The sequence below is a fragment of the Lentzea rhizosphaerae genome (genome assembly GCF_042649515.1).
GTDB lineage: Bacteria > Actinomycetota > Actinomycetes > Mycobacteriales > Pseudonocardiaceae > Lentzea > Lentzea aerocolonigenes.
On record NZ_JBHRZI010000030.1, the window covers coordinates 152,254 to 207,796 of the forward strand.

General features: G+C 70.4%; 59 protein-coding genes and 1 pseudogene (2 of these 60 running past the window's edge). 14 read left to right on the plus strand and 46 right to left on the minus strand.

The genetic code is table 11. The features are described from left to right. The 10 genes from ACFOWZ_RS34875 to ACFOWZ_RS34920 form a co-directional block, all read right to left on the minus strand. Positions 1-124 carry the beginning of a bifunctional 3,4-dihydroxy-2-butanone-4-phosphate synthase/GTP cyclohydrolase II gene (locus ACFOWZ_RS34875; RefSeq protein ID WP_382378209.1) on the minus strand. It extends 1,139 nt beyond the left edge of the window, so the window shows 124 of its 1,263 coding nt (coding positions 1-124); the start codon lies at positions 122-124; its stop codon lies off the left edge, out of view. Beyond that, on the minus strand, positions 121-741 hold the full coding sequence (locus ACFOWZ_RS34880) for a riboflavin synthase (RefSeq protein ID WP_382378210.1): 621 nt from the start codon (positions 739-741) through the stop codon (positions 121-123). The genes ACFOWZ_RS34875 and ACFOWZ_RS34880 overlap by 4 nt, the downstream gene beginning before the upstream one ends. An 8-nt stretch (positions 742-749) precedes the next feature. Continuing rightward, a complete protein-coding gene (ribD, locus tag ACFOWZ_RS34885) occupies positions 750-1,733 on the minus strand; it encodes a bifunctional diaminohydroxyphosphoribosylaminopyrimidine deaminase/5-amino-6-(5-phosphoribosylamino)uracil reductase RibD (RefSeq protein ID WP_382378340.1) in 984 nt (327 codons plus the stop codon). A gap of 14 nt (positions 1,734-1,747) precedes the next feature. Further along, a complete protein-coding gene (rpe, locus tag ACFOWZ_RS34890; protein WP_382378211.1) occupies positions 1,748-2,413 on the minus strand; it encodes a ribulose-phosphate 3-epimerase in 666 nt (221 codons plus the stop codon). A 26-nt stretch (positions 2,414-2,439) separates the two neighbouring features. Then, a complete protein-coding gene (locus ACFOWZ_RS34895; RefSeq protein WP_382378212.1) occupies positions 2,440-2,937 on the minus strand; it encodes a flavoprotein in 498 nt (165 codons plus the stop codon). Between the two features lie 360 nt (positions 2,938-3,297). Next, a complete protein-coding gene (locus ACFOWZ_RS34900) occupies positions 3,298-3,444 on the minus strand; it encodes a hypothetical protein (protein WP_382378213.1) in 147 nt (48 codons plus the stop codon). Positions 3,445-3,493: 49 nt separating this feature from the next. Further along, positions 3,494-4,930 (minus strand): RsmB/NOP family class I SAM-dependent RNA methyltransferase, encoded by a 1,437-nt coding sequence (locus ACFOWZ_RS34905; protein WP_030471581.1) that lies wholly within the window; start codon positions 4,928-4,930, stop codon positions 3,494-3,496. A 109-nt stretch (positions 4,931-5,039) separates the two neighbouring features. Next, the gene (gene fmt, locus ACFOWZ_RS34910) at positions 5,040-5,966 is read right to left on the minus strand and encodes a methionyl-tRNA formyltransferase (RefSeq protein ID WP_382378214.1); all 927 of its coding nucleotides are present in this window, start codon (positions 5,964-5,966) and stop codon (positions 5,040-5,042) included. Between the two features lie 2 nt (positions 5,967-5,968). Further along, positions 5,969-6,517 carry a peptide deformylase gene (def, locus tag ACFOWZ_RS34915; protein WP_030471583.1) on the minus strand — a complete coding sequence of 183 codons (549 nt, stop codon included), beginning with the start codon at positions 6,515-6,517 and terminating at the stop codon, positions 5,969-5,971. A gap of 47 nt (positions 6,518-6,564) precedes the next feature. After that, positions 6,565-6,714 carry a hypothetical protein gene (locus ACFOWZ_RS34920; RefSeq protein ID WP_382378215.1) on the minus strand — a complete coding sequence of 50 codons (150 nt, stop codon included), beginning with the start codon at positions 6,712-6,714 and terminating at the stop codon, positions 6,565-6,567. Between the two features lie 129 nt (positions 6,715-6,843). Between ACFOWZ_RS34920 and ACFOWZ_RS34925 the strand changes: the two genes are divergently transcribed. Genes ACFOWZ_RS34925 through ACFOWZ_RS34935 form a run of 3 tightly spaced genes read left to right on the plus strand, consistent with a single transcriptional unit; the run spans position 6,844 to position 9,096 of the window. After that, positions 6,844-7,437, plus strand: coding sequence for an RNA polymerase sigma factor (locus ACFOWZ_RS34925; protein ID WP_382378341.1), 594 nt, complete (start codon positions 6,844-6,846; stop codon positions 7,435-7,437). After that, positions 7,437-8,567: a hypothetical protein gene (locus ACFOWZ_RS34930; protein ID WP_382378216.1), complete on the plus strand. Its 1,131-nt coding sequence runs from the start codon at positions 7,437-7,439 to the stop codon at positions 8,565-8,567. The genes ACFOWZ_RS34925 and ACFOWZ_RS34930 overlap by 1 nt, the downstream gene beginning before the upstream one ends. 10 nt (positions 8,568-8,577) lie before the next feature. Then, on the plus strand, positions 8,578-9,096 hold the full coding sequence (locus ACFOWZ_RS34935) for a DinB family protein (RefSeq protein ID WP_382378217.1): 519 nt from the start codon (positions 8,578-8,580) through the stop codon (positions 9,094-9,096). A gap of 46 nt (positions 9,097-9,142) precedes the next feature. Here the strand turns inward: ACFOWZ_RS34935 and ACFOWZ_RS34940 are convergent, their stop codons facing one another. From ACFOWZ_RS34940 to ggt, 5 genes are all read right to left on the minus strand, one after another. Then, on the minus strand, positions 9,143-9,607 hold the full coding sequence (locus ACFOWZ_RS34940) for a GreA/GreB family elongation factor (protein WP_382378218.1): 465 nt from the start codon (positions 9,605-9,607) through the stop codon (positions 9,143-9,145). 122 nt (positions 9,608-9,729) lie between these two features. After that, the gene (locus tag ACFOWZ_RS34945; protein WP_382378219.1) at positions 9,730-9,903 is read right to left on the minus strand and encodes a hypothetical protein; all 174 of its coding nucleotides are present in this window, start codon (positions 9,901-9,903) and stop codon (positions 9,730-9,732) included. A gap of 7 nt (positions 9,904-9,910) precedes the next feature. Then, on the minus strand, positions 9,911-11,170 hold the full coding sequence (locus tag ACFOWZ_RS34950) for an NAD(P)/FAD-dependent oxidoreductase (protein ID WP_382378220.1): 1,260 nt from the start codon (positions 11,168-11,170) through the stop codon (positions 9,911-9,913). Between the two features lie 85 nt (positions 11,171-11,255). Then, the gene (locus ACFOWZ_RS34955) at positions 11,256-12,803 is read right to left on the minus strand and encodes a PucR family transcriptional regulator (RefSeq protein WP_382378221.1); all 1,548 of its coding nucleotides are present in this window, start codon (positions 12,801-12,803) and stop codon (positions 11,256-11,258) included. Positions 12,804-12,904: 101 nt separating this feature from the next. Further along, positions 12,905-14,674, minus strand: a complete 1,770-nt coding sequence (gene ggt / locus ACFOWZ_RS34960; protein ID WP_382378222.1) for a gamma-glutamyltransferase — start codon at positions 14,672-14,674, stop codon at positions 12,905-12,907. 66 nt (positions 14,675-14,740) lie between these two features. On the opposite strand from ggt, the gene ACFOWZ_RS34965 reads away from it, so the two are divergent. Then, the gene (locus ACFOWZ_RS34965; protein ID WP_030471591.1) at positions 14,741-15,208 is read left to right on the plus strand and encodes a hypothetical protein; all 468 of its coding nucleotides are present in this window, start codon (positions 14,741-14,743) and stop codon (positions 15,206-15,208) included. Positions 15,209-15,223: 15 nt separating this feature from the next. Here the strand turns inward: ACFOWZ_RS34965 and ACFOWZ_RS34970 are convergent, their stop codons facing one another. The 3 genes from ACFOWZ_RS34970 to ACFOWZ_RS34980 all read right to left on the minus strand — a co-directional run bounded on the left by ACFOWZ_RS34970 (position 15,224) and on the right by ACFOWZ_RS34980 (position 21,006). Further along, positions 15,224-17,563, minus strand: a complete 2,340-nt coding sequence (locus tag ACFOWZ_RS34970) for a primosomal protein N' (RefSeq protein WP_382378223.1) — start codon at positions 17,561-17,563, stop codon at positions 15,224-15,226. A 75-nt stretch (positions 17,564-17,638) separates the two neighbouring features. Continuing rightward, positions 17,639-19,585: a phosphocholine-specific phospholipase C gene (locus tag ACFOWZ_RS34975; protein ID WP_382378224.1), complete on the minus strand. Its 1,947-nt coding sequence runs from the start codon at positions 19,583-19,585 to the stop codon at positions 17,639-17,641. Between the two features lie 92 nt (positions 19,586-19,677). Beyond that, the gene (locus ACFOWZ_RS34980) at positions 19,678-21,006 is read right to left on the minus strand and encodes a S8 family peptidase (protein ID WP_382378225.1); all 1,329 of its coding nucleotides are present in this window, start codon (positions 21,004-21,006) and stop codon (positions 19,678-19,680) included. 135 nt (positions 21,007-21,141) lie between these two features. Here ACFOWZ_RS34980 and ACFOWZ_RS34985 point away from each other — a divergent pair, with 135 nt between their 5' ends. From ACFOWZ_RS34985 to ACFOWZ_RS34995, 3 genes are all read left to right on the plus strand, one after another. Further along, positions 21,142-21,831 carry a calcium-binding protein gene (locus ACFOWZ_RS34985; protein WP_382378226.1) on the plus strand — a complete coding sequence of 230 codons (690 nt, stop codon included), beginning with the start codon at positions 21,142-21,144 and terminating at the stop codon, positions 21,829-21,831. Between the two features lie 49 nt (positions 21,832-21,880). After that, positions 21,881-24,406 carry a BTAD domain-containing putative transcriptional regulator gene (locus ACFOWZ_RS34990; RefSeq protein ID WP_382378227.1) on the plus strand — a complete coding sequence of 842 codons (2,526 nt, stop codon included), beginning with the start codon at positions 21,881-21,883 and terminating at the stop codon, positions 24,404-24,406. Positions 24,407-24,472: 66 nt separating this feature from the next. After that, positions 24,473-24,964 (plus strand): calcium-binding protein, encoded by a 492-nt coding sequence (locus ACFOWZ_RS34995; RefSeq protein ID WP_382378228.1) that lies wholly within the window; start codon positions 24,473-24,475, stop codon positions 24,962-24,964. Here the strand turns inward: ACFOWZ_RS34995 and ACFOWZ_RS35000 are convergent. From ACFOWZ_RS35000 to pyrR, 13 genes are all read right to left on the minus strand, one after another. Continuing rightward, positions 24,951-27,830, minus strand: a complete 2,880-nt coding sequence (locus tag ACFOWZ_RS35000; protein WP_382378229.1) for a hypothetical protein — start codon at positions 27,828-27,830, stop codon at positions 24,951-24,953. The genes ACFOWZ_RS34995 and ACFOWZ_RS35000 overlap by 14 nt on opposite strands. A gap of 83 nt (positions 27,831-27,913) precedes the next feature. Next, positions 27,914-29,116, minus strand: a complete 1,203-nt coding sequence (metK, locus tag ACFOWZ_RS35005; protein ID WP_382378230.1) for a methionine adenosyltransferase — start codon at positions 29,114-29,116, stop codon at positions 27,914-27,916. A 36-nt stretch (positions 29,117-29,152) separates the two neighbouring features. Beyond that, positions 29,153-30,406, minus strand: a complete 1,254-nt coding sequence (coaBC, locus tag ACFOWZ_RS35010; protein ID WP_382378231.1) for a bifunctional phosphopantothenoylcysteine decarboxylase/phosphopantothenate--cysteine ligase CoaBC — start codon at positions 30,404-30,406, stop codon at positions 29,153-29,155. Between the two features lie 272 nt (positions 30,407-30,678). Next, complete coding sequence (gene rpoZ, locus ACFOWZ_RS35015; protein ID WP_045313812.1) at positions 30,679-30,957, minus strand: DNA-directed RNA polymerase subunit omega; 279 nt, start codon at positions 30,955-30,957, stop codon at positions 30,679-30,681. 2 nt (positions 30,958-30,959) lie between these two features. Then, positions 30,960-31,556, minus strand: a complete 597-nt coding sequence (gmk, locus tag ACFOWZ_RS35020) for a guanylate kinase (RefSeq protein WP_382378232.1) — start codon at positions 31,554-31,556, stop codon at positions 30,960-30,962. Beyond that, on the minus strand, positions 31,553-31,870 hold the full coding sequence (mihF, locus tag ACFOWZ_RS35025; protein WP_030471603.1) for an integration host factor, actinobacterial type: 318 nt from the start codon (positions 31,868-31,870) through the stop codon (positions 31,553-31,555). Before mihF ends, gmk begins: the two co-directional genes overlap by 4 nt. Positions 31,871-32,166: 296 nt before the next feature. Beyond that, entirely contained in the window at positions 32,167-32,979 is an 813-nt protein-coding gene (pyrF, locus tag ACFOWZ_RS35030) for an orotidine-5'-phosphate decarboxylase (RefSeq protein WP_382378233.1), read from the minus strand. Then, positions 32,976-36,278: a carbamoyl-phosphate synthase large subunit gene (gene carB / locus ACFOWZ_RS35035; protein WP_382378234.1), complete on the minus strand. Its 3,303-nt coding sequence runs from the start codon at positions 36,276-36,278 to the stop codon at positions 32,976-32,978. Before carB ends, pyrF begins: the two co-directional genes overlap by 4 nt. After that, complete coding sequence (carA, locus tag ACFOWZ_RS35040; protein ID WP_382378235.1) at positions 36,278-37,390, minus strand: glutamine-hydrolyzing carbamoyl-phosphate synthase small subunit; 1,113 nt, start codon at positions 37,388-37,390, stop codon at positions 36,278-36,280. Before carA ends, carB begins: the two co-directional genes overlap by 1 nt. After that, a complete protein-coding gene (locus tag ACFOWZ_RS35045) occupies positions 37,387-37,893 on the minus strand; it encodes a PH-like domain-containing protein (protein WP_382378236.1) in 507 nt (168 codons plus the stop codon). The genes carA and ACFOWZ_RS35045 overlap by 4 nt, the downstream gene beginning before the upstream one ends. Further along, positions 37,890-39,170 carry a dihydroorotase gene (locus tag ACFOWZ_RS35050; protein WP_382378237.1) on the minus strand — a complete coding sequence of 427 codons (1,281 nt, stop codon included), beginning with the start codon at positions 39,168-39,170 and terminating at the stop codon, positions 37,890-37,892. The genes ACFOWZ_RS35045 and ACFOWZ_RS35050 overlap by 4 nt, the downstream gene beginning before the upstream one ends. Then, positions 39,167-40,099 (minus strand): aspartate carbamoyltransferase catalytic subunit, encoded by a 933-nt coding sequence (locus tag ACFOWZ_RS35055; RefSeq protein WP_382378238.1) that lies wholly within the window; start codon positions 40,097-40,099, stop codon positions 39,167-39,169. Before ACFOWZ_RS35055 ends, ACFOWZ_RS35050 begins: the two co-directional genes overlap by 4 nt. Continuing rightward, the gene (gene pyrR / locus ACFOWZ_RS35060) at positions 40,096-40,668 is read right to left on the minus strand and encodes a bifunctional pyr operon transcriptional regulator/uracil phosphoribosyltransferase PyrR (RefSeq protein WP_030471610.1); all 573 of its coding nucleotides are present in this window, start codon (positions 40,666-40,668) and stop codon (positions 40,096-40,098) included. The genes ACFOWZ_RS35055 and pyrR overlap by 4 nt, the downstream gene beginning before the upstream one ends. Positions 40,669-40,925: 257 nt before the next feature. On the opposite strand from pyrR, the gene bldD reads away from it, so the two are divergent. Continuing rightward, complete coding sequence (bldD, locus tag ACFOWZ_RS35065) at positions 40,926-41,414, plus strand: transcriptional regulator BldD (protein WP_030471611.1); 489 nt, start codon at positions 40,926-40,928, stop codon at positions 41,412-41,414. 215 nt (positions 41,415-41,629) lie between these two features. On the opposite strand, the gene ACFOWZ_RS35070 is transcribed toward bldD, so the two are convergent. Then, the gene (locus ACFOWZ_RS35070; RefSeq protein WP_382378239.1) at positions 41,630-42,439 is read right to left on the minus strand and encodes a sigma-70 family RNA polymerase sigma factor; all 810 of its coding nucleotides are present in this window, start codon (positions 42,437-42,439) and stop codon (positions 41,630-41,632) included. A gap of 60 nt (positions 42,440-42,499) precedes the next feature. On the opposite strand from ACFOWZ_RS35070, the gene ACFOWZ_RS35075 reads away from it, so the two are divergent. After that, the gene (locus tag ACFOWZ_RS35075) at positions 42,500-43,150 is read left to right on the plus strand and encodes an HD domain-containing protein (protein WP_382378240.1); all 651 of its coding nucleotides are present in this window, start codon (positions 42,500-42,502) and stop codon (positions 43,148-43,150) included. Here the strand turns inward: ACFOWZ_RS35075 and ACFOWZ_RS35080 are convergent. After that, positions 43,131-43,733, minus strand: a complete 603-nt coding sequence (locus ACFOWZ_RS35080; protein ID WP_382378241.1) for a dihydrofolate reductase family protein — start codon at positions 43,731-43,733, stop codon at positions 43,131-43,133. The genes ACFOWZ_RS35075 and ACFOWZ_RS35080 overlap by 20 nt on opposite strands. Before the next feature lie 75 nt (positions 43,734-43,808). On the opposite strand from ACFOWZ_RS35080, the gene ACFOWZ_RS35085 reads away from it, so the two are divergent. Next, entirely contained in the window at positions 43,809-44,678 is an 870-nt protein-coding gene (locus tag ACFOWZ_RS35085) for a LysR family transcriptional regulator (protein WP_382378242.1), read from the plus strand. Between the two features lie 48 nt (positions 44,679-44,726). On the opposite strand, the gene nusB is transcribed toward ACFOWZ_RS35085, so the two are convergent. From nusB to ACFOWZ_RS35100, 3 genes are read right to left on the minus strand one after another with little or no spacing between them, the layout of a single operon-like run. Next, the gene (gene nusB, locus ACFOWZ_RS35090; RefSeq protein WP_030471615.1) at positions 44,727-45,146 is read right to left on the minus strand and encodes a transcription antitermination factor NusB; all 420 of its coding nucleotides are present in this window, start codon (positions 45,144-45,146) and stop codon (positions 44,727-44,729) included. Beyond that, complete coding sequence (gene efp, locus ACFOWZ_RS35095) at positions 45,146-45,712, minus strand: elongation factor P (RefSeq protein WP_030471616.1); 567 nt, start codon at positions 45,710-45,712, stop codon at positions 45,146-45,148. The genes nusB and efp overlap by 1 nt, the downstream gene beginning before the upstream one ends. 31 nt (positions 45,713-45,743) lie before the next feature. Next, entirely contained in the window at positions 45,744-46,820 is a 1,077-nt protein-coding gene (locus tag ACFOWZ_RS35100) for a M24 family metallopeptidase (protein WP_382378243.1), read from the minus strand. A 35-nt stretch (positions 46,821-46,855) separates the two neighbouring features. Between ACFOWZ_RS35100 and ACFOWZ_RS35105 the strand changes: the two genes are divergently transcribed. After that, the gene (locus ACFOWZ_RS35105; RefSeq protein WP_382378244.1) at positions 46,856-47,266 is read left to right on the plus strand and encodes a B-4DMT family transporter; all 411 of its coding nucleotides are present in this window, start codon (positions 46,856-46,858) and stop codon (positions 47,264-47,266) included. Here the strand turns inward: ACFOWZ_RS35105 and ACFOWZ_RS35110 are convergent. The 9 genes from ACFOWZ_RS35110 to ACFOWZ_RS35150 form a co-directional block, all read right to left on the minus strand. After that, positions 47,250-47,864 carry a hypothetical protein gene (locus ACFOWZ_RS35110; protein WP_382378245.1) on the minus strand — a complete coding sequence of 205 codons (615 nt, stop codon included), beginning with the start codon at positions 47,862-47,864 and terminating at the stop codon, positions 47,250-47,252. The two genes, ACFOWZ_RS35105 and ACFOWZ_RS35110, sit on opposite strands and share 17 nt — an antisense overlap. Before the next feature lie 25 nt (positions 47,865-47,889). Continuing rightward, positions 47,890-48,282 carry a VOC family protein gene (locus tag ACFOWZ_RS35115; protein ID WP_382378246.1) on the minus strand — a complete coding sequence of 131 codons (393 nt, stop codon included), beginning with the start codon at positions 48,280-48,282 and terminating at the stop codon, positions 47,890-47,892. Then, the gene (gene aroQ, locus ACFOWZ_RS35120; RefSeq protein ID WP_382378247.1) at positions 48,279-48,707 is read right to left on the minus strand and encodes a type II 3-dehydroquinate dehydratase; all 429 of its coding nucleotides are present in this window, start codon (positions 48,705-48,707) and stop codon (positions 48,279-48,281) included. Before aroQ ends, ACFOWZ_RS35115 begins: the two co-directional genes overlap by 4 nt. Continuing rightward, positions 48,704-49,819 (minus strand): 3-dehydroquinate synthase, encoded by a 1,116-nt coding sequence (gene aroB / locus ACFOWZ_RS35125; RefSeq protein WP_382378248.1) that lies wholly within the window; start codon positions 49,817-49,819, stop codon positions 48,704-48,706. The genes aroQ and aroB overlap by 4 nt, the downstream gene beginning before the upstream one ends. After that, positions 49,816-50,322 carry a shikimate kinase gene (locus ACFOWZ_RS35130; protein ID WP_030471623.1) on the minus strand — a complete coding sequence of 169 codons (507 nt, stop codon included), beginning with the start codon at positions 50,320-50,322 and terminating at the stop codon, positions 49,816-49,818. The genes aroB and ACFOWZ_RS35130 overlap by 4 nt, the downstream gene beginning before the upstream one ends. Further along, complete coding sequence (gene aroC, locus ACFOWZ_RS35135) at positions 50,319-51,518, minus strand: chorismate synthase (protein WP_382378249.1); 1,200 nt, start codon at positions 51,516-51,518, stop codon at positions 50,319-50,321. The genes ACFOWZ_RS35130 and aroC overlap by 4 nt, the downstream gene beginning before the upstream one ends. A 13-nt stretch (positions 51,519-51,531) precedes the next feature. Beyond that, entirely contained in the window at positions 51,532-51,984 is a 453-nt protein-coding gene (locus tag ACFOWZ_RS35140) for a prepilin peptidase (RefSeq protein WP_382378250.1), read from the minus strand. Positions 51,985-52,129: 145 nt separating this feature from the next. Continuing rightward, positions 52,130-52,585, minus strand: a complete 456-nt coding sequence (locus ACFOWZ_RS35145) for a PTS sugar transporter subunit IIA (protein ID WP_382378251.1) — start codon at positions 52,583-52,585, stop codon at positions 52,130-52,132. Continuing rightward, positions 52,582-52,818 (minus strand): glucose PTS transporter subunit EIIB, encoded by a 237-nt coding sequence (locus ACFOWZ_RS35150; protein WP_030471627.1) that lies wholly within the window; start codon positions 52,816-52,818, stop codon positions 52,582-52,584. Before ACFOWZ_RS35150 ends, ACFOWZ_RS35145 begins: the two co-directional genes overlap by 4 nt. Before the next feature lie 111 nt (positions 52,819-52,929). Between ACFOWZ_RS35150 and ACFOWZ_RS35155 the strand changes: the two genes are divergently transcribed. Genes ACFOWZ_RS35155 through ACFOWZ_RS35165 form a run of 3 tightly spaced genes read left to right on the plus strand, consistent with a single transcriptional unit; the run spans position 52,930 to position 55,263 of the window. After that, on the plus strand, positions 52,930-53,685 hold the full coding sequence (locus tag ACFOWZ_RS35155) for a GntR family transcriptional regulator (protein WP_030471628.1): 756 nt from the start codon (positions 52,930-52,932) through the stop codon (positions 53,683-53,685). Next, on the plus strand, positions 53,682-54,962 hold the full coding sequence (locus tag ACFOWZ_RS35160) for a PTS transporter subunit EIIC (RefSeq protein ID WP_382378252.1): 1,281 nt from the start codon (positions 53,682-53,684) through the stop codon (positions 54,960-54,962). The genes ACFOWZ_RS35155 and ACFOWZ_RS35160 overlap by 4 nt, the downstream gene beginning before the upstream one ends. Before the next feature lie 34 nt (positions 54,963-54,996). Beyond that, on the plus strand, positions 54,997-55,263 hold the full coding sequence (locus tag ACFOWZ_RS35165) for an HPr family phosphocarrier protein (RefSeq protein WP_162185735.1): 267 nt from the start codon (positions 54,997-54,999) through the stop codon (positions 55,261-55,263). Positions 55,264-55,455: 192 nt separating this feature from the next. On the opposite strand, the pseudogene ACFOWZ_RS35170 reads toward ACFOWZ_RS35165, so the two are convergent. Beyond that, positions 55,456-55,543 (minus strand): annotated as a pseudogene (locus tag ACFOWZ_RS35170) (phosphatase PAP2 family protein) (its annotated part continues 404 nt past the right edge of the window); the annotation flags it as partial.

Genomic DNA, 55,543 nt, shown 5'->3' on the forward strand with positions numbered 1-55,543 from the left:
CCTTCTCGGCGGCGAAGATGAGGTCGCCCTCGTTCTCGCGGTCCTCGTCGTCCACGACGACCACGGGGCGCCCGGCGGCGATGTCCTTGATCGCCCGCTCGATGTCGGCGAAGTCGGTGCTCACTGGGTCTCCTCGCCCGCGATGGCCCGCAGGTGCGGGACTGCCAGTCGTTCAACGTACTTCGCCAGCACGTCGACCTCCAGGTTCACCACGTCGCCGGGCAGGCGGTGCCCGAGCGTGGTGAGGTCGAGCGTGGTGGGGATGAGGCTCACGGTGAACTCGGTCTCGGAGACGGTGACGACCGTCAGCGAGACTCCGTCGACCGTGATCGAACCCTTCTCCACGACGTACCGGGCGAGCTGGGGCGGCAGTCCGATGTGGACGATCTCCCAGTGCTCGGCCTTCTCCCGCGAGAGAATCGTGCCGGTGCCGTCGACGTGGCCCTGCACGATGTGGCCGCCGAGGCGCTGGCCGACCGCGGCCGCGCGCTCCAGGTTGACCCTGTCGCCCTCCGCCACCTTGGCGAGGCTGCTGCGCACGAGGGTCTCGCGCATCACGTCCGCGGTGAAGGTGTTGTCCTCGACCTCCACGACGGTGAGGCAGACGCCGTTCACCGCGATGGAGTCGCCGTGCTTGGCATCGCTGGTCACGATCGGTCCTGAGATGCGGATCCGTGCCGCGTCGGGCAGATCCTGCGTCGCGACCACGTGCCCGAGTTCCTCGACGATCCCGGTGAACACCGCTCCTCCTAAATTTGCGGAACCGCGCTGATCCGCAAGTCCGGTCCGCTCATGGTGACGTCTTCCACGGTCAGCCGGACAGCGTCCGTGATGGTTGACACGCCCGCGTCCACCACCGCCGCGGGACCGTTCCCGAGGATGGCGGGCGCGACGTAGGCGAGCACGCGGTCGATCCTGCCAGCACGCAGGAACGCACCTGCCACAGTTGCACCACCTTCGAGCAACACGTCCACGACACCCCGGCCGGCCAGCGCGGTCAGCACCTCGTCCGGGTCGTGCGTACGCAGGTGTAGCGCGGTGTGCTGGAGTTTGGCTCCACCCGGCAGGTCGCTCATGCCCACGACCACGGGCAACGGCTGATGGGGCAACGGCATTCCGTCGGCGTCCCTGGCGGTCAGCGCCGGGTCGTCCTTGCGGACCGTGTTCGTGCCCACGATGATCGCGTCGAGCTTCGCACGCATGTCGTGGACCTGCTTGCGGGAGGTCTCCGAGCTGATCCACTGGCTGGTGCCGTCCTGGGCGGCGATCCGGCCGTCGAGCGACGCCGCGTACTTCCACGTGACGTGTGGACGGCCCGTGCGCGCGTAGTGCAGCCACGCCCTGAGGGGCCCCTTGGCGACCTCGTTCTCCAGTAGGCCGCTCTCAACGGTGATGCCGGCTTCTTCGAGGCGTTTCGCTCCACCCGCGGCTTTGGGGTCCGGGTCGCTGACGGCGTGGATGACGTGCTTTATGCCTGCTTCGATGAGCGCTTCGGTGCACGGCGGCGTACGGCCGTAGTGCGAACACGGCTCGAGGGTGACTATCGCCGTTCCGCCACGAGCCTTGGTTCCGGCTTCCTTGAGCGCCATGACCTCGGCGTGCGCCCCGCCGATCGGCTGGGTGCCGCCGAAGCCCACCGCGTGGCCGTGCTCGTCGAGGACGACGCAGCCGACCGGCGGGTTGGGGCTCGTGGTGCCCCGCACCCGCTCGCTCTCCGCGATGGCGAGCACCATCGCGTCCTCGGGAGTCACGTGGTCCTGATCCCCTGAGCGCCGGCTGCCTGGGCGCGCAGGGCTTCGACGGCCTTGCCGGGGTCGGCGGCGTCGTACACGGCGGAACCGGCGACGAAGCAGTCCACTCCGGCCTGCGCGGCCTGTTCGATCGTGTCGGCGTTGATGCCGCCGTCGATCTCAACGAGCAGCTTGAGGTGCCCGGTGTCGACGAGGTGCCGGGCCTGCCGGACCTTCTCGAGCGTGTCCACCATGAACTTCTGCCCGCCGAAGCCCGGCTCGACCGACATCACCAGCAGTGTGTCGTAGTGCTTGAGCACCTCGACGTACGGCTCCAGCGGCGTGCCGGGCTTGATGCTCAGACCCGCCTTGCTGCCCGCGGCCCTGAGGTCCTTGGCGAGCTTCACCGGGTCGTTCGCTGCCTCGACGTGCACGGTGACGTTGTAGGCACCCGCCTCGGCGTACCCGATGGCCCAGCGGTCCGGGTCCTCGATCATGAGGTGGCAGTCGATGGGGATGTCGGTGACCTTCAGCAGCGACTTCACCACGGGCAGGCCGAGCGTCAGGTTCGGCACGAAGTGGTTGTCCATGACGTCGACGTGGATCCAGTCCGACGTCGGCACCGCGGCGAGCTCGTCGGCGAGCCGCGCGAAGTCGGCGGACAGGATGCTGGGGGCGATCATCGGCGTGTGGACCACAAGGGTGAAGTCTAGGTGTCCAGCAGGTCGAGCAGCCTGCCGGGAGCCTCGTCGGTGACCACCACGACACCCGCGTCGGTGAGCGTCGTGACGTGCGTCTCCCACATGGGGTGACGTCGCTTGTCCGCGCTTGCCTGGGGCATGACGACGACCTTGCAGTTCTCGACGCCGATGGCCTCGTTCAACGCGGTGAGCGCCTGGTTGTCGCCGATGCCGAGGGCCAGCTTGGCCACGGAGTTCGCGCTGGCGGGGGCGAAGATGAACGCGTCGGGCGTCGGGTAGGGCTTGGGCTGGCTCGGCAGCCGCGGGTTCCACCGGATCTCCAGGTCGGTGAGGGCCTGGAGTTCGTCCAGCTCGTTCGCCTCTTCGAACCACGGGACGACCGTCGGGGTCAGCGTGATGGCCAGCCGCCAGCCTCGTCGTGTCGCGGGCTCGGCGAGTTCCGTGCGGAACCAGGTCTCGACGCCGCCGCAGCCGCTTGCGACCAGTCCGAGCAGCCCACGTGTCATGGAGTCGATCTTAGGCGTCCCAGGTCGACCACGAGGGCGAAGCAGCAGTCGCAGCGCTCGCTGGGCTGCCCGATGTCGAACACCTCAGGTTCGGGCACCGGGGATTTCGTGCGTGTCCCTGCGGTCGAGGCGTCAACTCCACCGGTGTTCCGACGACCACGATCTCCGTGGCGCTGTTGTTCTGGGGCCACCATCGAGACCACCTCACCGTCGGTGTGTCCCCTGGGCGTCCCGCACAACCCCCGGAACCGCATGGTGTGGCGATCTTCACCACGGCCGGCAGGGCCTGCCCCTGCTCGATCGCGGCGGGATCCGGGCGATCCAGCAATCGTCACCCGATCAGGGCCCCAGCGGCCACGATCAGGGCACCAGCAGCGCCCCGATCACCCTCGGCCACCGCCCGGCTCGGGCACGGCCGATGTGCGCGTCGCCGTGGACGTCACCGATCTGGGCGACGCCACCGTGGGCGTCACCGACCGTGTTGCTGTCCCGGTTCTCCGCGCTCATCGGCCGCCCAGAACTGTCAGACCCCGTCCCTACCGTCGTTCACGAGCGCTCAGGAAGGGCGTCGCAGCACCGCGCAGAACATCGCATCGGTTCCGTGCAGGTGCGGCCAGAGCTGAACGTGCGGCCCGTCCCCGAGGTCCGGAACTCCGGGGAAGAGCTCGCGCGTGTCCAGCACCTCGGCCCCGGTTCGCCGGGCGACGTCGGTGACGACCCCGACTGTTTCGGAGAGATGAGGTGAACACACGACATAACCCACGACGCCGCCAGGACGCACCAGTCGCAACGCCTCGGTGAGCAGCTCGCGCTGCAGCTTCGTGAGCGTGCCGACGTCGGCGGGCTGGCGCCTCCACCGCGCCTCCGGGCGCCTGCGCAGTGCACCGAGACCGGTGCAGGGCGCGTCGACCAGTACGCGGTCGAACGCCCCTTCGACGAAGTCGGTCTCGCGGCCGTCGGCCACGTGCACGGTCACCGGCAGGCCTGAGGTGATCTTGCGCACGAGCTCGGCGCGGTGGGGTGCCTTCTCGACGGCGATCAGCTCGCCGCCGTCGAGGCCGACCAGCGCGGCCAGCAGGGCGGCCTTGCCGCCGGGGCCCGCGCACAGGTCGAGCCAGCGGTCGTCAGTGCCCTCGAGCGGCGCGCGTGTCAGGGCGAGTGCGCAGAGCTGGCTGCCCTCGTCCTGCACGTTGGCGAGGCGTTCCCGGACGGGCTCGAGATCGCCCGGGTCGCCCGCCCCGGCCTCCAGGTGCACGCCGTAGGGCGAGTACGGCGCCACGTCGCCGCCGGTGATGGCGGCGAGCTCGTCGGCGCTCACCTCGCCTGGACGTGCCACGAGGTGCACGGCCGGCCGTGCGTCGTCGGCTTCCAGGGCGCGCTTGAGCGGCTCGTCCCGGCTGCCGAGAGCCTCCGCGAACGCCTGCGCGATCCAGCGCGGGTGGGCGTGAGCGAAGGCCAGGTTGCCGATCGGGTCGGTGTCCGGGTCGGGTGCGAGCTCGTCGACCCACGCCGCCTCGTCCTGTTCGGCGACCCGGCGCAGGACGGCGTTGACGAAGCCCGCGATCCCGGAACCGAGCTCGGCCCGGACGAGGTCGACGGTCGAGGCGACCGCCGCGTGCGACGGAATTCGGGTGCGCAGCAGCTGATACGCACCGAGCCGCAGCGCGTCGAGCGCCGAGCCGTCCACTTCGGACAGTGGGCGGTCGGAGCACGCCTCGATGACGGCGTCGAGCAGGCCCTGCGCTCGCGCCGCGCCGTAGGTGAGCTCGGTGGCCAGGGCTGCGTCGCGACCGGTGATGCGGCGGTCGCGAAGCAGTTGCGGCAGCACGAGGTTCGCGTACGCGTCGCGCTGCCGCACCGCGCGCAGCGTCTCCAGCGCGGCGAGGCGTGCCGGGTCCTCCACGGGCGGCCTGGTGGGTCCGGTGCGCCGGCGTGGCGGGTGGGGCCTCTGCGGGCGGGACGGCTTGGAGGCTCCTCGCGAGTGGCTGGTCATGCGGTGTGCCTCACTGTCTCTGGCTCCCCTGCGGCGCCACGGGTCACGCGCGCCGCGTCGTTGTCCTGCCACTCACGGGCGACGGTTGCCGGGCTCGGTCGGGAGCACGTCATGCGATGCGCTCCCCTGCCTCGATGCGCACGCCGCGGGCCCAGTCGGTCGCGGCCATGCGCTTCTTGCCCTGCGCCTGGACCTCACCGAGGGCCACGGCGGTGGTCGCCGTGCCCACGAGCACGCGCTTGCGTTCGACCAGCACCTCGCCGGCGGGCAGGGTGACGTCGTCCACGGGCGTCACGGGACCGAGCTTCAGGCGCTCGCCCCGGAACTCGGCCCACGCGCCGGGTTCGGGCGTCACGGCGCGGGCCAGGCGGTCCACGGCCGCAGCGGGCGCGGTGAAGTCGAGGCGCGCGTCCTCGACGGTGATCTTGGCGGCGTAGGTGACGCCGTCTGCGGGCTGGTCGACGGCGCGCAGGGTGCCGTCCTCGATTCCGTCCACAGTGGAAAGGAGGAGGTCTGCCCCTGAGATCGACAGCCGGGTGAGCAGGTCGCCGGAGGTGTCGCGGTCGCGCACCTTCTCGGTCACCACGCCGAACACCGGGCCGGCGTCGAGCTCCTTGACGATCCGGAACGTGGAGGCGCCCGTGATGTCGTCGCCGTTGCGCACGGCGGCCTGCACCGGCGCGGCACCGCGCCAGGCGGGGAGCACGGAGAAGTGGAGGTTGACCCAGCCGAACTTCGGGACGTCGAGCGTGCGCTGCGGAAGCAGGTTGCCGTAGGCAACGACCGGGCAGAGGTCGGGTTCCAGGGCGCGCAGGCGCTCCAGGAACTCGGGGTCTCCCGCCTTGGCGGGCGTGAGGACCTCGATGCCGTGCTCGTCGGCGAGCGCGCCGACCGGGGAGCGCTCCAGCTTGCGGCCGCGGCCGGAGGGGGCGTCGGGGCGGGTGACCACGGCGACGACGTCGTGGCGGGGGGAGTCGATGAAGGCGCGCAGCGAGGGAAGTGCGACCTCGGGCGTGCCGGCGAACACGAGTCGCATGGTCAGCTGGACCTGCCGAAGAGTGGGTGCGGGCTCTGCTTCAAGGTGGGGACCGTACCGTCGAACCACTCGGACTGCCGGATTTCCTTCATGGCCCGCTTGCGGGTGTCGGCGTCGAGGCGGTCGAGGAAGAGCACGCCGTCGAGGTGGTCGGTCTCGTGCTGGATGCAGCGCGCCAGGGTCTCGGTGCCCTCGACCTCGATGGGCTCGCCGTGCATGTTCCAGCCCTTGCCCACGACGTGCAGGTGGCGCTTGCAGTCCCACGACATGCCGGGAATGGACAGGCAGCCCTCGGGCCCGTCCTGCATCTCCTCGCCGACCACTTCCCAGGTCGGGTTGACGAGGTGTCCCGCGAAGCCGTCGCAGTGGTAGGTGAAGACACGCAGTCCAACGCCGAGCTGCGGCGCGGCGAGTCCCGCCCCGCCCGCGTCCTGCATCGAGTCCCACAGGTCCTTGACCAGGGTGCGCAGTTCCTTGTCGAAGTCGGTGACCTCGACGGCGGGGGTGCGCAGCACCGGGTCGCCGAACAGGCGGATGGGTTGGACGGTCACGCAGTGCTCCTCGTGGTGGACTGGAGGTCAGTCTACGAGGAGCGCGGTCAGTGCTCGGACGCGCTGCCGAGGAAGATCACGCCCACCAGCGCCACGACGAAGTGGCCGGTGAAGCGCAGTGCCGTCAGCACGGGGCGGAACAGCGCGCGGAAGTTGAAGTGGGCTGCCGGTGCGCCGGTGAAGGTGGTTGTCGTCATGACACACACTGTGCCGTTCGCGCAGGTCAGCCCACATCAGCTCGGGGTATCGAGCCTTCATCGGCCCGAGGTAGGAAGATCGGGTGCAACACTCGGCCGGAAGGTGGACACCTCCAGGTCATGAGGCTGATGCGACCGAGCTGGGAGGGGGCGGCCGCTGTGCCCGACGACGCCCCGTCGGACGCCGAACTGTGGGCACGTGGCGACGAGCGCGCCTTCGGGGAGCTCTACGACCGATATGCCGAGGCGGTGTGGAACCACGCCTACCGGCTGACCGCGTCGTGGTCGACCGCGGAGGACCTGACGTCGGCGACGTTCCTGACGGCCTGGCGCCGCCGTGCGGAGATGACGCTCGTGCGGGACAGCGCGCTGCCGTGGCTGTTCACCGTCGCGGGCTTCCTCGCGCGCTCGGAGTTCCGGCGCAAGGCGAGGTTCAGCCGGCTGCTGCACCGCGTGCCCAGGCAGGACGTGCAGCGCGACCACGCCGACGACGTCGCCTCCGCCCTCGACCACGAGGCTCGGCTGCGCCGGGTGCTGGAAGCCGTCGAAGCCCTCCCCCGCGCCGAACGCGAGGCCGTGGAGCTGGTCCTGCTGGGCGAGCTGTCCGTCGCACAGGCGGCCGAGGCCCTGGGCGTCGCCGAGGTCAGCGTCCGTTCCCGCATCTCGCGCGCCCGCACCCGGCTGCGCAAGCAACTCTCCGACGACACCCTGGAGGTGGAGTGATGCCCCTCGACCTGCCACCTCGCCGCGTCCTTCCCGAGGACGTCAAGGAGCGCATGCGCCCGGTCTTCACCCAGTCCCGCGACCGCGGCAGGCGCGCTCCGCTGGCCGTGGCCGCCGGAGTCCTCCTGATCGCGGGCGGCGTCGTCGCCACCCAGATCGTCACCCAGCCCGTTCACGAGGTGGACTCGGGTCATCTGCAGGTGGTCGCCCCGTCCAGCCGGGACCTGGACAGGTGCCGCGCCGCCCTGAACGACCAGAACTGGAGCTCCACCCGGATGGTCGTCTTCGACCTGCGCAAGGTCCTGGTCGGCGAGGACGGGCGCTTCTGCGAGCTCACCCGCACCCGAGCCCGAGTCGCGGCGGAGGACTTCAAGCCGACCGCGCTGGAGGACGGCTCGATCACCTTCCGTTCCACCAAGATCATCGCCGGTGTCCCGCCGTCGGGCGCGCGAACGGCGCACGCCGTCAACAGCAGCTACACGCACTCCCCGCTCGGCCCTGGTCCCGAGGGCGTCGTCACCCCGGGCTTCTTCATCGTCGAAACCCCGGGCGTGGTCTCGGAGCTGGTGTTCGACGACCGAACCATGCGCATGCCGAGCATCTCCTCGAAGTCGGCAACGGTCACGGACAGCTATGAGAACAGCGACACCGACCCGTGGTCGGAGGAGAGCGTCCTCGCCCGTTGCGTCGACATCGCCTCCGACGGCGGCAGGAGCGCGGAAGAGCTGGTGGGGTTCGAGCCACTGATGGTCACCGGACTCGACCAGCACCACGGCATGATGATCGCCCACCGCGAGCACGAGAAGTGGGCGTACTGCAGCTTTTCCGGGGGTACCAACGGCGGCCTGCAGCTGCTGAACGTCATGGAAGACGACCCTGACAAACCGTTCATGTACATCGGCGACAAAACCGGATCGGACTACTCCGTCATCGGGCGCGTCGACCGGGCCGCGAAGAGCGTCCTGGTGTCCGACGGCGGCCATCCGCCGGTGTCCGCGGAGGTCGCCGACGGGCACTTCCTCGCCGCGGTCCCCATCTTGGACGAAGCCAAGACGATCCCGAAGGACCACCTGCGCCTGGTAGTGCGCAACGACAAAAATCAGATCATCTACGAGGGCGGCTTCGGCTGATCATGGAGCCATGACCTGGACAGCACCCGCAGTCGACCTGACCCATGAACCGCTCGTCGGAGCGGAGCGCCTGATGCTGGAGGCGTGGCTCGACCGCCATCGAGCCACGTTCCTGCGCAAGTGCGCTGGCCTGACCGGCGAGCAACTGGCCGAGGCCTCGGCGCCCCCGTCGAACCTGACCCTGCTGGGCCTGATCCGCCACCTGACCGACGTCGAACGCACCTGGTTCCGCATCCGCATCGCAGGCCAGGACCTCAAGGCGCGCTACGCCGCGCACGGCAGCCAGGACGCGGCCTTCGAGAACCTCGACCCGCGCCGCGCCGAGGCCGAGTACACCGACCTGGTCGCCGAGATGGCCGAGGCCCGCGCGGCCGGCGCCACCTGGGACCTCGACCACACCTTCGTGCACGCGCGGTGGGGCGAGATGTCGGTGCGGTGGGTCTACATCCACATGATCGAGGAGTACGCGCAGCACAACGGCCACGCCGACCTGATCCGCGAACGCATCGACGGACACACGGGCGAATAGCCACCACCACACACACGGCGCAGGCCGGGTACCCCCAATTTCTAGACTAGTGAAGGGGTCTGACACTGCTGTACGGCACCGCGTCCAGCAGCGTGATCCGCACCGTGGCGCCGCTGGGCACCCGGTAGGCGCGTTGCTCGCCGCGGAGAGCTCCGTTCACGGCCGCTCCCAGTGGTGAGTCCGGGGAGTAGACCTCGATCGTGCCGTGTTCCGCGCCGCGCACGCCGAGCAGGAACGTCTCGGTGTCGCCGGTGTCGTCGAAGCGGACGGTGAGCACCATGCCGGGTTCGGCGACGCCGTCGTCCGGTGGGTCCTCGCCGACGACGGCGTGGGAGAGCAGGTCGTTGATCTGGCGGATGCGGCGTTCTCGCGCCTGGTCTCCGACGATTCCCGGGTCGCCGGTCTCGTCGTCGGGCCGGGTGCGCGCCGGTGCGAGCAGTGCCGTCAGTTCGTTGCGGAGCCGGTGGTGTGCCTGCGGTGTCAGCCACACGCGTGGGGTGGTGCTCGTCATGGTGCCTCCGTTGCGGGAGTAGTGCCGTCAGGGCGGTCTGGGGGGAGGTACCGCCCTGACGGCGGGGGCGTCCGTGCAGGCCGGGTTCGGTCGGCCCGCGACCCGCACGGACAGGGAGAGGGTCATTGGTGGTGGTGCCCGCCGGTGCGGCGGAGCATCGCCTCCACGTCGTGGGCGTAGCCGGTGGCGACGCGCAGGAGGATGTCGCGTTGGACGCGGAGGAAGTCGTTCTCCCTCCGCAGCCAGGCGAGTTCGGCTCGCTCGTCGTCGGTCAGCGGTGTCCGGTCGGTTTCCACGTCGCACTCACCTGAGCGGGTCGAACTCGCGCAGGGCGGCGGGCTGCTTGCCGGTGGTGATCTGCTCCGCCAGCAGCCGTCCGGTGATCGGTCCGTGTGCCAGGCCCCACATGCCGTGTCCGCCGGCGACGTACACGCCGGGCGTGCGAGTCGCGCCGATCAGCGCACGGCCGTCGGGAGTGACCGGACGCGGACCGACCCAGACGTCGGTGCGGTCCGCCCACCACACCCCGTCCAGCAGCGGGCGAACGGAGGCGATGATCGCGTCGACGCGTGCCTTGTCCGGCGGGGCGTCCGGGTCGCGGAACTCCATCGTGCCCGCGACTCGGAGACCGCCCTGGTAAGGCGTGCAGGCCACGCGCACCTCCGGCAGGTAGAGCGGGCCGTGGACCGGCTCCCGCACGGGCACGGTGAAGGAGTAGCCGCGGCCGGCTCGCACCGGCGTGCGGACGCCCTGTCGTGCCGCGAGCCGCGGCAGCCAGGCACCGGTCGCGAGGACGGCCGCCTCGGCGGAGATGGCGTTGCCGTCCTTCGTCCGCACGACGACACCGGCGTTGTCCGCGTGGACGTCGGCCACGTCGAACGTGCGGATCGTCGCTCCCCTGGCGACCACGGCGCGACCCAGCGCCTGCACGAAGCCTCCGGGATCGACGAACCGCTGCCCGTCGATGCGCACGCCTGCGGTGAGGGCGGGCGCAGCCAACGGGACCTGTTCCCGGAGGTCCGTTGTGGACAGTCCGGTGTGGTCGACGGGCTGTCCGGCGGCGGCCATGCGGTGCAGCTCTCGCAGAAGTCCCTGTGCCTGCCCGGCGGAGGTGAACGCGGCGGTGATCGGCGCGGCGACGGTGGATGCCTCGACGCCGTTGGCGGTGAGCACGTCGTAGGCCTCGACGCTCTCCTCGTTGAGCGGGAGGTTCGCCTCGACCGCCCTGGTCCACGACGGCCACCTGCAGTGGGCTGCGAACCGCGTCAGGAACGCCCACAGCTTCGGGTCGGCGGTCAGCGGGATGTGCAGCGGCGCGGCCGGGTCGAACAGCGACCGCAGGCCGTAGCGCAGGACCGCGGGCTCGTTCAGCGGGATCGCGAGTCCTGGCGCGATCCAGCCCGCGTTGCCCCACGACGCGCCGGCCGCGACACCCACCCGGTCGACCACTGTGACCTCGACGCCGCGCTCCTGCAGGAACCACGCGGTGGACAGCCCCACCACGCCTGCCCCGACCACCACCGCGGAGCGCGGACCGCCGTCAAGGCGCTCGACGCCGACCATCCCGACCTCCTGTCATCGCTCGTCTCGATGCCAGGATGCGGCGGGCGCGGGACGAACCGGGTGTCCGTTCCGCACAATTGGGAGGTCAGCGGTTGTCGGTTTCCGACACCGTCGCGGCGAGATCGATCATCATCGCGACCCGTTTGCCGGGGTCGTCGAGGTCGAGGCTGGTCACCTCGCTCATCTTCCGCAGCCGGTTGCGGACGGTGTTGCCGTGCACGCCGAGCCGCTCACCGGCCACCGCCAGGTCGCCCTGCGCCTCGAGCCACGCGCGCAGCGTCGCCACGAACGCCGTGCCGTGCTCGGCGTCGTGCCTGCGCAGTTCCGCCACCGGTCCTCGCGCGGGGGCGCGGCCGACGCGTGCGGCGGTGCGCAGGCGTTGCAGCAGGATCTCGTCCCACGACTCGTCGTACGCGGGCGGCGCGGTGTCATCGGGCTGGGTCTCGTGCAACGCCAGGCACTCGTCCGCCTCCTGCCTGCCCGCCGGCAGGTCCGCTGCGGCGGCGACCCCGCTGATTCCCGCAGACACGGTCACGTTCGCGGGCAGCGCGGCCCTCAGCGCCGCCAGCCAGTCGCGTGCCGCGGCGACCTTCTCGCCGGGCAGGATCGTGTAGATGCTGTTGCCCGCCAACGCACTGCGGCCCGGCCTCGACCAGCCGAACCCGGTGGTGGCCTGTTCGAACGCCAGCAGCACGGCCGCGTGCCGCTCGGCGCCGACGTGGGCGCGGACCGCGACGACCCTCGCCGGGCCCGGCGGCAACCCGAGCTGACTGGTCACGGTCGCGGCGTCGGCCGTGCCCTCCAGCAGCCGGATCACCAGCTCCGACTCGACCTGGCGCTCCAGGTCGGCGCTGGCCCGCAACCGCAACAGGTGCAGCGCCACGGTCCTGGCGCCGTCGGTCAGCGCGGTGCGCCGGGCGCCTTCCAGCGGCCCTCGGCAGGCCACCCAGACCGCCCCCAGCAACTCCCGGCCCACCCGGACCGCGACGACCATTCGCCCGGTGAGGCCGCGTTCGGGCACTCCGGCGACGAAGAGCGGCTCGTCGGAGGCCAGCAGGTGCGCCCGGACGCCCGCCGCGTCGAACAGTTCGCGCACCCACGCGGGCACCTGCCGTCCCATGATGGTCTCCAGCCGGGCGGCGTCGACCTCCTGCTGCGGGCCCGAATAGGCCAGCACCCGCGACAGCGGGTCCTCGATGGTCACCGCGCCGCCCACGGCGTCGGCGAGACTGTCGGCCAGCGCGAACAGGTCGGTGGGGCCGCGCCCGGACTCGGTCTCCCGCCCCTCCAGCACCAGGCCGTAGACCACACCCGCGAGCTGACTCCACGACAGAGCCGGATCGGCCAGCATCACCGCGACACCCTCGGCTTCCCCGACCGCGACGGCGTCCGCCAGGAACTCCTCGGCACCCCGAAGCAGCACGACGACGGCCCGTGCCGCCACCGCCCCGCGCACCGCTTCGGTCACGGACTCGGCGCCGACGGCCAGGAAGACGTCACCCACCTCGGCTCGGTCGTCCGTGACGTCCCGCAACACCACGCCGCGCAGCTCGGCCGACCGCGGCACGGGGCAGCAGCACAACCGGACGCCGTAGCCACCCAGCACGTTGACCAGCCGGTCCAGCCTCACCATGGGGGTCACCGTAACCACCGCGTGCGCAAAGCCGCCGTCCCGCGAGCAACGCGTCGAGGGCGTGCTCGCGGGACGGCGGCGGACTGGTGTTCCCGGCAGGCTCAGCCCACCTTCACCACGCGGGCCGCACCACCGCCACGCCGCGTCGGTTCGGCGACGGCACGCCAGCGGCCGTTCGAGGCGCGCTCGACGGCCGTGGCGGCGCCGATCTCGGCGTTCTGGCTGAACTTGTGCCCGATGGCCTGCAGGCCCGCCGTGGTCGCGGCGGCGATGAACTCCGCCTCGGCCGGGGTCGTGGCCGCGTTGCGCTGGGAAGCACGCGGCGCGGCGACGGCGTCGAGCAGGGACATGTTGCGGTCCAGACGCGCGGTCAGGATCTGGGTGACCGTGGTGATGATCGTGGAGCCGCCCGGCGAGCCGACGGCCAGGAGGACCTTGCCGTGGTCGAGGACGATCGTCGGGGCCATGGACGAGCGCGGGCGCTTGCCGGGGCCGGGGAGGTTCGGGTGCGGGACGCCCGCGGTCGGGGGCACGAACTCGAAGTCGGTGAGCTCGTTGTTGAGCAGGAACCCGCGGCCCGGAACGACGATGCCGCTGCCGCCCTCGGCCTCGATGGTCAGCGTGTAGGCGACGACGTTGCCCCAGCGGTCGGCGACCGTCAGGTGCGTGGTGCGTTCCGCGTCCTCGCGCAGCGCCGACATCCCGGCGGTGGCTTCACACGCCTGCGGGTTGTTCGGGTCCGCGGCGGGCTGCGGAGCCGGCAGCACGGCGTCGGACTTGATCAGGCACGCGCGGCTGTCGGCGAACTTCTGCGAGAGCAGGCCCTCGGTCGGCACGCGCGAGAAGGCCGGGTCGCCCACCCAGCGCAGGCGGTCGGCGAACGCGAGCTTGGTCGACTCGATGAAGCGGTGCAGGTACTGGACGTCGGAGACCTTCGACAGGTCGGTCGACTCGAGGATGTTCAGCGCCTCGCCGACGGTCGTGCCGCCGGACGACGGCGCCGCCATGCCGTAGACGTCGAGACCCCGGTACCGCGTGTGCGTGGGGTCGCGGCGCTCGACCTGGTAGCGGGCCAGGTCGGAGATCTCCATGGCGCCGGCACGCACCTTGCGCGTCGAGCCTGGCACAACCGGCGGCTGCTGCACGGTCTTCACGAGGTCGCGTCCGACTGCGCCGCCGTAGAGGGACGCGAGCTCGGTGCGGGCGAGCTCGCGGTAGGTGTCGGCGAGCTGCGGGTTGCGGAACGTGCTGCCCACCGCCGGCGGCTGCCCGCCGGGCAGGTAGAGGTCGCGGGTCGAGGTGAAGTCGGCGAAGCGGGCGGCGTTGTTCGCGATCTGCGAGTTGAACGTCTTGTCGACGACGAAACCACGCCGTGCCAACGCTTCCGCGGGCGCCATGGCCTCGCGCAGGTTCAGCGTGCCCCACTTGCGCAACGCCTGCTGCCACGTCTTGGGCGTGCCGGGCACGCCGACGGACAGACCGCTGGTCATCGCCTCGGCGAACGGCAGCGGCTTGCCGTTCTCCACGAAGAGCTGGTCGGTGGCGGAACGCGGCGCGGTCTCACGCCCGTCCAGAGTGGACACACGACCGGAGTGTGCGTCGTAGTACACGAAGAACCCGCCGCCACCGATGCCCGCGGAGAACGGGTCGGTCACGCCGAGCGCGGCGGCGGTGGCCACGGCGGCGTCGACGGCGTTGCCACCGCGGCGAAGCACGTCGACTCCGATCTGGGACGCGTCGGGGTCGACGCTGGAGACCGCGCCGCCCCAGCCGACCTGCTCGGGTACGCGGGGCGCAGGTTCTGCCGCGCCTGCCGTGGCAGGGGCGACCAGTACGACGGAGAGCGTCAGTGCGGCAACCGTTCGCAACATGGGCAGAACTTCTACTCCGCCGCGGCTGGTTGGCAACACTCCTTGAGGAAGGCCTAAGGTGCGGAGGTGTCGATCGATCTTGACCAGTTGCGAACGGATTTCGCGAACACCCCGCTCGACGAGGCGGACCGCGAGGAGGCGCTGCACCTCCTGCTGCGCGACCGCCGCGAGGGCGACGCCGACCTGCTGCGCCACCTCCTGGCCGAGGAGACGGCCGCCCACCACGAGGGCTGGGGCCTGAGCGAGACGATGGTGCTCGCCGCGCTGCTGCTCGCCGAGTGCGGCCGCGAGGAGGACGTCTGGACCCTGTGGGAGGCCAAGAACGCCTCGTTCGACACGATGGCGGGCCTCGACGGCTTCCTGCTGTTCCCGGCGGGCATCTCGGGCACGACGGCGCACGTGATCGCGAGCGAGCAGCACCCCGAGCGCGGCGACCTGATGACCTACATGAGCGAGTACCTCGAGTACGAGAAGCTCACCGACGAGGACATCCGCGGCCACATCGCGAGCCTGCGGTCCCACTTCGAGGCCTGAGCCGGCGGCAACCGTTCAGAGGACCTCCAGCGGGTCGAGCTTGATCCGCACCAGCTCCTGTTCCTTCCGCGCCGTCCGCACGGCCTGCGCCTCGGCCAGCACGGCGGCCAGCTGACGGCCCTCGCCGCGCGCGACCCGCACCAGAGCCCGTTCCCTGGTCTCGTCGTCGTTCAACGGCACCGGCCCGAGGATCTCGCCGGTGGGCGGCAACCGCAGCTCGTCCAGCAGGGCGTTCACCGCGTCCGGCGTGCCGTCGACGGTCGCCATCCGCACCGCCGGCGGGAACCCGAGCTCGGTACGCGCGGCGAGCTCGGTGGCCGCGTGCCACACCGGATCCCACCGCACGAGGGCCTGCACGGGCGTCAGCGCGGAGTCCGCGATCACCACCACGCGCCCGTTGCCGGGTCGCACCAACCCCGCCGCCGTCATCCACCGCCGCAGCGCCTCCTCGGAGGCACGCAGGTCGGCCCGGCCGAGCAACGCCCACCCGTCGAGCAGCAGCACCGCGCCGTACCCGCCCTCGGCCACGGGCTCGGCCCCCGGCGTCGCCACCACCAGCGAGGGGTTGCCGGGCACCTTGATCAGCACCTCGTCGGCCCCGCTGGTCCGCACCGGATACCCGGGAAACGCGCGCCCGAGCTCCTCCGCCGTCCGCCGCGCCCCGATGATCTGCCCGCGCAACCGCCGCGACCCGCACGTGGGACACCGGAACGCGGCCTCCGTAGCCGCACACCACCGGCAGTACGCGGGCTTGGGCAGCCCGTCCTCGGTGCCACCCGGCAACGCCAGCGGCCCGGCACAACGCCGGCACCGCGCAGGCCCGCGACACTGACCGCAGGCGAGCGCGGGCACGTACCCGCGACGCGGCACCTGGATCAGCACCGGCGAGTCGGCAAGAGCGAACCGCGCGGCGTCGAACGCGATGGACGGCAGCCGAGCCGTGCGGGCGGCAGGGTCTTTGACGTCCTGCCACTCGTTGTCGCCCACGGACACCACGCGAGGCGCAATGGCCCGCAACGTCTCGCGCGAGGCGACGATCTCGTGCGCCCACCCGGTCTCAACGAGCAGCTGCGCCTCGGCAGTGCGCGCAAACCCACCGATCAGCAACGCCGCACCGCTCATGTGCGCGCGCTGAACCAACACGTCCCGCACGTTCGGATACGGCGCACGCGGCTCGGCGTGCAGATCGTCCCCGTCGTCCCACACGACGAGCAGCCCGGGATCCTTGACCGGCGCGAAGGCGGTGGCCCGCGTGCCGACCACGACCCGCGCCACCCCGCGCCGCACGGCCAGCCAGCGCTTGTAGCGCTCCGACGGCCCGAGGTCGGCCGACAGCGTCACGACACCCTCGATCAACCTGCCGCACGCCTCGGCGACGCGGGCCAGGTCGCGGTGGTCGGGCACGACGATGACGACCCCGCGCCCGGACGAGGCGACCGCGGCCGCCGCTTCGGCCAGCCGGGCGGGCCAGTCCTCGGAGGGCAGCGCCTGCCACACGGCGTGGGCGGGGCGGCCTTCGCGGAGGGCTTCGAGGTACTTGGGGCCTCGGGGATAGCGCGACCAGGCGTCGGCGGGGACGGGAGGGAGCTGGGAGCGCGCGGGTGGAGCGGCCGGCTGGGGCGCTGAGGGGTCGGCCGCGGGCGGAGCGGCCAGTGGAGGCGCTGCGGGATCAGCCAGCGGGAGGCTCGCGGAAGTGGGCGCTGAGGCCGCAGGTGAGGCACCGGACGCTGGGACCGAGTTGGCGTCCGGATCCTCGTGTGTGGCCTGCCCCACCGCGAGGTGGGATGTGGGAGGCGTGGCCGTTGTCGCATCAGCCGACGACTCACCAGCCGCGGGCGGCTCCCCCGCGGACTGCTGCGGCTCGGACGGCGTCCCCTCGGCCGACTCCGGCGGCTCCACCTGCGCCGCGGGCGTCTCCCCCACCCACGCCGGGACCTGTGGCAGCGGCGAGGGCTCGCCCGAGGCGGCGGCCTCCGCTCGGGCGTGGCGGGGTGGGATGGCCAGGCGCAGCACGTCGATCATGCCGCCCGCGTACCTGTCGGCTATCGCGCGAGCCAGAGTGGCGATTTCCGGGGCCAGCACCGGTTCGGGTGAGACGACCTTCTCGATGAACGACAGTTTCTTGCCGTACTCCGAAGTGGCCACGCGTTCGAGGAGGTAGCCGTCGACCAGCTGACCCGCGAACCTGACTCGGACTCGGCAGCCCTCGGTGGCCGTGGCGTCCAGTTCGGACGGAATCAGGTAGTCGAAGGGGCGGTCCAGGTGGGCCAGCGGCACGTCCACCACGATGCGGCCGACCGGTAGCGTCGCTGCGGGGACCCGTTCCCCTTTTCTCGCTCCGGTCTTCGCGTTCATGCCTCCTGGTGTATCAGACACCCCCGACAGTCACGCGCCGCGCCTCACCGAACTGGTGACACCCGACACGCGGATTCAGCCGGAGATCGACTCCTGGCCGTTCTCGATGTGCCCGCACAGCCGCCGGCGGAACCGCGGCTCCTCCTCCACCGTCACGGTCAGGTCGTACCAGCCGGAGTTCATGGCGGTCAGCCACGGGATCACGTGGCGGTGGCCGGGGCGCACCACGTACTTGCGGCGGCCCAGGACGAACGTCAGGCGTGAGGAGCCGGAGTTCTCGAACGTCAGCGTCAGCACACGGCTGTAGCCGCGCACCGACGACGACACGCGCGCACGGTCGGATGACGACCCTGCGAACTCGCGGCGGAAGCCGTTGGGACCCAACAACACGAGGTCGTGGTCACCGGCGACCTCAAGAGAAGCCGAAGAGGTCACGTCGAAGTGCTGCGGCTGCGCGAACTGGCCCGAGTACGGGTACAGCGCGAGGTGCACGGAGGCGGAACCGGAGTTCGACAGCTCCAAGAGAGAGCCGCGCAACGACGCGTCGGGCTGGTACGGCAGGGCGCGCGCACGTCGTCGTCCCGCCTCTTGTTCGGGCATCTTCTGCGATGAAGGGGGCGCGGGACGCCAGCGCGGGGTTGCGGGCGGCACCGGTGCGGGCTCGCCGACGTCGGGCCACGTGCGGCGCCGGTCGAAGTCGAACGTCGAGGTCAGGTCACCTGTGACGGCTCTGCGCCACGCGGAGATCTCTTCCGAACGCACGCCGGTCCACCGTTCGAGGAACTGCGTCATGGACGTGTGGTCGAACACCTGCGAACACACGTAACCGCCGACGGACCACGGCGAGACGACGGTCATCGGTACGCGCGCGCCGAGTCCCAACGGGCGGTCGCCCACGTATTCGTCAGACACGGACAACGGCGGGCGCGGCGGCGGCACGTGGTCGTAGAAGCCGTCGTTCTCGTCGTAGGTGATGAACAGGACCGTCGACTCCCACACCTCCTGGTTGGACGCCAGCGCGTCCAGCACCTGGTAGGTGATCGACGCGGACGCGGCCGGTGACGAGGCGCCGGGGTGTTCGGAGTCCACAGAGGACGGCACGAGGTACGACACGGCGGGCAACCGGCCCGACGCCACGTCGGCGCGGAACGTCTCCCCCAGGCCACCAGGCCGGACACGGTGCAGTCCTCTGTCGTACAACGACTTCTCGGCGGCGGTCAGCCGAGACAGGTCGATGGAACCGATCAGAGCCGGGTCGCCGGTTCCGTACAGCTTGTCCAGCGACTTGAACCCGGCGGGCAGCACCTTGCGCGCGATCTCCTTGAACCGCAGGAAGAACTCCAGGTTGTTGTCCTGGAAGTTGTCCCACTCCTGGTACACCCGCCACGACTTCCCCGCTGCCTCAAGGCGTTCCGGATACGTCTTCCACGTGTACCCGGCGTGGTTGTCCTCGTTGTAGGCCGCGTTGCCGGTCGCGCGGGCACCCGACGGCTCGAACCCCGTGTACCCGGACACCCAGTAGTTGCGGTTCGGTGAGGTCGAGGACGGCACCGAGCAGTGGTAGGCGTCGCACAGCGTGAAGGTGTCCGCGAGCTCGTAGTGGAACGGGAGGTCCTGGCGCGTGTAGAACGCCATCGTCGCCGCGGTCTTCGCCGGCACCCAGTTGTCGTTCCACCCGCCTCGCAACGCCGCGTGCCCGCCGTTCCAGCTGTGGTCGAGGTCGCCGATGTACTGGATGTCACGGCCAGACGCCGTCTCACGCACCGGGAACGGCAGCACGCCCGACTGGTTGAACACGCCACGAAGAGCGTTGCGGTCGGAGAACCCTCTCACGCCGCGCAGGGTTCCGTAGTAGTGGTCGAACGAACGGTTCTCCTGCATCAACAGCACGACGTGCTTGATCGCGCGCAACCCTCCCGCGCGGGGCTCACGGGCCAACGCGGCGTACACCGACGGCGGCAGCAGGGTGCCCGAAGCAGCAGCAGCGACGGCGGCCATGAACCCACGGCGAGAGAGCGACATGAACCGAGTTTCTAGTCTCAACACGTGACGCGGAACCGACCCACGTATGAACAAAGGCCCCGGATTCACCGGGGCCTCGTTCACACTCACACTCAGGCAGCGGCGACAGCAGCGGCCACGCTCGCGCGCGCGTCCAGCAGTCCCTTGCCGCACTGAGCAGCCGCCGGCAGCGGCTTTGCCTTCAAGTGCAACAGCACCTGTGGGGGCGTGAGCAACGCCTTGGCGTGCTGCACCCGTGAGTGCTGCATCAACGCCACGACACCGGCCACGTGCGGGGTCGCCATGCTGGTGCCCTGGTAGTGCTTGTAGATCGACGCGGCGGGCACGGTCGCACCGTTGTTCAGCGTCGACAGCACGCCGTTCGCCACCACCGGGGACGTCTCGCCGCCCGGCGCGCAGATCTCGACCGAGGCGCCGAAGTTCGAGTACGACGCCCGGTTGGCCTGCCGGTCGGTGGCGCCTGTGGTGATCACGCCGACGCAGTTCGCCGGGGTGGTCCCGGCGGCGTTGGCCGCGTCGTTGCCCGCTGCCACGACGACGGTCGCGCCGTGCACGTTGCGAGCGGTGTTGATCGCGTTCTGCAACGTCGCCGGGCACGCCGCCGAAGGGCCGCCGAGCGACAGGTTCAGCGTCCTGGCCGGGTTCGGGTTCGCCGGAACCCCCGGCACCGCGCCACCCGCGGCCCACACGATGCCCGCCGCGATGTCGGCCAGCGTGCCGCCGCACGTGCCGAGCACCCGCACCGGCACGACCTTCGCCAGCGGTGCCACGCCCGTGCCGCCGGTCGCGTTGTTGCGCAACGCCGCCACGGTGCCCGCGACGTGCAGGCCGTGCCAGCTCGACGGCCGCGCCGCCGAACCGGGACCGCACTGCCCGGCCAGCCGCCAGTCGCCCTGGTCGGTCGGGTTCGCGTCCCGCCCGTTGCCGTCCTTCGCGAACCCGGCGTTGCTGATGAAGTCGTAGCCGCCGACGTAGTTGGCGGACAGGTCCGGGTGCGCGGTGCGGCCGGTGTCGATCACCGCGACCCGCTGGCCCAGCCCGGACGGTCCCTGGTCCCACGCGGGCGACAACCCGATGCCGCCGGGGTTCTCCCAGTAGTGCCACTGCTGCGGCCACAGCGGGTCGTTCGGCACGGCCGTGGCCTCCAGCACGATGTTCGGTTCCGCGTACTCGACGTCACCGCGCGCCATCAGCACCCGGATCGACTCGGCCGCGTCGCGCGAGGCGAGGACCTCCGCGCCGTCCGTGGCGTCGGCGACGGCCCGTGTCCGCGATCTCTCCAGCGCGTCGGACCTCGACGCGCCCTCGCGGAACTTGACGATGATCTCCTGCTCCTCCGGTTCCTCCTGCGCGGCCGCGGTCAGCGGCGTCACCGTCAGCGCCATCACGACGCCGAGCAGGGCTGCCATGCCGGTTCTCATGTCTTCCTCCCCTTCCCGATCTCACTGACGGCGAGAAGGAGAAACCCCGGCTGTTGTGGCCCGGATGCGATCGCCACAACAGATCCACAACAGGCCCCGCGTATCCACGTGCACAACGTCATCGAGGGGGAAGCCATGATCCAGCTCGTCGTCGCGGTCGCACTGGCCGCAGCAGGCACCGCCGCCGCACCGGACCCCGCGACCGTCGCGCGGGTCGAGGCCGGCAGGCTCGTCGTCACCGGGGCGCCGGCACGCGCCAGCCAGATCCACGTCACCGGCACCACCATCAGCGATGCCGGTTCGATGCGGGCCGGCACCGGGTGCACGCGCCTGTCGGCCTCGCGCGTCCACTGCGCGCAGGTCCAGAAAATCGTCCTCCACCTGGGCAACCGCGACGACACGGTGCTCTACGACAGCGCCGTGCCCACCGAGCAGCACGGCGGTGACGGCGACGACTCGCTGCAGGGCGGGTCGGGCGCGGACACCCTCTACGGAGGCGACGGCGACGACGTGCTCGACGAGCCGTCCGCCGACGCGGGCGGCAACTTCCTGCAGGGCGGCCACGGCAACGACACGATCGACGGGGCCAAGGCGAACATGCGGGACCGCGCGGACTTCAGCGACCACGCCGAGGGCATGACGATCGACCTCGCGGCGGGCACGGCGACCGGATCGGGCGAGGTCGACCAGCTCAAGAACGTCCAGGACGTCTACGGCACCGCCGGTGACGACACGCTGATCGGCAACGTCTGGCCGAACAAGATGTACGGGCTCGGCGGCGACGACACGTGCACAGAGGGTCCTTACGACATGTGCGTTCCGTGAGTTCGTCCGCCTGATGTATCAGGCGCAGCCATAAAACCTCCGCAGGTGCGTGGACCCACTCGACGTCCGCCTGCTCGGACCCCTCGAAGTCACCGGGCCAGGCGGCGTGCTGCGCCTCGCCGGCACGCGACAGCGCTCCCTCCTGGCGCTGCTGGCGTTGCGCGCACCCTCGGTGCTCCCCGCAACACGTCTGATCGACGCGTTGTGGGGCACCGAGCCCCCACCCACCGCGTTGCGCACGCTGCACAGCCACATCGCCCGTGTCCGTTCGGCGTTGGCCGCGATCGGTCTGCCAGACGTCGTCGTCACCACCACCGCGGGATATGCGTTGCAGATCGATCCATCGCACGTGGACGTCACACGGTTCGAGCGCGCCCCCTCGCCCCGTGCGGCGTTGGCGTTGTGGCGCGGCGATCCCCTCGCCGACTGTGACGTCTCCGAGTGGGCGTCCGCCGAGATCACCCGCCTGCACGAGGCCCGTCTCGCGGCCGAGGAAGCGTTGGCGCAGCAGGACATCAGCCGTGGCGCGTGCGGAAACGCGGCCGCTCAGCTGGAACGGCTCGTGGTCACTCATCCGTTGAGAGAACGCTTCTGGGAGCTGCTCGCCGACGCACAACTACGTGGCGGCCGACGGGCAGACGCGTTGAGCACGGTCCGAAGAGCGCGCAAGGTGCTCGTCGACGAACTCGGCGTCGATCTGGGGCCAGGGCTGCGCGCGATCGAGTCCGAAGCGCTGGCGTGCGCGCCTCCTGACACGAACACCGGCCTCGTCGGACGGCAACGCGAGACCCAGGACGTCGTGCGCCTGCTGGAGAAGACGCGGATCGTCACGCTCACCGGACCGGCGGGCTGCGGCAAGTCGAGACTGGCCCAGCACGTCACGCCCTCGGCCACGGTGGTCGACCTGACCTCGGCGACCTGCGTCGACGACGCGGTGGCGGCGGCGTTCGCCATCACCACCCGCGAACTGAGCAGCCTCGGGAACACCCTGCTGGTGCTGGACAACTGCGAACACCTGCGGGCGCAGTGCGCGGCGTTCGCCGAAGCCCATCCCCGGCTGCGCGTGCTCGCCACCAGCCGCGAACCGCTCACCGCACGAGGTGAGGCCGTCTACCCGCTCCCGCCGCTCGCGGTGCCCGACCCGGACGTCCCGCGCTCGCTGGCCGATCTGGCCGCCTACGACGCCGTGCGGCTGTTCCTGGACCGCGCCGCCCACACCTACACCGACGCGGACGCCCCGGCGATCGCCCACCTCTGCGCCGCGCTGGACGGCCTGCCGCTCGCGCTGGAACTCGCCGCCGCCCGCACCTCCGTCCTCACGCCCGCGCAGATCGTGCGGAGGCTGCGCGACAGGTTCGGGCTGCTGGGACCGCTGCGCGCCGCCATCGCGTGGAGCCACGACCTGCTGACGTCCCCGGAGCGCACGCTGTTCGCCGACCTCGCGGTGTGCGCGGGCGGCTTCCCCGCCGACCTGGTCGAGGCGCTGACCGGCACGCTGGACGCGCTGACGGGCCTGGTCGCCAAATCGCTCGTGCGGGTGTCACGGGTCGCCGGTGAGACCCGGTTCTCCATGCTGGAAACCGTCCACGCGTTCGCGCTGGAACAGCACTCCTGCGCACACGCCCGTGCGGCAGACTTCTTCTTAGGTCTGGCCGAACGCGCAGAGGCCGATCCCACCGGCACGTTGCTCAACGAGTTGCGTGTGGAGCACGCGAACCTCCAACGCACCATGGACTGGTTCACCACCACCGGCGACACGGACAAGGTCCTCAGGCTGGTCGTCGCGTTGAACCGCTACTGGCACCGCACAGGCAACTACCGCGAAGGCCGGAGATGGCTCGCGGTGGCCCTGAAAGGCTCAGGACCGTTGCGCGGCAAGGCCTTGGCGTCCGCGGCAGCACTCGCGATGCTCGAATGCGACTACGGGGAGGCCGTCCGCTACGCCCGCGACGGCCTGGAAGCGGACCCGTCACTCGCCGGACGGCTGCACCGGCTGCTGGGCTCGGTCGCACGAGAACGCGGCTACTACGAAGCAGCACTGCACCACTACCAGGAAGCAGCGCGCGCATCGAACCCCGTCAACGCCGCCTACGCCCGCCAGCTCGCGGGCGCCACGTCCTGGCTGGCCGGTGACCTGGTCGTCGCGGAGGCTGATCTTCAGGCATCACTGAAGTCACTGCGAGAGCTGGGCGACCAGCGCGGCGCCACGTCGTCACTCGCCTACCTGGGCGCGGTCGCCTGGTACCGGGGCGATGCCGCTCAGGCCCGCAAGCTGCTCGACGAAGCGCTGGACACGTTCGGTGAGCTGGAGTTCAAGGAAGGCATCGCCTGGGCGCTCAACCTGCTCGGCGTCGTCGAGCACGGCACCGGCCATCCTGCGGCCGCACGGTCGTTGCTGGAGCGCAGCCTCACCCTGCACCGCGAGCTCGGGGACCGTTGGAGGGAGGCGAGCGTGCTGGAGGCGCTCGCCCGTGCCGCAGGACGACCGGAACTGCTGAGCGAGGCGGCGGCGATCCGGGCCAGGATCGGAGCCCCGGTCCCGGCCGTGGAACGGGACATGGCGCGCTCTGGTTAGCGTTCGGGCAACGCGCGCTTGTGACTCTTCTGTTCGTAGGCAAGACACGGACGAGGGGAAACAACCATGAGATTGCGCATCGCAGCTGCGGCACTCACCATCGGCCTGTGCACCGCCGGTGTCGCCGCAGCGGATGACATCCCACCGGACTTCCAGAACAGACCGACGATCGCGGACTGCTACAACGCCATGCCCACGATGGGCGGCGCCGGCCTCATCGTCGGCGGCCCTGGCGACGACGTGATCGTCGGCAGCAACGGTCCGGACGACATCTGGGGCATGGGCGGCAACGACGTCATCCTCGGTCTCGACGGCGACGACGTCATCCACGGCGGCGACGGCAACGACCTGATCTGCGCCGGCCGGGGCGACGACCTGGTCCAGGGCGGCCCGGACGACGACACCGTCCACGGCGAACCCGGCGACGACAAGATGCGCGGCGGCGACGGGCGGGATCTGCTGTCCGGCAACGCCCACGTGCACCAGGACGAGGGTGACGGAGAGGCCGGCGTCGACGTCTGCACCGCCAGCACCGAAATCCCGGTCAGCTGCCTGTGACCGACTGCCGCAACAGGATCTCCGTGGCGGGATCGGGTCTCACCCCGAGCTGCCGCAACGAGTCCAGCACGCGCGCACGCGTCTCCACGGTCCGTTGTGGATTCCGTGCGCGCAACGCTGCGGCGAGCGCCAACCGGTGTGCGCGCGGCTCGAACGGTTCCAGCGTCAACGCCCGATCCGCCAGACGCCACGCTTCTGCCGGATCCGCTGACACGAGCCGAAGTTCGCCCAGTGCCAACAGGTTCTGAACGTACCGCGCCCGGACGTGACCGATCTCCGCCTCGCACTCCTCGATCAGGTCCGGGAGCGGTTCGCCCCGCCAGAGCGCCACGGCCTCGCTCAGCTGGTCCGCGTCGCTCAGCTCGTGGAACGACCACAGGTCCGCAGTCAGCACACCACCGCGCACCAACCGGATCGTGTCGCCGTCGCCGCGCAGGCAGTAGCTCGCCTCACCACCGGCACGATCCGGTTCGAGCAACCGGCGCAGGTGCGTCATCGTCACCCGCAGGTTCCGCGCGGCGCTCGCGGGATCGAGGTCGGGCCAGAGCAGGTCAACTGCTTGCTCGCGGCCGAGCACGGGCCGCAGCACCAGCAGCCCCAGCAGTTGCCGCACGCGCACCCGGCGCAGTTGCGGCGCGTCCACCGCAACCCCGTCACGGGTCACCCGCATCGGCCCGATGACCTCGATGCCGATCGGGTGCTCCGGTGGCGCGGGCACGGTGGCGAGCAGCTTGGCGGCGCCCGCGGCGAGACCGGGATCGCGTGCCAGCTCACGGAACTGGCGATGCACCGCGGGGCCGACGCGATCCGCCAGCCAGATGCCCAGTGTCGTCCTGCCCGCCGCGGCGTGGCGCACGGCCAGTTCGACGGACCACGGCAACGGCAGGAAGCACAGCGCGTGTTCTTCGGGCAGGTTCGTGCGGAGATCTCCTTGCCTGGCTTGGAGGAACGCGCGCCCGGCCGCCCGTGCCCGCCGGTGCGACGGCCCGAGATCGGTGCTGTCCCAGCGTTCTCTGAGCTCGTCGCTGAGCACGTAGCCCAGCGTGAGGAACCGGCGCAGGTGCCGTTCGGCGAGTTTGACGTCGACGGGCCACCGCGCGAGGTGCTGCTTGTAGATGTCGCGCGCAAGGTCCTCCTCGCCGCGTGTGACCGCAACCGCCGCCTGCGCCGCACACGCCAGCACGGCGTCACGCGGGTTGTCCTGCTCGGCGAACGGCTGTGTCGTCGTGTCGCCGAACGACGCGGCGATGACGGTGTGCAGTGCACGTGCCACGAACTCTCCTCGCGCCGTGCTGTCCGCGTCACTCCCATGGAACTCAACGGCTTCACCGTCGAACCACCGTGCCGCAGCGGCGTGGCGGCGCGCGAGATCGTCGTCCAGCATCCGTTCGGCGAGCTCGGCGGCCTCCCTGCCTCGCCCGCACATCGACAGGCAGTGCACGTGGAAGCGGATCGTCGACACCGCCAGCGCTTGGGGCACCTCGCTCGTCGGCGCCTGGGCGAGGTGGACGAGCGCCTGCTCGGGATCACCGGCCAGTTCGGCAACGACCGCGGCCACGCTGTGCCGCAACAGCCTCAGCACCGGCGTCGACGCGTCGAGCCGCTGGGCCTGGTGCGCGACCGTCGCGAGCCTGACCAGATCGCCCCTGGAATGCGCGGTGATCACGGCCTGCCCCAGCGCGACCGCCGCCCCGTCGTGGTCACCGGCTTCGAGCAGCTGTGCGCAGGCCCGGTCGACCAGGCAGTCGATGGACGGATCCGTGAAGTCGCGCGCGTGCACGACCGCGGCCCTGAGCAACAGGAACGCCGGCTCGTCCGCGTGCTGCGCAGGCACCGCGTCGAGCCACCTCTGCGCCGTTGCCCAGGGCAGCACCGACAACGTGGTGCGCACCAACTCGATCGCGAGACGCGCCAGCAGTTCCCAGTCACGTGCCCGGCACACCACCCGCCCTGCCGCAGCCAGATCTCCGCGCGCGCACAACACTTCGACGGCTTTGTCCCGCAGATGATCGGTCGGCAGCAGGTTCGCCCACAGGTCGTGCGCCCGGTACCGGCCGTCGTCCAGCCGGTCGACCAGAGGGACCTCCAGCTGCTTCACGGGTGTCCCGGAGACCGTGCTGATCTCGTCGCCGGTCGCGCATCCGAGCGCCACCAAGGCTGCCAACGCCGCGCGCACGGGTTCGGTGAGGCTGCTCAGCACCTCTTCCGCGGCGTAGCGCCACGACGCGGCCGGCCCTGCCGTGAGCGACAGCCGGACGAGTGCGGGCCAGCCGTTCAGGTCCTCGGGGAGCTCGCGCCCGAACCTGCGGGCGAGCGCGGCGGTCTCGGCGCCGCTGAACGCCAGGTCCGCGGTCCCGATCGCGGCCACCTCCCCCGCCGCTTCCCTGCGGGCCAGCGGAAAACCCGGCGCGCATCGCCCCGACAGCACCAGGTGCGCGGTGTCCGGCAGGGCACGGGCGACGGCTCCGAGCAGGGCCGCGCCGGGGGAACCGGCGGGGATCTCGTGCACGTCGTCGAGCAGGAGGCACACGTCGAGCGGCGCGCGTCGACGCAGGGCCGCGAGGACTTCCGGTGCTCCGGGATCAGGACTCGGGCTGTCCAGCGCGTCGAGGATCGCCTGAGCCAGCCGGGCGGCGTCCTCGTGGCCGGGACCGCACGTCACCCACACGTCGACGCCGCGTGGTTCGAGGAGGTTCGCGCGAACCGCCTGGGCCAGCGCCGTCGTCTTGCCGAAACCGGCGCCCGCGACGACCAGCGTGACCGGACGGCACCAGCGCGCGCGAAGACGGTCGACCAGGCGCAGCCGAGGCAGCTCGACCTCCAGCGGACGCGGCACCGCGCGCAGACCCGTCGTGTCGTCCCCCACGCAGGACGGAGACCGTCAGAGGCCCCGAAATACGCGAAACGGCCCGCCTCCCCGAGGGGAAACGGGCCGTCCGAAAGGTGAAATCAGGCGCCGGCGGCGTTGCGCAGGGCCTCCGCGCGGTCCGTCGACTCCCAGGGCAGGTCCACGTCCGTGCGGCCGAAGTGGCCGTACGCGGCGGTCGGCGCGTAGATCGGACGCAGCAGGTCGAGGTCGCGGATGATCGCGGCCGGCCGGAGGTCGAACACCTCGGTGATGGCCTGCTGGATCTTCTGCGGGTCGACGGTCTCGGTGCCGAAGGTCTCGACGAACAGACCGACCGGCGCGGCCTTGCCGATCGCGTAGGCGACCTGGACCTCGACGCGGGTGGCGAGGCCCGCCGCGACGGTGTTCTTGGCGACCCAGCGCATCGCGTACGCGGCCGAGCGGTCGACCTTCGACGGGTCCTTGCCGGAGAACGCGCCACCACCGTGACGTGCCATGCCGCCGTAGGTGTCGACGATGATCTTGCGGCCGGTCAGACCCGCGTCACCCATCGGGCCACCGATGACGAAGCGGCCGGTCGGGTTCGTCAGCAGGCGGACGTTCGTGGTGTCGAGGCCCAGCTCGTCGATCTCGGGGGCGACCACGTGCGTGCGGAGGTCGACGCCGAGCAGCTTCTCGAGGTCGATGCCGTCGGCGTGCTGCGTGGAGATGACGATGGTGTCGAGCCGCACCGGCTGGTCGCCCGCGTACTCGATGGTGACCTGCGTCTTGCCGTCCGGACGCAGGTACGGAACCGTGCCGTCCTTGCGGACCGCGGTCAGGCGGCGCGACAGGCGGTGCGCCAGCGCGATCGGCAGCGGCATGAGCTCCGGCGTGTCCGTGCACGCGTAGCCGAACATCAGGCCCTGGTCGCCAGCGCCCTGCTTGTCGATCTCGTCCGCCGCGCCCTCGACGCGGTTCTCGAACGCCGTGTCGACACCCTGCGCGATGTCCGGGGACTGCGCGCCGATCGCCACGTTCACGCCGCACGAGTGGCCGTCGAAGCCCTTGGCGGACGAGTCGTAGCCGATCTCGAGGATCTTCTCGCGGACGATCGTGGGGATGTCCGCGTAAGCCTCGGTGGTCACCTCACCCGCGACGTGGACCTGGCCGGTCGTCACCATCGTCTCCACCGCAACGCGGGAGCGCGGGTCCTTGGCCAGCAACGCGTCCAGGATCGAGTCACTGATCGCGTCGCAGATCTTGTCGGGGTGTCCCTCGGTCACCGACTCACTGGTGAACAGCCTGCTGCTGTGCTGGCTCACGGACACTCCTTCTTCGCGGATTGGTCTGAGGAAAGTCTACTGACTCGCAGTCAAGCGAGCGGTAACCGCGTCCCACACCACGGACGCCACTTGTGTTTTCGGCCCGTGGGGTATAGAAGCCTCGGCGCCTTCCCTCGACAGCAGCCAGCCGGCGTTGTCCTCCTGCTCGAACGCCTTGCCGTCACCGACCGCGTTCACCACCAGGAGGTCGCAGCCCTTGCGCTTGAGCTTGGCGCGGCCGTAGTCGAGCACCGACGTCGTCTCGTCGCCGGTCTCCGCGGCGAATCCTACGATCACCTGGCCCTGCCGACGCGAGGAAACGAGCTCCACGAGAACGTCGGGGTTCTTGGTCAGGACGATCGGGTCGGGATCCGAGTCGGTCTTCTTGATTTTGTGTCCGGTCAGCGAGACGGGCCGGAAGTCGGCCACCGCCGCGGCCATCACGACCACGTCCGCGTCCGCGGCGACCTTGTGCATCGCGTCGCGCAGCTCCACGGCCGAGCCGACGCGGACCAGGTCGACCCCGGACGGAGTGGCGAGGTCCGCGGTGTTGCCGGCGACGAGCGTCACCCGTGCGCCGCGCTGGGCTGCCACCCGTGCGAGCGCGTAGCCCTGCTTGCCGGACGAGCGGTTGCCGATGAACCGCACCGGGTCGAGCGGTTCACGCGTGCCACCCGCGGAGATCGCGACGTGCACGCCTTCCAGAGTCCTCTCGAGAGCGTCACCGCGCACCAGCAGCAGCCGGGCGAGCTCGACGATCTCGGCCGGGTCCGGCAGACGGCCCTTGCCGGTGTCCTTGCCGGTCAGTCGGCCGCTCGCGGGTTCAGCGACGATCACACCGCGGCTGCGCAGCAGCTGCACGTTGTGCTGGGTGGCCGGGTGCTCCCACATCTCGGTGTGCATCGCCGGCACCAGCAGGACCGGGCAGCGCGCGGTCAGCAGGGTGTTCGTCAACAGGTCGTCGGCGAGGCCGTGCGCGGCCTTCGCGATGAGGTTCGCGGTCGCCGGGGCGACCACGACGAGGTCGGCGTTCTGCCCGAGCTTGACGTGCGGCACCTCGTGCACGTCGTCGAACGGGTCGGCGGACACGACCTCACCGGACAGCGCCTCGAACGTGGCGGCTCCCACGAACTTGAGCGCGCCCTCGGTCGGGACGACCCGCACGGAGTGGCCGGACTCGGTCAGCCGCCGCAGGACCTCACAGGCCTTGTACGCGGCGATGCCCCCGCCAACCCCGAGGATGATCCTGGGCTTGATGGGGGCATCGCCACTGTGCGAAGCGGAAGTCAAAGATTCTCCTGTGAGACATGACCAGCGGCCAATGGGGCCGCCTCTCACGAGGGGGACCCCCGCTTGCCGGGCCTGAGGGCCGCGCCTCCACGAGGAGGACCCCGCGAATTGCCGAAACACCGCCCCGGCAGCTAACCCTGACACGCACCCCGGGCTGGGGGTCCGGGGGCTTGCCCCCGGCTGGGGTGTGGGGGCTCGGCCCCCACAAGACACGGGGTTAGGCGAGTCGGTCTGCGCTTTCCGCAGACACACGCCTCCCCAGTCCTAACCCCTCACTCGCCCTCGGTGTGCTCGAGGAGACCCGCGTGGATCTCGCGAAGAGCGATCGAGAGGGGCTTCTCACGCGGGCCCGGCTCGACGAGCGGGCCGACGTACTCGAGCAGGCCCTCGCCGAGCTGCGCGTAGTAGTCGTTGATCTGGCGGGCACGCTTCGCTGCGTAGATCACCAACGCGTACTTCGAGCTCACCTGCTCAAGCAGGTCGTCGATCGGCGGGTTGGTGATGCCCTCCGGAGAACCGGTCAGATGACCGAGCTCGGTGTGGGTGATCACTCTCAAACTCCTGAGATTCGTGGTCCGACCATCAAGGATAGCAAGTCGGCCGCGGCCGACTGCACGTCGGCGTTCACGACGACCTCGTCGAACTCCTTCTCCGCCGCCAGCTCCTCGCGGGCGATCTCGAGCCGGCGTTCGACGACGTCCGGATGTTCGGTGCCTCTGCCGGTCAGCCGGTCGACCAGGTGCTCCCAGGACGGGGGCATCAGCATGACCAGCTGGGCTTCCGGCATGGCCACGCGGACCTGCCGCGCGCCCTGCAGCTCGATCTCCAGCAGGGCGGGGCGGCCGGAGGCCAGTGCTTCCTCCACGGGCCTGCGAGGCGTTCCGTAACGGTTTCCGGCGAATTCCGCGTGTTCGAGGAACTCTCCCGCGTCGACCATCTGCTGGAACTTCTCGTGGTCCACGAAGTGGTAGTGCACTCCGTCGACCTCGCCCGGCCTCGGCTTCCTGGTGGTCACCGAGACGGAAAAGTAGACATCGGGCTGCTGCCTGCGCAGCTCCGCCAGGACGCTGGACTTGCCAACCCCTGACGGCCCGGACAAGACGGTGAGACGGGGGCGGACAGAGCCCGCCCCCGTCCCGGTGTCACTCACTCTCCGCTGAACTCGGAGAGCAGGGCCTTGCGCTGACGGTCACCGAGACCGCGCAGGCGACGGCTGGGAGCGATCTCGAGGCGCTCCATGATCTGCTGCGCGCGCACCTTGCCGACGCCCGGCAGGGCCTCGAGCAGCGCGGACACCTTCATCTTGCCCAGGACCTCGTCGCTCTCGGCGGCCTTGAGCACGTCCGTCAGGGTCGTGCCGCCGCGCTTGAGGCGCTCCTTGAGCTCAGCCCGAGCGCGACGAGCGGCAGCAGCCTTCTCCAGCGCTGCGGCTCGCTGCTCCTCGGTAAGCTGGGGAAGAGCCACGATTTCCTCCGTGGTGTGGATTCTTTTCGGATCGGTGCCGCGACCGTACCGACCGCAATTGCCTGGGGACAACGTGACCCAGTCAGGTAAATCTTCAGCGGTCATGAGTGATGCGGCGGGTGGTAGTAGTACCAACACCCTCCGGCGGCCTGATCACTGCCCTCCGGGAACTCGTCGCCCACGTTACGTGTGCTATGAGGCCGGTGACCAGCGGGGCAGCCGGTGGCGTGGACCCTACCAACACATGTTTGCCCTGGTGAGCGCGCCACACCCCAAAAGTTGCGGCGCGCACCACCTCAGAGGCTCTCCTGAACCCTTCGCACGGCGCTGACCAGCGACGATACGTCCGGCCCATGCCTGAGAACATCTCGTGAAGAAGTCGGAAAGACGTTGCGCATGTCGGACCCGAAGAGCCGTTTTAGATCCGCCACCGAGCCGCCCTGAGCACCGAAACCCGGGGCCAGGATCGGCCCGTTGAACCCCGCGAGGTCCACATCCGTTTCCCCGATCGTGGCACCCACGACGAGACCAACATCGCCGCACGGGGAAATGCCGGAATTCCGAGCGGTGGCGAAATCGATGATCGTCTGCGCCACGGTTCGCCCGTCCGGAGCAACCGTGCGCTGAACTTCGGCACCCTCCGGGTTCGACGTCAGCGCCAGCACGAACACCCCGCGGCCGGTCGACCGTGCCGTGTCGAGCGCGGGCTGGAGCGATCCGAAGCCGAGGAACGGCGACAGCGTCACCGCGTCACCGGCCAGCGGCGAACCGTCGCCCAGGTACGCCTCGGCGTACGCGGCCATGGTCGAGCCGATGTCGCCGCGCTTGGCGTCCACCAGGACGAGCGTCCCCGAGCCGCGCAGCTCCGCGATCACCCGTTCGAGCACGGCGACACCACGCGACCCGTAGGCCTCGAAGAACGCCGCCTGCGGCTTCACCATCGCCACCTTGCCGCCGAACGCCTCCACGGCCGTCAGAGCGAACCGTTCGAGGCCCTCCGCGGTCCTGGAGAGGCCCCAGGCGTCCAGCAGGCTCGGGTGCGGGTCGATCCCGACGCAGAGGGGGCCGTACGACTCGACGGCCTTCGCGAGCTTCTCCCCGAACGTCACGCGTCTCCCCTCAGAGCGGCCTGGAGCGCCTGCAACGGCTGCACGCCGATGTCACCGCGGATGAGCGCCTCGATGCCGTGCACGGCCGCGGCAGCGCCCTGGATCGTGGTGACGCACGGGATGTCCTTCGCCACAGCGGCGGTGCGGATCTCGTAGCCGTCCACGCGCGGGCCGCTGTTGCCGTACGGCGTGTTGAAGATCATGTCGATCTCGCCGGCCAGGATCATGTCGACGACGTTGCCCTCGCCCTCGAAGTGCTTGCGCACCTCGGTGCACGGGATCCCGTTGCGCTTCAACACCTCCGCGGTGCCGGAGGTCGCGAGGATCTGGAAGCCCAGGTCCGCGAGGCGCTTGACCGGGAAGATCATCGCGCGCTTGTCGCGGTTCGCGAACGACACGAACACCTTGCCCGCCGTCGGCAGCGAGCCGTAGGAAGCCGTCTGCGACTTCGCGAACGCCTTGCCGAACGACGAGTCGATGCCCATGACCTCGCCGGTGGACTTCATCTCCGGGCCCAGCAACGAGTCGACGCCGTGGCCCTCGGGCGTGCGGAAGCGGTGGAACTGCATGACCGCTTCCTTGACCGCGACCGGCGCGTGCTCGGGCAGCCGGGCACCGTCACCGGTGGTCGGCAGGATGCCCTCGACCCGCAGTTCCGCGATCGTGGCGCCGAGCATGACCCGCGACGCCGCCTTGGCCATCGAGACCGCGGTCGCCTTGGACACGAACGGCACCGTGCGCGACGCACGCGGGTTTGCCTCCAGGACGTACAGAACGTCGTCCTTGAGCGCGTACTGGACGTTCAGGAGGCCCTTCACGCCGATGCCGCGGGCGATGGCCTCGGTGGAGCGGCGGACGTTCTCGATGTCCGAGGCGCCCAGCGTGATCGGCGGCAGCGCGCACGACGAGTCGCCGGAGTGCACGCCGGCTTCCTCGATGTGCTCCATGACACCGCCGATGAACACCTCGTCGCCGTCGCACAGCGCGTCGACGTCGATCTCGATGGCGTCGTCGAGGAACCGGTCGACCAGCACCGGGTGCTCGGGCGTCACCTCGGTCGCGCGGGCGATGTAGCCCGACAGCGACTCCTCGTCGTACACGATCTCCATGCCCCGGCCGCCGAGCACGTAGGACGGGCGCACGAGGACCGGGTAACCGATCTCGTCCGCGATCTCCTTCGCCTCGTCGAACGACGTGGCCGTGCCGAACTTCGGCGCGGGGAGCCCGGCCTCGGTCAGCACCTTGCCGAACTGGCCGCGGTCCTCGGCGAGGTGGATCGCCTCGGGCGTCGTGCCCACGACCGGCACACCGGCGTCCGCGAGGCGCTGCGCCAGGCCCAGCGGCGTCTGGCCGCCGAGCTGGACGATCACGCCCGCGACCTCACCGGAGCGCTGCTCGGAGTGCACGACCTCCAGCACGTCCTCGAACGTCAGCGGCTCGAAGTACAGGCGGTCCGAGGTGTCGTAGTCCGTCGACACCGTCTCCGGGTTGCAGTTGACCATGACGGTCTCGTACCCGGCCGCCCGCAACGCCATCGCCGCGTGCACGCACGAGTAGTCGAACTCGATGCCCTGCCCGATGCGGTTCGGCCCGGAGCCCAGGATCAGCACCTTCGGCTTCTCCCGCTGCTCCGCGACCTCCGACTCGGCCTGGGGGTCGAGCTCGTAGGCGGAGTAGTGGTACGGCGTCTCGGACTTGAACTCCGCCGCGCACGTGTCGACCGTCTTGTAGACCGGCCGCACGCCCAGGCGGTGCCGCAGCGCGCGCACGCCGTCCTCACCGGCGAGCTCCGGCCGCAGCACGGAGATCTGCCGGTCGGACAGACCAGCACGCTTCGCCTTGCGCAGCAACGGCTCGTCCAGCACGGGAGCCTCCAGCAGCTCCGTGCGCAACGTGCCGAGCCAGGCGATCTGCTCGATGAACCACGGGTCGATCTTCGACGCGTTGTACACGTCCTCGATGGACGCGCCGAGTCGGAGAGCACGCTCGACCGTGTAGAGGCGGCCGTCGTGGCCGCGCTCCAACTGCTTCAGAGTCGACTCGAGCGTAACGCCCTCGGGATCGGGCTGCGTCCAGAAACCGACCGATTTCGTTTCCAGCGAACGCAGCGCCTTGCCCAGCGCCTCCACGAAGTTCCGGCCGATCGACATGGCCTCGCCGACCGACTTCATCGTGGTCGTCAGCGTCGGGTCCGCACCGGGGAACTTCTCGAACGCGAACCGCGGCGCCTTCACGACCACGTAGTCGAGCGTCGGCTCGAACGACGCCGGGGTCTCCCCCGTGATGTCGTTGGTGATCTCGTCGAGCGTGTACCCGATGGCGAGCTTCGCGGCGATCTTGGCGATCGGGAAGCCGGTCGCCTTGGAGGCCAGCGCCGAGGACCGCGACACGCGCGGGTTCATCTCGATGACGACCATGCGCCCGTTGTCCGGGTGGATCGCGAACTGGATGTTGCAGCCACCGGTGTCGACGCCGACCTCGCGGATGACCTGGATGCCGACATCGCGCATGTGCTGGTACTCGCGGTCGGTCAGCGTCATCGCGGGCGCCACCGTCACCGAGTCACCGGTGTGCACGCCCATCGGGTCGATGTTCTCGATCGAGCAGATGACGACCACGTTGTCGTTGCGGTCGCGCATGAGCTCGAGCTCGTACTCCTTCCACCCGAGCACGCTCTCCTCGATGAGCACCTCGGTGACCGGAGACTCCTCCAGGCCGATGGACGCGAGGCGCTCCAGCTCGTCCGGGGTGTGCGCCATGCCGGAACCCAGGCCGCCCATGGTGAACGACGGCCGGATGACGACCGGCAGACCCAGCTCGGCGACGGTCTCGCGGACCTCGTCCATCGTCTTGCACACGGCCGAACGCGGGACCTCGGCGCCGATCTTGCGCACGATGTCCTTGAACATCTGCCGGTCCTCGCCGCGCTGGATCGCGTCGATGTCGGCACCGATCAGCTCGACGTCGTACTTCTCCAGCACCCCGCGCTCGTGCAGCGCGATGGCGGTGTTCAGCGCGGTCTGGCCACCCAGGGTCGCGAGCACCGCGTCCGGGCGTTCCTGCGCGATGACCTTCTCCACGAACTCGGCCGTGATCGGCTCGATGTAGGTGGCGTCGGCGAACTCGGGGTCGGTCATGATCGTCGCCGGGTTGGAGTTGACCAGGCTGACCCTGATGCCCTCCTCGCGCAGCACCCGGCACGCCTGGGTGCCGGAGTAGTCGAACTCGCAGGCCTGACCGATGACGATCGGGCCAGAGCCGATGACCAGGATGTGCTTCAGATCTTCACGCTTGGGCATCAGCGGGCCTCATTCATCAGCGTCACGAACTCGTCGAACAGGGGCGCCGCGTCGTGCGGACCGGCAGCCGCCTCGGGGTGGTACTGCACGGAGAACGCCGGCGCGTCCAGCAACCGGACGCCCTCGACGGTGCCGTCGTTCGGGCAGTAGTGCGACAGCACGGCGCGGCCGAACTCGGACGAGAACTCCTCCCCCGGCGTGCCCTCCAACGCGAACCCGTGGTTCTGCGAGGTGATGGCGACCTTGCCGGTGGCGACGTCGATCACCGGGATGTTGATACCTCGGTGCCCGTAGCGCATCTTGTACGTCCCGCGGCCGACCGCGCGGCCGAGGATCTGGTTGCCGAAGCAGATGCCGAACAGCGGCAGCTTGCGACCCAGCGCCTCGCGAGTCAGCGCGATGGCGTGGTCCTGCGTGGCCGGGTCGCCGGGGCCGTTGGACAGGAACAACCCGTCCGGGCTGACCTTGAGGATGTCCTCGAACGTGCTGGTCAGCGGCAGGACGTGCACCTCGATGCCGCGTGCCGCCATCATCCGCGGGGTGTTCGACTTGATGCCCAGGTCGAGCGCCGCGACGGTGAACTTCTTCTCGCCGATGGCCTCGACCACGTACGGCTCGTCCGTCGTGACGTCGACCGCGAGGTTCGCGCCGAGCATCTGCGCCGAGGCCTTGACCTGCTCGACCATCGACGCGTCGTCGGTGAGGTCGGAACCGGAGAACACACCGGCCCGCATGGCGCCCCGCTCGCGGATGTGGCGGGTCAGCGTGCGGGTGTCGAGGCCCGCGATGCCGACGACGCCCTGGTTCGCCAGTTCCTCGTCGAGACCGCGCTTGGACCGCCAGTTCGACGGTGTGCGCGCGGGGTCGCGGACGACGTACCCGGCGACCCAGATCTTCGACGACTCGTCGTCCTCGTCGTTCCAGCCGGTGTTGCCGATCTGCGGCGCGGTCTGCACCACGATCTGGCGGTGGTAGGACGGGTCGGTCAGGGTTTCCTGGTACCCGGTCATGGCCGTGGAGAACACGACCTCGCCGAGCGAGACGCCGGTCGCTCCGTACGCCTCACCGCGGAAGACACGACCGTCTTCCAGCACCAATGCCGCGTTCGTCACGCCTTGCCTCCGTGTTCGATGGCCGTCTGGCTGAGAGCCGCAACCAATTCCTCATAAACGTCTTTGTCGTCACCGCGGAACCCGGTGTCGAAGAGGTGGCCCTGGTTCTCCCACTGGACCACCAGCAAACCCTCTTCGCTGAACATGACCTTCCCGGCGAGCCCGCGGTCGGTCCGGGCGTCCCGGATGGACCCGGCCGGGATGAAGATCGGTGTGGCGCCGACGCGGTCGATCGCGACGCCTTCCGGCACGAGACTCAGCGTCGCCTCCGCGCGGTGGCCGATGTCGCCGACCTGGACGCGGTCCTGCCAGTTGCCCGCGTTCGTCGTTCCGATGTAGACGCCCGTGGTCGCGAGCCTCGGCTCACCGAGGGTCGCGGGCGTCGCCGGGAACGCGGGCAGGTCGGCCTGCTTCGCCTGACGCCGCTTCCAGCCGTGCCACATCCCGTACACGCACAGTGCGAAGAACAGGAACACCACCAGGACGAGCAGCACGCGGGTCATTCCGCAATCCTTCCCGCCAGTGCGGTCACGCGCCCGCGCAGGACGGTCGCCGTCACCGCGCCGGTCAGCTCCATGCCCTCGAACGGGGTGTTGCCCGCGATGCTCGCGAGCTCCGCGCCGTTCACGGTCCACGTCGCGTCCGGGTCGACCAGCACGAGGTTCGCGGGCTCGCCGACCGCGATCGGGCGGCCCTGGTCGGTCAGGCCGGCGATCTCGGCGGGCTTCTCGCTCATGACCCGCGCGACACCGCGCCAGTCCAGCAGGCCGGTCTTCACCATCGTCTCGACGACGATGCCGAGCGCCGTCTGCAGCCCGAGCATGCCCGGCCGGGCGGCCGACCACTCGCAGTCCTTGTCCTGCACGGCGTGCGGGGCGTGGTCCGTGGCGACGCAGTCGATGGTGCCGTCCGCGAGCGCCCGGCGCAGCGCGTCGACGTCGTCCTGCGTGCGCAGCGGCGGGTTGACCTTGTTGACCGGGTCGTAGGTGGAGAGCCGGTCGTCGGTCAGGATCAGGTGGTGCGGGGTGACCTCGGCGCTGACCTTGGTGCCGCGCGCCTTGGCCCACTTCAGGACGTCCGCCGTGCCGGTGGTGCTGACGTGGCAGACGTGCAGCTTCGCGTCGACCTGCTTCGCGAGGATGCAGTCGCGGGCGACGATCGACTCCTCCGCCGCGGCGGGCCAGCCCTGCAGGCCCAGGCGGGAGGCGTTCTCGCCCTCGTGCGCCTGCGCGCCGACGGTGAGCTTCGGCTCCTCGGCGTGCTGCGCGATGACGGCGCCCAGCGCCTTCGAGTACTCCAGCGCGCGGCGCATGATCAACGGGTCGTGCACGCAGTGGCCGTCGTCGGAGAACACTCGGACGTTGGCCTTGGACTTGGCCATCGTGCCGAGCTCGGCGAGCTTCTCGCCCTCGAGGCCGACGGTGACGGCGCCGACCGGGTGGACGTCGACCAGGCCGACCTCCCTGCCGCGGCGGGCGACGTGCTCGACGATCACCGCGTTGTCGGCGACCGGGTCGGTGTTGGCCATCGCGAAAACGGCGGTGTAGCCACCGAGTGCCGCGGCCCTGGACCCGGTCTCGATGGTCTCCGTGTCCTCACGGCCGGGCTCACGCAGGTGGGTGTGCAGGTCGACGAAGCCCGGCAGGAGAACCGCGCCGTTGCCTTCGATCACTTCGGCGTCGGAATCCGTGCCCTCTGCGATCACGCCGTCGCGGATCAGCAGATCGATCGGTTCCCCCTCGCCGTAGGGCCTAACTCCCTTGAGAAGCAAGGGTTTCACGCGTTTTCCTCCTCGTGGGCGAGCAAGTGGTACAGCACGGCCATGCGCACGTGGACACCGTTGCGGACCTGCTCGGTGATGGCGGCCTGCGGGCTGTCGGCGACGACGGAGGCGATCTCCATGCCGCGCAGCATCGGGCCGGGGTGCAGCACGACGGCGTGCTCTGGCAGCAGCTTCAGGCGCCGCTCGTTGAGGCCGTAGGCGATCGAGTACTCGCGCGAGCTCGGGAAGAACCCGCCGGTCATGCGCTCGGCCTGCACGCGCAGCATCATCACGGCGTCCTGCGACGCGAGTTCGGCGTCGATCTCGTGCGAGACCGCGACCGGCCACTTCTCGACACCGACCGGCAGCAGGGTCGGCGGCGCGACCAGCGTGACCTCGGCGCCGAGCGTCGTGAGCAGGTGCACGTTCGACCGCGCCACGCGGCTGTGCAGGACGTCGCCGACGATCGCGACGCGGCGGCCGTCGAGGCTGCCGAGGCGGTCGCGCAACGTGGCGGCGTCGAGCAGCGCCTGCGTCGGGTGCTCGTGCATGCCGTCGCCCGCGTTCACCACGGACGTGCTCGTGTGCTTGAGCCAGCCCGCGAGGCGGTGGGCCGCGCCGGACGCCGGGTGCCGCACGATCACGCAGTCCGCACCGGCGGCCTGCAACGTGAGCGCGGTGTCCCGCAGCGACTCGCCCTTGCTGACGCTGGAACCGGAGCTGCTGACGTTGATCACGTCCGCGGACATCCACTTGCCGGCGATCTCGAACGACACGCGCGTCCGCGTGCTGTTCTCGTAGAACATCGTGATCACGGTGCGGCCGCGCAGCGTCGGCAGCTTGCGGACCTCGCGGCCGAGCAGCGCCTGCTTCAGCCGGTCCGCGGTGTCGAGGATCGCGATCGCCTGGTCGCGGTCGAGGCCGTCGGTGGAGAGCAGGTGCTTCACTTCAGCACCACTCCGTCGCGGCCGTCGAACTCCTCGAGCATCACCACGACGTCCTCGGTCTTGGACGTGGGCAGGTTCTTGCCGACGTAGTCCGCTCGGATCGGCAGTTCCCGGTGCCCGCGGTCGACCAGCACGGCGAGCTGCACCGCGCGGGGACGGCCGTGGTCGCGCAGCGCGTCGAGCGCGGCGCGGATGGTGCGACCGGAGAACAGGACGTCGTCCACGAGCACGACCAGCTTGTCGTCGATGCCGCCCTCGGGCAGCTTCGTCGCCTCCAGCGGCCTCGTCGGGCCTCTGCGCAGGTCGTCGCGGTAGAGCGTGATGTCGAGCGTGCCCTCGTGCACCGTGCGGCCGGAAAATTCGGCGATCTTAGCGGCGAGGCGCCGTGCGAGAGGGGCTCCCCGGCTGGGAATACCCATCAAGACGACGTCGGGTGCGCTGGGTGCATCGAGAGCGGTCTTCTCGATGATCTGATGGGCCATTCGGGCGACGGTGCGCGCGACGTCACCGGCCGACAGGATCTCGCGATCCCCGGCCGGATCCGTCGCGCCACGTTGACGTGACGCCACGGCTGGACCTCCTTCCCCGCCTCACTGGACGGGTCCTTAAAGGACGTCGGACACCCGGTTACAGCCGGGCTGACCTGCACCGTATCACCCGTGGACGGTCAGCCGTCCGAGTGGTGTCCCGTGCGTGGCGAGGGTCTCTCCCTGAGATCAGCTTGACCTGCCGACCACGGCGAGTAATCATTACTCTGCGTATCGATCTAAGCCTCCCCGCAGCACCGCCGTACTGCTGACGGGGCGAATGAACGGAGAACCGCCACATGGGCGACTACGCCAAGGCGCTGGGGGCCAAGCTCCGCGCTATCCGCCAGCAGCAGGGTCTGTCCCTGCACGGCGTCGAGCAGAAGTCCGGCGGTCGCTGGAAGGCCGTGGTCGTCGGCTCGTACGAGCGCGGTGACCGCGCGGTGACCGTGCAGAAGCTGGCCGAGCTGGCCGACTTCTACGGGGTTCCCGTCGCCGAGCTCCTCCCCGAGGGCCGCGTGCCGTCGGGTGCCGAGCCGGCCACCAAGATCGTGATCAACCTCGAACGACTCCAGCAGCTGCCGGTCGAGAAGGTCGGCCCGCTGGCCCGCTACGCCGCGACCATCCAGTCGCAGCGCGGTGACTACAACGGCAAGGTCCTCTCCATCCGCACCGAGGACCTGCGCTCGCTCGCGATCATCTACGACATGACGCCGGGCGAGCTCACCGAGCAGCTCATCGACTGGGGTGTGCTGCCCCCCGAGGCCCGTCCCGCCAAGGAAGACTGAGCCTTCCCGTTCGGAGCAGTGGCTCCCTCACGTCCTGTTAGTCGCCCTGAGGACGTCGAGGGGGCCACTGCTGCATTCAGGGGATCCACCGTTGCCGGTCGGGTGGCGCCCGCGGCTGCCGAACCGCGCAGCAACTCGGTCAGGTCGTGACGCTCCGCGTGCTCGCCGGTCGGAGTCGCCGACGTGATCCGGTGGGCGAGTCTGAGTGCCATTGCTCACGCAACGAGCCGGGCGAGCTGCTCCTTGTCCTGAATGACGTGGATCGCGGTGATCTGTCCGTCCTGGACGGTGAACGCCATCGCCGAGAACAGCACGCCGTCCACCCACGAGACGAAGCCGGCGTCGCCACCGATGACCGCGAACCTGATCTCCGCCGCCGTCGCGAACTTGCGGAACGTGCTGGCGCGTGCCGCCACCGCCCGCCCACCGATGACCTCCAGGGCACCGGCGCGCAGCACGACCTCGGGGTGCAGCACCGACACCAGCCCCTCCAGGTCGCCCTCGCGGGACGCTTTGAGGAACGCGTTCACCGCTTCCCGCTGCTTCGGCAGGTCGTCGTTCGCCCGCGGTCGTTCCTGCACACGTTTGCGCGCACGGGACGCGAGCTGACGGGTCGTGGCGGGTGTCTTGTCGATCAACGGCGCGATGTCGTCGAACGGCACGGCGAACATGTCGTGCAACACGAACGCAAGGCGCTCATCGGGCTTCAACGTGTCCAGCACGATCAGCATCGCGAGCCCGACCTCGTCGCCGGCCACGGCCTGGTGCTCGGGTTCCTCCCTGACGTCGATCACCGGGTCCGGCATCTCGAACGCGTGATCACGCCTGTCGCGCAACATGTTCAGGCACACCCGACCCACCACGGTCGTCAGCCACGCGGCAGGGTTCTCCACCTCGCTCGTATCCGCCCGCTCCACCCGGATCCACGCCTCCTGCAACGCGTCGTCCGCCTCCGTGAACGACCCGAGCATCCGGTGGGCGACAGCGCGCAAACGCGTGCGCTCCTGCTCGAACTGCGCGATCAAGACTTCCCCCTGTGGTCACGACCTCTCGTCCGCGAGGGTAATCGGTAGGCTCCTGGCAACGTGACCAACTTCGACGCGGGCCTCCTCGCCGACCGAACGCCGCTGCCGTCCGGTCTGGACTCCCGGCTGCTCCGCCACTTCACGTTCCTGATCGAGGTCGACAAGCTGAAAACCGTGCTGCGCGCGTCCCCTCTCGCCGCGGCGGACCGGCGCGAGAACGACGCGGAGCACTCCTGGCACCTCGCGCTCATGGTCCTGGTGCTCGCCGAGCACGCCGACGAACCGATCGACGTCGGCCACACCATCAAGCTCGTGGTCGTGCACGACCTCGTCGAGATCTACGCGGGCGACACCCCGATCTACGACACCGAGGCCGGCCACGACCAGCAGGACCGCGAAGAAGCCGCCGCGGACAGGCTGTTCGGCCTCCTCCCGGACGACTCCGGTCGCGAGCTGAGGGCGTTGTGGGACGAGTTCGAGGCCCGCTCGACGCCGGAAGCGCGGTTCGCGAAGGCCGTGGACCGGCTGCAACCGTTGCTGCTCAACTGGATGGCGAAGGGCGGGACCTGGCGCACGCCCGGCGTGACGGCGGACGACGTGCGGTCGCGCAAGGCGGTCATCGGTGAGGCGTCGGCGACGTTGTGGGAGGCGGCGCGGCACCTGATCGACGAGGGCGAGCGCCGGGGATGGGCTAGTTCACGCGATAGGTGACGTGGGTGAACCCGTTGCCCGCCCTCGACTCCACCTGCTCCAGGTCCAGGCCGGGCACCCCGTCGAACAACCGCGTGCCGGCGCCGAGCGTCACCGGCACGATCCGCAGCCGCAGCTCGTCGATCAGGCCCGCGGCGAGGTACTGGTTGACGGTGGTCGCGCCGCCGTGGACGGAGATGTTGCCGTCACCGGCGGCTTCACGGGCGAGCTCGAACGCGGCCTCGACGCCACCGGTGACGAAGTGGAACGTGGTGCCGCCCTCCATCGGCTGCGGGTCGCGGGCGTGGTGGGTGAGCACGAAGACGGGCGCGTGGTACGGCGGGTTGTCGCCCCACCAGCCGTTCCACGGGCGGTCCCACTCGCCGCGGATCGGGCCGAACATGTTGCGGCCCATGATGAACGCCTTGGTCTCGGCGAGGCGGTCCATCTGCCACTGCCGTTCCGCGGGGTCGTCGAACCAGGCGTGCAGCCTGCTGCCCCAGCCGTCGCCACCGTCGTCACCGAACGGGCGGTCCTCCGCCTGGTTGTGCCCGGCCGCGAAGCCGTCGAGGGAGATCGAGAGGTCGCAGGTCACCTTGGTCATGCACACCAGCCTGGTGCAGGGCTGGCATGACGTCCAATGCCAACTTCTGCCACAACACATCGATAACCTTGATGGATGCTCAGCCTCGTCCACCTCAAGGTCCTCGCCGCGGTGGCCCGGCACGGCTCGGTGACGGAAGCGGCGAAGCACCTGCACTACTCGCAGCCGTCGGTGAGCCATCACCTGTCCCGGCTGGAAGCGGCCACGGGGGTCAAGCTCGTCCAGCGGGTCGGTCGCGGGATCAGGCTGACGCCGGAAGGGCGCCTGCTGGCGGGCCGTGCCGCCGAGATCGTCGGGCGCGTCGACGCCGCCGCCACCGAACTCGCGGCGCAGGCCGGGCTTCAGGCGGGACGGGTCCGGGTCGCGGCCAACGCGTCCACGCTCAGCACGATCGTGCCCGAGGCCGCCGCCGCGCTCGCCGTGGCGCACCCCGGTCTCGAACTGAGCCTCGTCGAGCAGCACCCCGTCGAGGCGGTGCGGCTGCTGCGGCACGGTGAGGTCGACGTCGCCGTCGTCTTCCGGCACGCCGACGACGCCGCGCAGGACGACGGACTGCGGTTCGTCCACCTCGGTGAGGACTCGGTCCACCTGCTCAGCCGGTCTCCTGGCGACGCCCTCGCGAACCACCGCGACTCGGCGTGGATCGGCGGGTGCGACGCGTGCCGGGGAGAGCTGGAAGCCGTGTGCCGACGTGAGGGTTTCGCGCCCCGCGTCGTCTCCCACAGCGACGACATCGCGGTCGTGCAGGCTCTGGTCGCGGCCGGCGCGGGTGTCGCGATCCAGCCCGGTCTCGCGCTCCGGGCCTACCACCGGCAGGGCGTCCACGCCACCGAGGTCCCCGGTTTCCGGCGCGAGATCCACGCCGTCACCTACGGCGAGCCACCCGACCCGCCCGCGGTCGCCGCAGTTCTGACCGCCCTCACCCAGGCCGCCGAAAACCGATGAACGGCGCATTTGTCCACGTGAGGTGAACAAATGCGCCGTTCATCGAGTTCAGAGGACGGCGCGCAGCTGGTCCGCGATCACCGCGATCCGGCCGAGCACGCCGTTCACGAACCGCGGCGAGTCGTCCGTGGACAGGCCCTTGGCGAGTTCCACGGCCTCGTCGATGGCCACCGCGTCCGGCACGTCGGCCGCCCACAGCAGCTCGTACAGGCCGATGCGCAGGACCGCGCGGTCGACGGCCGGCATGCGCTGCAGGGTCCAGCCCTCGGCGTGCTCCGAGATGAGGTCGTCGATCCGCGCGCGATTGGCGTGGACGCCCTCGACCAGCGAGACGGTGTAGTCGTTCACCGGGGGAACGTCCGGCGAACCGACTCGTTCTGCCAGCAGCGTCACCGGGTCGGTGCCCAGCAGGTCGGCTTCGTAGAGAAAGTCGACCGCGCGCTTGCGGGCCTTGCTGCGTGCGCCCATTACTTGTCGCTGATGCGGCCGAGGTAACGGCCGTCGCGGGTGTCGACCTTGATCTTCTCGCCGGTCGTCACGAACAGCGGGACCTGGATCTCGGCGCCGGTCTCCAGGCGGGCGGGCTTGGTGCCGCCGGTGGAGCGGTCGCCCTGCAGGCCGGGGTCGGTGTGCTCGATCACGAGCTCGACCGAGGTCGGGAGCTCGACGAACAGCGCCACGCCCTCGTGCATCGCGACGACGGCCTCCTGGTTCTCCAGCATGTAGTTGGCGGCGTCGCCAACGGTGTCGCCGGGGACCGGGATCTGGTCGTAGGTGTCGCCGTCCATGAAGATGAAGTCGGCGCCGTCCTTGTAGAGGAAGGTCATGCCGCGCTTGTCCACGGTGGCGGTGTCGACCTTGGTGCCCGCGTTGAAGGTCTTGTCGACGACCTTCCCGGTCAGCACGTGCTTGAGGGTCGTGCGCACGAAAGCGCCACCCTTGCCGGGCTTGACGTGCTGGAACGCGGTGACGGTCCAGAGCTGGCCGTCGAGGTTCAGCACCAGGCCGTTCTTCAGGTCGTTCGTGGTGGCCACGGGGGAATTTCTCCTGTGATTGGACGGGGTGTCAGACGACCACGAGTTCCTTCGTGGTCAGGGTGAGGAGCTCCGGCCCGCTTTCGCGCACCACGAGGGTGTCCTCGATGCGGACCCCGCCCCGCCCCGACAAGTACACGCCGGGCTCGACGGTGACCGCCATACCGGCCGAAAGTGTACCGTCACCCGCCTTCGACAACGCCGGAGCCTCGTGGATCTCCAGCCCGACCCCGTGGCCGAGGCCGTGCAGGAAGTCGTCGCCGTGCCCGGCCTTCTCGATCACCTCGCGTGACGCGTGGTCGACGTCGCTCACGCTCACCCCCGGCCGCAGCGCCGTGCGTCCGGCGGCCTGCGAGCGCGCGACCAGGTCGTACAGGTCGCGCTGCCAGTCAGCGGGCTTGCCGAGGACGAGCGTGCGCGTCATGTCCGAGTGGTAGCCGTCGACCAACGCGCCGAAGTCGAGCTTGATGAAGTCGCCCACGTGCAGGACCGCGTCCGTCGGCGAGTGGTGCGGCACCGCCGAGTTCGCCCCGAACGCCACGATCGAGGAGAACGACGGCCCCTCGGCGCCGTGGTCGAGCATGCGGCTCTCCAGCTCGCGCGCGACCTCGCGTTCGGTCGTCCCGGCCCGCAGCCCGCCGTGCCCGATCAACGCCGCCAGCGCCCGGTCCGCCGCCGCGCACGCCATCCGCAGCGCCTCGATCTCGACCTCGTCCTTGACCAGCCGCAGCTTCTCGACCAGGCCACCCGCCCGGTGCAGCTCGGCCTTCCCCGCGGCCTCGGTCAGGGCTTCGAACCCGTCGACCGTGACGTGGTGGCTCTCGAACCCGAGCCTGCCCTCTGCCTTCTCCGCGAGCGCGAGGTCGCACGGCCGGTCGATGAGCCGCTCCAGGTCCGGCACCTGCTTGGCCGACTGGGTCAGATATCGGCCGTCCGTGCAGAAGACAGACGTGTCGTCGCCGTTCGCGTCGATCAGCACGGCGGCGTTCGATCCGGTGAACCCGGTGAGGTACCGGACGTTCAGGAGGTTCGTGACGAGCAGTGCGTCCAGGTTCGTGGCCTGGAGCTCTTGGCGCAGTGCGGTTCGGCGTGCGGCGTACGACGACATGTCTCGCAGCGTACGGCCAGTCCTAAGCTGTGCGCATGCGTCCTTGGTTCGTCCGTGCGTTGTGGATGGGGCTCCTGCACGGGGCCGTGCAGACCGGCGTGGCCGCGGTGGCCGTGCGCAGCCCCGAGGCGACGTCGGTCGGCCCGATCGCCATCGGCCTGCTGATCGCCGCCGCCCTCATCTGGGGCGCGGTGGACACGCTGCGCGACCTGCCGTCGCGCGGCATGCAGTGGTTCATCGCCGCGCTGATCGCGGGCCCGTTCGCGGGTGCCCTGGGCGTGATCGGGTCCGCGCTGCTGGTCGACCAGACCGGGCAGGAGGCGCTGTGGGTGGCGCTGACGGGCGGGGCGGCGTTCACCGCGTTGCTCGTGCTGGCTCCTGCCGGGCTGGGGATGCTGCTGGGCGGCTTCCTCGTGCCGAAGGATTCGGCTAGTCCCCACCCGTGATGGTGAGCTTGTAGTGCGCTGACGTGCTGAAACTGCCCGCTTCACCCTCGATCAGCAGGTCGTGCTCGCCCGGGGTGAGCGGCGGGATCCACGCCCACAGCCCGCACGCCTGAGCCGCCTGCTTGCCCGCGCGCTCGCCGGTCGCGTTGTCCTTCGCGACCTGAAAGGTGATCTCGACCGGGTCGATCCTGCGCAGCTCCACAGGCTTTCCGTCGAGCGTGATCGTGCCCTTCACGCCGGTCATGAACTCGCGGCAGTGCGCGGTGTTGGCGCTGTACAGGTTGACCGCGGGCGCGGCGAGCGGCCGACCGGCGGGCACCTGACACGTCCGCTCCACGGCCCCGCCGAACGTCCCGGCGAGGAACCACACGTCCTTCGGCTGGTCCTCGGCGCAGAACTTGCCGGTGACGTCGGCGACCGGGTTGCGCTCCTCCGGGCTCGCGAGCGCCCACGTCCACCAGCGCGCCTGGAGGTCCTGATCGGACAGTCGAACGCCTGCGGCCAGCGTCGGCTCGGCGGTCTTGGTAGCAGTGCGGGGTTGCGGGATCGCGCACCCGGCCAGGAGCACCGCGAGGGCGGCGATGAGCAGTCTTGACACGCGCGGCATCGTCGCAGATCAGCGATCACCGCGCCGCTGGATTTGCCACCAGTTCGATCTCGAAACCGTCCTCGTTCTCGAGGAAAGCCGCGTAGTGGTCCGGGCCGCCCGCGAACGGGTGCCGGTCGGCGAACATGAGCCGCCAGCCGTGGTCCTGCGCTTCGCTCGTGAGACGGTCGACGGCCTCGCGAGTGCCGGCGTGCAGGGCGAGGTGGTTGAGGCCGGATTTCATCCGATCGTGTGGACCGGTGACGGCCGGGGACTGCTCGACGACGACATAGGTCTCGCCGAGCTTCCAGCTGACGCCGGCGGGCCAGCGCTGGAACTCGGTCCAGCCGAGGGCGGGGAAGAGCCAGCCGAAGGTGGCTTCGGCGCGGGCGAGGTCCGTCACCCACAGCTCGACGTGGTGCAGGGTCACTTCTTGAGCGCCAGCCAGCGCAGCGCGAGCAGGTAGCCCTCCACGCCCAGCCCCGCGATCACGCCGTTCGCGACCGCCGAGATGACGCTGTGGTGCCGGAACTCCTCGCGCTGGTGGATGTTCGAGATGTGCACCTCGACCAGCGGCGCGGTCAGCTGCGAGCACGCGTCGCGCAACGCGATCGAGTAGTGCGTCCAGGCGGCGCCGTTCAGCACCACCGGGATCGACGCGTCGGCGGCCTCGTGCAGCCACCCGACCATCTCGCCCTCGTGGTTGGTCTGGCGGACCTCGACCTCGAAGCCGAGCTCCTTGCCCTCCGCGACGCACATCTCGGCGAGGTCGGCGTGGGTGGTGCTGCCGTAGATGAGCGGCTCGCGGCTGCCCAGGCGGTTCAGGTTCGGGCCGTTGAGGACGAGGACCTTCACAGCAGCACCTTCCCGGAACCGGAGCCCGGCTTCGGCTCGGCGGCCACGGCGGAGTACGCGGCGGCGATCAGGGCCGGGTCCGGGCCTTCGAGGCGGCCCGGCTTGGCGAGGCCGTCGAGGACCACGAAGCGGAGCACGCCCGCCTTGTTCTTCTTGTCGACCTTCATGCCCTCCATCAGCTGCGGCAGGGCGTCCGGGTCGTAGGAGGTCGGCAGGCCGAGGAGCTCCAGCACGCGGCGGTGGCGGTCGGCCGTCTCGTCGTCCAGGCGGCCGGCGAGACGGGCCAGTTCGGCGGCGAAGACCAGGCCCACGCTGATCGCGGCGCCGTGGCGCCAGCGGTAGCGCTCGCGGCGTTCGATGGCGTGGCCCAGGGTGTGGCCGTAGTTCAGGATCTCGCGCAGGGACGACTCGCGCAGGTCGTTCGTGACGACGTCGGCCTTGATCTGGATCTTGCGGCGGACGAGCTCTGCGAGCACGTCGCCGGTCGGGTCCAGGGCGGCCTGGGGGTCGGCCTCGATCAGGTCGAGGATCACCGGGTCGGCGATGAAGCCGCCCTTCACGATCTCGGCCATGCCGGCGACGAGCTCGTTGCGCGGCAACGTTTCCAGGGTGGCCAGGTCGACGAAGATGGCGTCCGGCTCGTAGAACGTGCCGACGAGGTTCTTGCCCGCGTCGGTGTTGATGCCGGTCTTGCCGCCGACCGCCGCGTCGACCATGCCGAGCAGCGTCGTCGGGATGTTGACCAGGCGCACGCCGCGCATCCACGTGGACGCGACGAAGCCCGCCAGGTCCGTCACGGCGCCGCCGCCGAGGCCCACGACGACGTCAGCGCGCGACAGGCCGATCTTGCCCAGCACGTCCCAGCAGAAGCCGGCCACGGCGAGGTCCTTGCCGTCCTCGGCGTCGGGGATCTCGACGCGGTGGGCGTCGGCGCTCACGGCCTTGAGCTCGTCGACCAGCACCTCGGCGGTCGCGGCGAGCGTCGGCTGGTGCACGATCGCGATCTTCGCGGTCCCGCGCAGGAACTCGACGATGTCGCCGAGCAGGCCGCGCCCGATCACCACGTCGTAGGGCTTCTCCGCGGCGACCCGGATGCGGACGGGCTCGGTCATTCTTGCGCTCCCTTGATCACCGCGTCGGTCACCTGCTCCGGATCCAACGAGTCGGTCAGCACCTCGATCGTCGCGACCTCGCGGTACAACGGCAGGCGCGCGTCGAGCAGCGCCTTGAACGTCGCGCGCGGGTTCACGCCGGACAGCAGCGGCCGTGCGGACGACAGGCCGGTGCGGCGCACACCCTCGGCCATGCCCACGTTCAGGAACACGACCGTGTGCGCCTTCAGCCGCTCACGCGTCGTGGCCGACAGCACCGCTCCCCCGCCCAGCGCGAGCACGCCGTCGTGCTCGTCCAGCGCGCGAGCGACCGCTTCCTCTTCGAGGGCGCGGAAAACCGGTTCGCCGTCGTCGGTGAAGATGTCCGAGATCGGCTTGCCCGCCGTCTCGACGATGTCCGCGTCGACGTCGCGGAAGGCGAGGTTCAGTCGCTTGGCCAGCAGCTCGCTGACCGTGGTCTTGCCCGCACCGGGCGGGCCGACCACCACGTAGCGAGGGCTCACATGCCCTCCCAGCGGGCTTCCAGGGCCTTGAGGTACGCGTGGGCGTTGCGGCGCGTCTCGTCGAGCGAGTCGCCGCCGAACTTCTCCAGCGCGGCCTCGGCCAGCACCAGCGCCACCACGGACTCCAGCACGACACCGGCGCGCGGCACCGCGCACACGTCCGACCGCTGGTGGATCGCGACGGCGGGCTCACCGGTGCGCACGTCCACAGTGGACAGTGCACGCGGGACGGTCGAGATGGGCTTCATCGCCACGCGCGCACGGAGGATCTCACCGTTGGTGATGCCGCCTTCGAGGCCACCGGCGCGGTTCGAGCGGCGCGTGACGCCGACGGGGCCGCTGCCGCGGTCGATCTCGTCGTGCGCCTGCGAACCCCACCGGCGCGCGGAGGTGAAGCCGTCACCGATCTCCACGCCCTTCATCGCCTGCACACCCATCAGGGCGGCGGCGAGACGCGCGTCGAGGCGGCGGTCCCAGTGCACGTGCGAGCCGAGGCCCGGCGGCAGCCCGTACGCGAGCACCTCGATCACACCGCCGACGGTGTCACCGGCCTCCTTCACGGCCTCGACCTCGGCGACCATGGCCTCGGTGCCGCGCGCGTCGAAGCAGCGCGTCGGCGACTCGTCGATCGCGGCGAGGTCGTCCGGCGTGGGCAGGGCCGCGTCCTCCGGCGTCTCCGCCTTGCCGATCGACACGACGTGGCTCAGGATCTGCACGCCCAGCAGCTGCTGCAGGAACTGCCGCGCCACGGTTCCCAGAGCGGTCCGCGCGGCGGTCTCACGGGCGGAAGCGCGCTCCAGCACCGGACGGGCCTCGTCGAAGCCGAACTTCTGCATGCCCGGCAGGTCCGCGTGACCGGGGCGCGGGCGCGTGAGGGCCTCGTTGCGCCCGGTCGGCTTGAGCAGGCTCGGGTCGACGGGGTCGGCCGACATGACGGTCTGCCACTTCGGCCACTCCGAGTTGCCGATGGTGACCGCGATCGGTCCGCCCTGGGTCTTGCCGTGGCGGACGCCGCCGAGGATCTCGACCTCGTCCTGCTCGAAACCCATCCTGGGCGAGCGACCGAACCCGAGCCTGCGGCGCCCCAGCTGGGCGACCAGGTCGTCGGTGGTCACCTCGACTCCGGCGGGCATGCCCTCGAGGACGGCGACGAGAGCGGGGCCGTGTGACTCTCCAGCGGTGATCCATCGCAGCACGCTCACAATCCTTTCACAGCGTCGTCAACGCCCAGGTGGCGGCCAGCAACCCCGGCCCGTGCGGCACGGCGCGCGCCCGCCGGAGGGCAGCCAGCAGCACCGTGAGGGCGCTGGACAGGATCGCCGCAGGCAGGAGCGACGACAGCGCGAGCGGCGCGCCGAGCCCGAAGGCGAGTTTCACGTCGCCGCCGCCCATCCACGCGGGCCGCAGGCGCCGGACGGCGAGATGAGCGCCACCGAAGATCGCCGCGGAGAGCGCCGCCGCTCCCAGCCTGTGGAACTCCAGGAGCAGCAGCAGGGCGCCCAGCGGGAGGGTCAGCGCGTCCGGCAGCCGGTGGTGCCGCAGATCGATCATCGCGAGCACGACGCCGAAGCACGCCAGCACGTACGAGGAGGGCGGTGCGTCCAGGACGTCCGCGACCGTCCACGACGCCCCCAGGACGAACGCGAGCAGGACCGTGGTCATGAGCACCACGGTCCTGCTCGGCACGGCTGGGGCACAAATCGCGACCTGTCGTGAACGGTCCGTTCACGACGGGTCGCGGAGTGCACGCGGGGAGCTTTCGTTTGCTCTGACCGCACGGAAGGGCCCCGCGTGCAGTCAGGAAACGTCAGCGAGACCAGTCGAAGAGGGCGTCGTTCGCCGCCACGTCCACGTCCACCGCGAGGTCGCCGAGCACGTCGGCGGACGCGTCCAGCGCGATCACAGGGCAGATCGGCGCGAACCCGGCCGCTTCGACCTCGGCCGGGTCCCAGGTCACGATGCGCTGACCCGCCCGCACCTCCTCGCCCTTCACGACGTGCAGCTCGAAGCCCTCGCCCTTGCGCTTCACGGTGTCGATGCCGAGGTGCACCAGCACCGCGGCGCCGTCACCGGTGGCGATCACGAACGCGTGCGGGTGCAGCGTCACGACGGTGCCGTCCAGCGGCGAGACGACGTCGGCCTTCACCCGTGCGGGCTCGACGGCGACGCCGGGACCGACCATCGCCTGCGAGAAGACCGGGTCCGGCACGGCGGAGAGCGCGACCGCCCGTCCGGCCACGGGGCTGCCGACGCGCAGGCTCACAGGAGGTCCTCGATGTCCTGGGCGATCGTGTCCGCCTCGGGACCGACGATGACCTGGACGACGCTGCCTGCACGCACGACACCCATGGCCCCGGCGGCCTTCAGGGCCGGCTCGTCGACCAGCGAACCGTCGTTGAGCTCGCAGCGCAGGCGCGTGATGCACCCCTCGATCTCGATGATGTTGTCCGCGCCACCAAGCGCGGCGAGGATCTTCTCCGGCCTCTCGTCAGCCACGTCCGTACCTCTCGTTCCCGTAACAGCGGTTGACACCCGCTTGGTGTGCGGAGCATTCTCCCGCACCAACTGGTCTAGACCGGAAAGTACCACTAGCGAGGAGGTGAGCGAATGCACGAGATCGTGGACGGGCCCAAGCCCAAGCACGCGCAGCTGCGCGAGATCCTGCGCCGACTCGCCGAACAGGACCTCGCACCCGGCTCACCGATCCCCTCCGAGCGAGACCTGGCGGAGCGGTACGGAGTCTCCCGCATCACCGTGCGGGCCGCAGTCGGCCAGCTGGTCGCCGAAGGCCTGCTCACGCGGGCCAAGGGGCGCGGGACGTTCACCGCCAAGCGCCGCTACGACCTGCAGCTCTACCTCGACTCGTTCACCTCGGTCATGCAGACGCGGGGGCTGGAGCCGAGCACCGAGGTGATCAGCTGCGGCCAGGCGGCACCCGGTTCGAAGGCCTCGCTCGGGCTCGAGGACGACGAGTACGCGTACCGCGTCGTACGGCTGCGCAAGGCCGACGGGGCACCGCTGGCGCTCGAAGCCGGCTGGTACAGCCCGCACGTGCTCCCCGAGCTCGACAGGTGCGATCTGACCGGATCGATCTACGAGATCATCGCCACCCGTTACGGGGTGCAGCTCGACCACGCGCGGCAGACCGTGTGGGCCGAGACCGCCGACGCGGAGACCGCGAAGGCGCTCGGCGTCCGCAAGGGCAGCCCGCTGCTCGTGTTCAGAAGGGTCGCCAGCTCTCAGGGGCGGCCGTGTGAAGACGTGACTTCCTGGTACCGGGGCGATCTCTACCAGGTGACCATGCAACTGGACCGGACCGTCCCGGGGACCGGACCGAACTCCGCCAAGGGAGGTACCCGATGAGCACCAACGCCGCACAGACAGGCGGTCGTGAGATCAAGGGCCTCGCCACGTTGCAGCGCTTCGGTCGCAGCCTCATGCTGCCGATCGCCGTGCTGCCCGCGGCAGGTCTCCTGCTCCGAGCCGGTCAAGACGACATCCTGGGCAAGGATGGAGCTGGCTGGAACGAAGTCGCCGCGGTGATCGGTGCGGCGGGCGACGCGCTGTTCAGCAACCTCGCCCTGCTGTTCGCGGTCGGCATCGCCGTCGGGTTCGCCCGGCGCGGTGACGGCTCCACGGCGCTCGCCGGTGTCGTCGGTTACGTCGTGCTGACGAGCGTCTTCAAGGCGATGTCGCCGTTCGTCCTCGACCAGCCGACGGACCCGGCCGCCAAGCCGGTACTGATCAACTACGGTGTGCTCGGCGGTATCGTCGTCGGTATCACCACGGCACTGCTGTGGCAGAAGTACCACCGCATCAAGCTGCCCCCGTACCTGGCCTTCTTCGGCGGCCGCCGGTTCGTGCCGATCATCGTCGCCGGTGTCATGGTGATCTTCGGTGTCGTGCTCGGCTTTGCGTACCCGCTGTTCAACGAGGGTCTCATGGCCGTCGGTAAGTGGGTCACCGGCAGCACGATCATCGGTGCGTTCATCTACGGCACGGTCAACCGCCTGCTGATCCCGCTCGGCCTGCACCACATCGTCAACAACGTCGTGTGGTTCCAGTTCGGCGAGTACGAGGGCAAGACCGGTGACATCCCGCGCTTCCTCGCGGGTGACCCGTCCGCCGGTACCTTCCAGACCGGCTTCTTCCCCATCCTGATGTTCGCCCTGCCGGCCGCCGCGCTCGCGATCGTGCACACCGCACGGCCGAACCAGCGCAAGATCATCGGTGGCATCATGGGCTCCGCCGCCCTCACCGCGTTCATCACCGGTGTGACGGAGCCGCTCGAGTTCGCGTTCATGTTCGTCGCGTGGCCGCTGTACGTGATCCACGCGGTGCTGACCGGTACCTCGCTCGCGATCTCGAACGCGCTGGGTGCCCACGACGGCTTCTCGTTCTCGGCCGGTGCGATCGACTTCATCCTGAACTGGAACATCGCGACCAAGCCGTGGCTGCTGATCGTCCTCGGTGTGATCTACGCGGCGATCTACTACTTCCTGTTCCGCTTCGTCATCACCAAGTGGAACCTGAAGACGCCGGGTCGCGAGGACGACGAGTCGCCGGAGGCCGACGAGAGCGTGGTCGGCAGCAGCGGTGACACGGCGGTGCGCGAGAAGCCCGCCAAGAACGAGAAGTAGCCCAGCACAACCAGCTCTACCGGGAGGAACCATCATGGCCGAGCGACGGGTCACCGTGGCCAGCAAGGTCGGACTGCACGCCCGGCCTGCCGCACTGCTGGCGAAGGCCGCCGCCGACCAGCCGGTCACGGTCACCATCCGCAAGGACGGCGGCGAAGCCGTGGAAGCGGCGAGTGTGCTGGGTCTGATGACCCTCGGCGCCATGCACGGTGACGAGGTGGTGCTCAGCGCCGAGGGAGACGGAGCGGATGCCGCTCTGGACGCCATCGCCGAGCTGATCGCCACCGACCACGACGACTGAGTCGTGCTCGGGCTGTGAGCGGCCTGCGCGCAGGCCGCTCACAGCCCATCCGAAGTGCAGGACGACACCCGCGGTCACGACGCCGGCCAACGTCGACGGCGTGGCCTGCGGGTACGTCACCATCAGCCACACCCCGCCCGCGGCGATCGCGGGTGGCACGACCAGCCCCGCGGTCCACCTGCGCAACACCAGGAACGCGAGCGTCGAGACCAGCAGCGCCGCGCCGAGCGTGTCGCTGAAGCGGTGCCAGCCCAGCGACACCGTCTCCGCCGCGACCGCC

Coding starts and splice junctions, on each gene's coding strand:
- ribD (WP_382378340.1), bottom strand. CDS start 1,733: ATGGTGCTCGCCATCGCGGAGAGCGAGCGGGTGCGGGGCACCACGAGC.
- rpe (WP_382378211.1), bottom strand. CDS start 2,413: ATGATCGCCCCCAGCATCCTGTCCGCCGACTTCGCGCGGCTCGCCGAC.
- ACFOWZ_RS34895 (WP_382378212.1), bottom strand. CDS start 2,937: ATGACACGTGGGCTGCTCGGACTGGTCGCAAGCGGCTGCGGCGGCGTC.
- ACFOWZ_RS34900 (WP_382378213.1), bottom strand. CDS start 3,444: ATGAGCGCGGAGAACCGGGACAGCAACACGGTCGGTGACGCCCACGGT.
- ACFOWZ_RS34905 (WP_030471581.1), bottom strand. CDS start 4,930: ATGACCAGCCACTCGCGAGGAGCCTCCAAGCCGTCCCGCCCGCAGAGG.
- fmt (WP_382378214.1), bottom strand. CDS start 5,966: ATGCGACTCGTGTTCGCCGGCACGCCCGAGGTCGCACTTCCCTCGCTG.
- ACFOWZ_RS34920 (WP_382378215.1), bottom strand. CDS start 6,714: ATGACGACAACCACCTTCACCGGCGCACCGGCAGCCCACTTCAACTTC.
- ACFOWZ_RS34925 (WP_382378341.1), top strand. CDS start 6,844: ATGCGACCGAGCTGGGAGGGGGCGGCCGCTGTGCCCGACGACGCCCCG.
- ACFOWZ_RS34930 (WP_382378216.1), top strand. CDS start 7,437: ATGCCCCTCGACCTGCCACCTCGCCGCGTCCTTCCCGAGGACGTCAAG.
- ACFOWZ_RS34935 (WP_382378217.1), top strand. CDS start 8,578: ATGACCTGGACAGCACCCGCAGTCGACCTGACCCATGAACCGCTCGTC.
- ACFOWZ_RS34940 (WP_382378218.1), bottom strand. CDS start 9,607: ATGACGAGCACCACCCCACGCGTGTGGCTGACACCGCAGGCACACCAC.
- ACFOWZ_RS34950 (WP_382378220.1), bottom strand. CDS start 11,170: ATGGTCGGCGTCGAGCGCCTTGACGGCGGTCCGCGCTCCGCGGTGGTG.
- ACFOWZ_RS34955 (WP_382378221.1), bottom strand. CDS start 12,803: ATGGTGAGGCTGGACCGGCTGGTCAACGTGCTGGGTGGCTACGGCGTC.
- ggt (WP_382378222.1), bottom strand. CDS start 14,674: ATGTTGCGAACGGTTGCCGCACTGACGCTCTCCGTCGTACTGGTCGCC.
- ACFOWZ_RS34970 (WP_382378223.1), bottom strand. CDS start 17,563: ATGAACGCGAAGACCGGAGCGAGAAAAGGGGAACGGGTCCCCGCAGCG.
- ACFOWZ_RS34975 (WP_382378224.1), bottom strand. CDS start 19,585: ATGTCGCTCTCTCGCCGTGGGTTCATGGCCGCCGTCGCTGCTGCTGCT.
- ACFOWZ_RS34980 (WP_382378225.1), bottom strand. CDS start 21,006: ATGAGAACCGGCATGGCAGCCCTGCTCGGCGTCGTGATGGCGCTGACG.
- ACFOWZ_RS34985 (WP_382378226.1), top strand. CDS start 21,142: ATGATCCAGCTCGTCGTCGCGGTCGCACTGGCCGCAGCAGGCACCGCC.
- ACFOWZ_RS34995 (WP_382378228.1), top strand. CDS start 24,473: ATGAGATTGCGCATCGCAGCTGCGGCACTCACCATCGGCCTGTGCACC.
- carB (WP_382378234.1), bottom strand. CDS start 36,278: ATGCCCAAGCGTGAAGATCTGAAGCACATCCTGGTCATCGGCTCTGGC.
- ACFOWZ_RS35045 (WP_382378236.1), bottom strand. CDS start 37,893: ATGACCCGCGTGCTGCTCGTCCTGGTGGTGTTCCTGTTCTTCGCACTG.
- bldD (WP_030471611.1), top strand. CDS start 40,926: ATGGGCGACTACGCCAAGGCGCTGGGGGCCAAGCTCCGCGCTATCCGC.
- ACFOWZ_RS35080 (WP_382378241.1), bottom strand. CDS start 43,733: ATGACCAAGGTGACCTGCGACCTCTCGATCTCCCTCGACGGCTTCGCG.
- ACFOWZ_RS35085 (WP_382378242.1), top strand. CDS start 43,809: ATGCTCAGCCTCGTCCACCTCAAGGTCCTCGCCGCGGTGGCCCGGCAC.
- nusB (WP_030471615.1), bottom strand. CDS start 45,146: ATGGGCGCACGCAGCAAGGCCCGCAAGCGCGCGGTCGACTTTCTCTAC.
- ACFOWZ_RS35100 (WP_382378243.1), bottom strand. CDS start 46,820: ATGTCGTCGTACGCCGCACGCCGAACCGCACTGCGCCAAGAGCTCCAG.
- ACFOWZ_RS35105 (WP_382378244.1), top strand. CDS start 46,856: ATGCGTCCTTGGTTCGTCCGTGCGTTGTGGATGGGGCTCCTGCACGGG.
- aroB (WP_382378248.1), bottom strand. CDS start 49,819: ATGACCGAGCCCGTCCGCATCCGGGTCGCCGCGGAGAAGCCCTACGAC.
- ACFOWZ_RS35140 (WP_382378250.1), bottom strand. CDS start 51,984: ATGACCACGGTCCTGCTCGCGTTCGTCCTGGGGGCGTCGTGGACGGTC.
- ACFOWZ_RS35155 (WP_030471628.1), top strand. CDS start 52,930: ATGCACGAGATCGTGGACGGGCCCAAGCCCAAGCACGCGCAGCTGCGC.
- ACFOWZ_RS35160 (WP_382378252.1), top strand. CDS start 53,682: ATGAGCACCAACGCCGCACAGACAGGCGGTCGTGAGATCAAGGGCCTC.
- ACFOWZ_RS35165 (WP_162185735.1), top strand. CDS start 54,997: ATGGCCGAGCGACGGGTCACCGTGGCCAGCAAGGTCGGACTGCACGCC.